The following is a 57,051-nucleotide window of genomic DNA, read 5'->3' as shown; positions in this document are numbered from 1 at the left end:
CGGTGCTGTCGGCCGCCAGAGACCCGTCCTCGTCGTCGAACGTGTAGGTCGAGCGGACGAACCTTTCAGGGTCGAGGACCTCGAACTCGTGGACGAAGGGCACTTCGCTCCGATTCCCTGAGGCCTCGTAGGCCCAGACCCTCAGCTTGTGCAGACCGACGGCCCGCGCGGGCACGTGGAGAGTGTGGGTCTTGCCCGAGCCGGACGCCGCGAGCATCGGGTCGGTAGGCGGCGTGTCGGAGCTGAAGCTGTACCGGTAGCCGACCACGTCGTCCTTCGTCGATCCCGGCGCGAAGGTCAGCTGGTAGGACTTGCCCGGTTCCCAGCTCGTGGACGGGTCGTCGACTCCGGGCAGGCCCTGGACCCGGGGAGGTGCGGCCAGCGTGGAGTCGATGGTGAAGGTGCACTCGTCGGAGGCCGCGCTCCGCAAGCCCCCAGAATCCTCAGCGGTGACCCTGAAGGTCCAGGTACCAGACTTGACGGTGTCGTTCTCGTCGCGGCTCAGCGTGCTGAGGCTGTGAGCGGCGGTGGAGCCGCTCGCCACGTAGCTGCCCGTGATGTCACTGTGGGCGGAGGTGATGTCGGAACCCGCGTTCCAGTCCCAGAGGGGGCGGACGTTGTTGCCGTCGGGGTCGGCCAGCTTGGCCCGCATGACCGGGTAGGACGTCATCCTGCCGAGCCGGACGGCGCCCGTCGTCGGGCAGGCGATGCCGTTGATGGTGCGGGACGTCGGGACGCTCGGGCGTCGGTTGTACTCGACGGTGATGGACGCGTTGTGCTTGAAACGCCTCCAGTTCAACGGGTCTGCCTCGTCCTCGGCGATGAGGGCGAGGCCGATGCTGGGACGGCCGTCGCCGGCCGCGGCGGCCATGCCGTTCTTGATGTTCCACACGACGTCCCGACCGCCGGGATTGCACCCGGAGTGGCCGGCTGAGTACGACTTCCTGTCCTGGAACGCTCCCAGCGACGGCTGGTCGTTCCAGGTCGTTTCCGACGACACTCCCCCGGACCGGTAGACCTTGATCGGACGCGTCGTGCACGAGGGGGACCACACCATCGTCGCCTTGAAGGTCGCCGAACGGATCTGGTGCCCCGAGAGCGAGCTGATGCCGTACTGGAAGAAGAGTCGCTTGTTCGAGACCCCGATGTAGTTCTGGTAACCGGTGCCCTGACCCTCGTCGTCGGTCCACTTGTAGAACGAGGAGCTCGGGTGCTGCTTGAACACCATGGCCCAGGCGAATGCGCGCCCGCCCACCTTCGGATCGATGTAGACCGGGTACTGCACATCTGCACCCGTCAGTGCGTCGCGGTGCGGCTCCAGCACGATGTCGCCGCCCGTCACTGCCAGCTCCACCGGAGCGACGTCGTCGTTCTCCACCGGCCCCTGGGTCCGCCGATCGACAGCCTCCGCACTGCTGTCGACGACGGGCTGACCGCCGTCGCCGACGACCGTCCCGCTCGAGTCCCACATGATCGGAGCGGGCGCGTCGCCGACCGTGCGCCCCACGTCGTCGAGGACGCTGAGCCCGCCGCCCTCTGCCACCTCGACGCGTCCGTTGTCCACGTCCGTCGCGAGCTTGAGCTGGGCGAGGCGCGGGTCCGCCGCCGCCGCTGCCGTCCTCACCACGAGGACCTGGGAGACACCGCCGTCGGTGACCGTCATGCGAAGGTCGACGTCATCGATCACGTCGAGGTAGGTCGCGGCCGGGCCGTCCAGCACAGGTGCCGGCAGCGCACCGGGCCAGGAGATCGACGTGGTGACGTCGCCGACGGTCACCTGCAGCAGCGGGTCGCGTCCGCCCGCCGAGAGCTCGACGTCACCGGGCGCGGCCCGGGGACGGACCACGCCGTCGCTCTCGATGAGATCGAGGTTGATGGACTCCCATCCGTCATCGCCCTTGACTCGCACGGGCGCGTTCGAGATCTTCGTGGAGAAGGTCCCCCGAGGCGTCGCCCACACCGTCTCGGTCTCGGTGCGGTCCTCCACGATCTCGACGTTCTTGCCCGTCGCCGCGGCTTCCGCGAACGCCTTCGCCTCAGGATCGAGAGGAGCCGTGTCCTCGCCCTGCGCCTGAGCCTGGAGGCCGGCCACCACCAGACACGACGACACCAGACCAACGACAAGACGGCGCACGCCGACCTCCAGAGCAGCTCACAACGCCACCCCGAGTGAGTTGCGCAGGCACTGTCTACCAGTCGAATGCCTGGCCATGAGTCCTTTTCTCAGAAAGTTTTCATGTTTCCGTGTGAGCGGACGGGAATTGGGTAGCGGGTGCATCCACCGGACCGGCGAGTCCGTCGTCGCGGCGCCGGCGGACGTCGCTGCCGCGAGGCACTCGCACCGAACAGGCCGCGAGCCTCCCCCCGACTGCGCTCACGCCCGCGCGCATACGCGCCTGGACGTCGAGCAGCGGCGGCGGGATGACGCTCCGCGCTCTGCGCTCTGTGGTGTCGCGGGCACAGCCCACCTGGCACCATCCTCAGCGGCCTGGGAGCCAGGCCCGAGAGAGAGACCCTGACGCACGAAAAGAGCCGCGGGCGCTGTCGCCCACGGCTCTTGCCATCTCCGTCGTGCTTGTTGCTTGGTGCGCGAGGGGGGATTTGAACCCCCACGCCCTTGCGGACACTGGCACCTGAAGCCAGCGCGTCTGCCGTTCCGCCACTCGCGCGTCGTTCCCTGAGGAACAGTCGCCGAGTCTAACACCACGACTCCGACGTCCCGGCACCCGCCCGTCGGCGGCTGGGCAACCGCAGGAGACGGCCTGGGGGTGCTGCGGCACCGATGCCGGGGCGCGGGTCGCCGGGCCACCGACGACGAGGGCGGCAGGGCTGGGGTCGGCCAGGAAGAATGGAACGCGTTCCCACGTCAATTCGCGTGCGTCGAGCCTGCCGATACCATCGTCGGGACCACCGACGACCCCACGCACGTGACCCGGCAGGAGGCGAGAACCGATGGCAGGTGTGCTCAGCCGCTTCGAGCAGCGGCTCGAGGGCGCGGTCACCGGCGCGTTCGCCCGAGCCTTCCGCAGCGCCGTGCAGCCGGTGGAGATCGCCGCCGCGATCCAGCGCGAGGTCGACAACTCCGCCCACGTGCTGTCGCGCCAGCGGATGCTCGTGCCCAACGACTTCACCGTCGAGCTCTCGCCCACCGACCACGGCCGGCTCGCGCCCTTCGGCGACACCCTCACCACCGAGCTCGCCACCCTCGTGCAGGAGCACGTCACCGAACAGCGCTACACCCTCGCGGGACCCCTGCGCATCGAGCTCGTCGAGGCCCCCGACCTGGGCACCGGACGCTTCCGCGTGCGCAGCCGCACCAACGCCGCCGTCCGCCCCGTCGAGGGCGCGCGGATGACCGAGACCGCGGTGCGCAGCTCGCACGTCGTGCTCGAGGTCAACGGACTCAAGCACCCGCTCACGCCCCCCGGCGTCGTCGTCGGACGCGGCAGCGAGGCCGACCTGCGCATCGACGACCCAGGCATCTCCCGTCGGCACGCCGACATCAAGGTGCACGAGTCCGGTGGCAACACCTCCGTCACCATCACCGACCTGCAGTCGACCAACGGCGTCGTCCTCAACGGGCACCGCGTGCAGACCGCGTCGGTCGGCAACGGCTCGGAGATCCGCCTCGGCAACACGGTCCTCACCATCCGCATCACGACGAGCGAGGACCGATGACGGACCTGACCCTCACCCTCATCAAGATCGGCTTCCTCGCCGTCCTCTGGCTGTTCGTGCTGTCCGCCGTGTCGGTCATCCGCTCCGACATCTTCGGCGCGAAGGCTCCGAACCAGAAGCCCGCCAAGCAGCCACGCGCCGCGGCCGCCGCCAAGCCCGCCAAGGGCCGCAAGCAGCGCACCCCGCGCGGCGCGCCGACCAAGCTGCAGGTCGTCTCCGGCCCCAACTCCGGCCAGAGCGTCCCGCTCGGCGACGGCCCCGTCCTCCTCGGCCGCGGCACCGACGCCGCCATCCGCCTCGACGACGACTACGTCTCCACGCGGCACGCCCGCTTCGCCACCAACGGCGAGCAGTGGTTCGTCGAGGACCTCGGCTCCACCAACGGCACCTACCTGGGCAGCCAGCGGATCACGTCCCCCACCCCGATCGGTCTGGGCATCCAGGTCCGGCTGGGCAAGACCATCGTCGAGCTGCGGAAGTAGGACGATGTCACTCACCCTGCGCTACGTCGCGCTGACCGACGTCGGTCTGCGCCGCTCCAGCAACCAGGACTCCGGCTACGCGAGCAGCCGCCTCATCGCCGTCGCCGACGGCATGGGCGGCGCGGCCGCCGGCGACCTCGCGTCGGCCGAGACGATGAACGTGATCCGCCAGCTCGACCGCGAGCTGCCCGAGATCGACCCGCTCGAGGCGCTCGAGAAGGCCGTCGCCCACGCCAACCAGCGGCTCGGCGAGCTCGTCGCCGAGGACCCCTCCGTGGAGGGCATGGGCACGACGCTCGAGGCGATGCTGTGGGACGGCGAGCGCTTCGCCACCGCCCACATCGGCGACTCGCGCGCCTACCTCCTGCGCGACGGCCAGCTGACGCAGATCAGCACCGACCACACCTTCGTGCAGAGCCTCGTCGAGGAGGGGAAGCTGACACCCGAGGAGGCGCGCGTGCACCCGCACCGCTCCCTCCTGCTGCGCGTCATGCTCGGCCGCGACGACAACGACGCCGACCTCGAGTGGTTCGAGGGACAGGTCGGCGACCGCTTCCTGCTGTGCAGCGACGGCCTGTCCGACATGGTCGACGACGCCACCATCCAGCAGCTGCTCAACGCCGAGACCATCGACCAGGCCGCGTCCGACCTGGTCCGCACCGCCCTCGAGAACGGCGGCTACGACAACGTCACCGTCGTCATCGGCGAGCTCGTCCCCTCCGGCGCCGTGTCGGAGGAGGAGCTGTCGTCGGCCGACGGACGCCCGCAGCTCGTCGGCGCGGCCGCGGAGGGTCCCCGCCCGCGCACCGGCAACGCCGCGGGCGGCTCCGGGAAGGCCCGCTCGCGCGAGGAGCGCAAGGAGCGCAGGCGCGAGAAGGAGGCCGACCCCGAAGAGCTGCGCTACGCGCCACGACCGCCGAGCAAGTGGCGCTGGGTGCGTCGCCTCGTCGCGCTCGCCGTCATCGTCGGCATCATCGCCGCCGGCGCGCTCTACACCTACCGCTGGTCGCAGGACCAGTACTACGTGGCCTCCGCCGACGGCAAGGTCGCGATCTACCGCGGCGTCCAGGCCGACCTGCCGCTCGTCACCCTCAAGCACGTCGACGAGGTCACCGACGTCGAGCTCGACACGCTGCCGGCGTTCCGCGCCCAGCAGGTGCGCGACGGCATCCCCGCCGACAGCCGCGCCGACGCCGAGGAGACCGTCGAGAACCTGCGCGACCTGGCCGAGGAGCCCGAGCCGTCGCCCTCGCCCTCGCCGAGCCCCTCCCCCTCCCCGTCGCCCTCCGCGTCGCGCACCGCCGACCGGGAGCGGTCCGCATGAGCACATCCACCCTGGTCCCGCGCAAGCGGCGCGGGGCCGAGCTCACGCTGACCCTGCTCGCCGTGCTCATCGGCGTCGGCGCCTACTGCGCCGTCGGCCTCGGCGCCGAGGGTCGCGTGCCGGCCGACGCGCTGCGCCTCGTCGTCTTCCTCGTCGCCGCGGCCGTCGCCACGCACCTGCTCGTGCGCAAGGTCGCGCCCTACGCCGACCCCGTCCTGCTGCCGCTGGTCATCTGCCTCAACGGGCTGGGACTCGCGATGATCTACCGCATCGACCTCGGCTACCAGGCGATGGGCAACGACGCGTTCGGGCCGCTCGCCACCAACCAGCTGATGTGGTCGGGCATCGGGATCGCCCTGTTCGCCGTCGTGCTGCTGGTCATCCGCGACCACCGCCGTCTGCAGGCCTACACCTACACGTTCGGCTTCGTCGCACTCGCGCTGCTGGTGCTGCCGCTGCTGCCCGTCATCGGGCAGAACATCCGCGGCGCGCGCATCTGGATCAACATCGGCCCGTTCAGCTTCCAGCCCGGCGAGGCGGCCAAGATCTGCCTGGCCATCTTCTTCGCCGGCTACCTCGTCGTGAAGCGCGACGCCCTCGCGCTCGCCGGCCGACGCTTCGCCGGCATCGACCTGCCGCGCGGGCGCGACCTCGGGCCCATCGGCGCCGCCTGGCTGATCAGCATCGCCATCCTCGTCTTCCAGCGCGACCTCGGCTCCTCGCTGCTGTTCTTCGGCCTCTTCGTCGTGATGCTCTACATCGCCACGGAGCGACCGGGCTGGCTCGTCGTCGGTGGTGGCCTGTTCGTGGCCGGCGCCTACTTCGGCTACCTCGCGTTCGGGCACGTGCGCGTGCGCTTCGACGCCTGGCTCGACCCCTTCTCCGACCCCGACCGCAACGGCCAGATCATCAACGGCCTGTTCGGCATGGCCTACGGCGGCGTGCTCGGCACGGGCTGGGGCCAGGGCAGTCCGCAGCTCACCCCGTTCGCCTTCTCCGACTTCATCGCCTCGGCGATGGGCGAGGAGCTCGGCCTGACCGGCCTCATGGCGATCCTCGTCATCTACGGGCTCGTCGTCGAGCGGGGCATGCGCATCGCGCTGACCTGCCGCGACGCGTTCGGCAAGCTGCTCGCCGCCGGCCTGGCCGTCTCGTTGGCGCTGCAGATCTTCGTGGTCGTCGGCGGCGTCACCCGGCTCATCCCGCTGACCGGCCTGACCACGCCGTTCATGGCGCAGGGCGGCTCGTCCGTCGTCATGAACTGGGCCATCATCGCGCTGCTGCTGCGCATCAGCGACCAGACCCGACGCCCCGCACCCGAGGTGTCGCAGTTCGACCACGACGAGGAGACCCAGGTGGTGAAGCTGTCATGAACAAGCCGATCCGGAACCTCGCCGTCGCCTGTCTCGTCCTGTTCGCGGCGCTGCTGATCAACGTCAACTACGTGCAGTTCGTCGAGGCGGGCGACCTCAACGCCCGCCAGGGCAACAAGCGCGTCATCGACGCCGACTTCAGCCGCGACCGCGGTGCCATCCTCGTGGGCGACGAGCCGGTGGCCGAGAGCAGGCCGAGCAAGGACCAGTACAAGTTCCAGCGGGTCTACCCGCAGTCGACGCTGTACGCCCCGCTCACCGGCTACTTCTCCTACATCTACGGCAGCGCGAACCTGGAGCGCTCGGAGAACCAGGTGCTGTCCGGCAACGACAACCGGCTCTTCGTCAGCCGGGTCGTCGACCTCCTGGCCAACAAGAAGCCCCAGGGCGGCAGCGTCGAGCTGACCATCAACCCGCGCGCGCAGAAGGTCGCCGCGAGCGGCCTGGAGGCGCTCGGCGAGGGCACCAAGGGCGCCGTGGCCGCGCTCGACCCCAAGACGGGTGCCGTGCTCGCGATGGTCAGCCAGCCCTCCTACGACCCGAACGTGCTCGCCAGCCACGACTTCTCCAAGGTCACCGAGGCCATGAAGCGCCTGCAGGCCAACGAGGACGACCCGCTGACGAACCGCGCGACGCAGCAGATCCTGCCGCCCGGCTCCACCTTCAAGCTCGTCACGGCCGCCGCGGCGCTGGAGGACCTGAACCTCAAGGCCGACAGCCGCGTGAAGGGTGGCGCGAGCCTGTCCTTCCCCGGCATCGAGTACACGCTGCCGAACGAGAACGGCGGCAACTGCGGCGGCGACCCGATCACCTTCGAGCAGGCGCTGCAGGTCTCCTGCAACGTCTCCTTCGGCGACCTGGCCGGCAAGATCGGGCAGGACAAGCTCGAGGAGCAGGCCCGCAAGTTCGGCTTCGGCACCGACCCGCTCGAGGGCCTGGCCAGCAACGCCAGCCAGTTCACCGCCGAGGGCACCGACCTCGAGGCCCCGCAGCTCGCGCAGAGCGGCATCGGCCAGTTCGAGGTCGCGGCCACGCCGCTGCAGATGGCCATGGTGGGCGCCGGCATCGCCAACGACGGCGTCGTCATGAAGCCGCAGGTCGTCAAGTCGGTCCGCTCGCCCAGCCTGCGCGTCCTCGAGTCGCTGGAGCCGGAGGAGCTCGACCGCGCCATGAGCTCGGGCAACGCGGCGATCCTGCGCTCCATGATGGTGGCGACCGTCCAGTCCGGCACCGCCACGTCGGCGCAGATCCCCGGCGTCCAGGTGGGCGCCAAGACCGGCACCGCGCAGTCCACCCCTGACCGACCCCCCTACGCCTGGTTCGTGGCCCTCGCCCCGGCGAACGACCCCAAGGTCGCCGTCGCCGTGGTCGTCGAGTCCTCGAGCACGGCACGCAACGAGATCGCCGGTGGACGCCTCGCCGGCCCCATCGCACGCTCCGTCATCGAGGCGGTGCTCGGTGAGTGACTTCGACCCCCCTAGGGAGAGTGACCCCATGACCGGATCCGGCGACGAGCCCATCCTGCTCGGCGAGCGCTACGAGCTCGGCGGGCTGCTCGGTCGCGGAGGCATGGCCGACGTCCGCGTCGCGCGCGACCTGCGCCTCGGCCGCACCGTGGCCATCAAGCAGCTGCGCGCCGACCTGTCCTCCGACGACACGTTCCAGGCCCGCTTCCGCCGCGAGGCGCAGTCGGCCGCGGCGCTGAACCACCCCGCCATCGTCGCCGTCTACGACACCGGCGAGTCGACCGACAAGCACGGCAACCACATCCCGTACATCGTCATGGAGTACGTGGAGGGCCAGACGCTGCGCGAGATCATGCGCGACGACCGCAAGATCCTGCCCGAGCGCGCCCTGTCGATCACGGCCGACGTGCTCAGCGCGCTCGACTACTCGCACCGCTCCGGCATCATCCACCGCGACATCAAGCCCGCCAACGTCATGCTGACGCCGTCGGGCCAGGTCAAGGTCATGGACTTCGGCATCGCCCGCGCGATCGCCGACTCCTCCAGCGCGATGACGCAGACCGCGGCCGTCATCGGCACGGCCCAGTACCTGTCGCCCGAGCAGGCGCGCGGCGAGACCGTCGACGCCCGCTCCGACATCTACTCCACCGGCTGCCTGCTCTACGAGCTGCTCACCGGACGCCCGCCATTCGTCGGCGACAGCCCCGTCTCGGTGGCCTACCAGCACGTCCGCGAGGACGCCCGCCCGCCGTCGCAGCTCAACCCCGAGGTGACGCAGGCCGTCGACCACATCGTCGCGAAGTCGCTCGCGAAGCGCACCGAGGACCGCTACCAGTCGGCCGCCGACATGCGCAAGGACCTCGAGCGGGCCATCGCCGGCCAGCAGGTCGAGGCGCCGACCGCCGCCACCTCGGTGGCACCGGCCGCCACGGCGCTCGCCCCGGCCGTGGCCGCTGCTGCCGCCACCGGCACGCAGCCCGCCGTCGAGGACGAGGAGGAGCGCAAGAACCGCAAACCCCTGTACTGGGCGCTCGCGATCCTGCTCCTCCTGCTGCTCGCCGGTATCGGCGTCTACGCCTACAACCAGGCGAACCAGCCCCCGCCGGCGCCGGCGCAGGTCGAGGTCCCCGACGTCACCGGCCAGGACGCGGTCGCCGCGCAGCGGTCGCTCGAGCGCGACGGGTTCACCGTGCAGACGCAGGAACGGGCCGACGGCGACGTCGAGGAGGGCAACGTCGTCTCCCAGGACCCCGACGGCGGCACCATGGCCGACAAGGGCACCGAGGTCACGCTGGTGGTCTCGACGGGGCCGGCCCAGGTGGCGGTGCCCAACGTCGTCGGCTACACGTTCGACGAGGCGAAGGCCGCGCTCGAGGGCCAGGGGCTCAAGGTCAAGCGCGAGGAACGCGCGTCCGACGAGACCCGGAACTCCGTCATCAACACCAACCCGTCTGCCGGCGTGAGCGTCGACGCGGGCACGACGGTCACCGTCATCGTGTCGCAGGGCGAGGTGCAGGTGCCCAACCTCGTCGGCATGACGCAGGAGGAGGCGGAGAAGACCCTCCAGGAGGCCGACCTGGAGGTCTCCGTCACCGAGGACCCGACCGCCACCGAGCCGAAGGGCCAGGTCACCAACCAGGGCACGCCGGCGGGCACGTCGGTGCCCCCGGGCACCACGATCGAGATCACGGTCTCCAGCAACGACGGTGACGACCAGGGCGGCGACCAGGCCGACGGCAACGGTGACGCGCCGGACGGCAACGGCGACGGCGCCGCCGACCTCGACATCACCCCCGGGCAGTAGCCGGACTCTCCTGACCGGCGGCGACGCCGGTCAGGAGAGCGCCGACGCGTACCGCAGGACGGTCGCACCGCCGTAGGGCGCGACCACGAGGTCGTCGCCGGTCGCGACCTTCAGGCCCAGCCGGAACTTCGTCACGTACCGCTCGTAGTTGGCGACCTCCGGCGACGACCCGAGCGAGTAGGTCATACCCGGCACGTCCCCGACCGCCTCGATCACGTACGGCGGCGAGAAGGGACGCCCGTCGATGATGACGTTCGAGCCGACGCACACGATCGCCGTCGTCGACACGAGCCGCTGCCCCTGCAGGCTCACCGCCTCGGCGCCCCCGGCCCACAGGGCGTTGACGAACGCCTGCAGGTCCTGCTGGTGCACCACGAGGTAGTTCGGGTCGACCCCGGCGGAGTCGGCGTCGCGCGGGGCGTCGGTGAGCGTGACCCTGATGCCGGGTCCGCGCACCGTGCTGAGCCCGGCCAGGTCGCGCAGCGTGCGCAGCCGACGCACGATCGCCTCGACGCCGCTGGCGTCGTCGGCCGCAGCCGTCGCGGCGTCGATCTCGCGCTGCAGTCCGACCACGTCGGCCTGGCGCTGCTCGACCCGACGTTCCCGCTCGCCGACCAGCGAGGCGACGTCGCCGCCCGCCGGACGCAGGTCCTGGCCGTCGGAGGTGCGGTGCGCTGCCGCGGCGGTCAGGCCGGCCACCAGGCAGACGCCGAGCACCGCGACGGACCAGCCGCGCGAGGACCGCCTCGCCGAGCGTGCACGCGTCCCCGACATGCGAGCACCTCTCCCCAGTCCGACACCGTCCGCGACGCCGACTACGCTAGCCCAGAACCCGCAGACGGCACCGAAAGAGATCCCCGTGGCCAAGAACAGCACCCCGAGCACGGTCCGCACGCGCCGAGGCGGCTGGGCGCACCCGCTCGCCCTGCTGCTCCTGGTGGTGGCCGTCGCCTGGGCGGTCGGCGCCTTCTTCACGGTCTCCGACCGCTCGTTCCCCAAGATCGGCGCGATCCCCGGTCTCTTCGACCTCGGCGGCTGGAACTTCGCCATCGCCGCGGTGATCGCGCTCGGTGCCTCGTCGGTCGCCTCGCGCACGCGCCCCGAGCCGGAGCCCGGCACACCCACCGGCAGCCGCTTCGCCGCGCCGCTGATGATCGCCTCGGCCGTCATCGGCCTGCTGTGGATCGTCGTCTTCTACGTCATCTCCGGCACCGACATCACCATCCCCGTCTACTCCGACCTCGGCGACTGGAACATCGTCATCGGCATGGGCTTCATCGTGGCCGCCTTCGGCTTCGCGATGAAGTGGGAGTGAGCCCTACCGGAACGTGACCTGGTCGGCGGGCACGTGGCCGTGCTCGTTGTAGGTGAGCAGCCGCGTGCCGCCTCGACCGACGATCAGGGTCGTCACCGACGCGTTGACGACCACCCGGTTCAGCGGGATGAACAGCGACGCGTCGCCCGCCAGCAGGTGCGACGCGACGAGGGCGATCGGCCCGCCCGACGTGAACACGGCGACGCGGCGACCCGACCCGGCCTGCGCGACGGCGTCGTCGAGCGCACGCAGCACCCGGGCGGAGAACTCCGCGAACGACTCGACCGGCGACGGCGCTCCGCTGACCCAGGCACCGAGGGCGGCGTCGAGGCGCGCCTGGAACTCCCGCGGGTCCGTCGTCGGCGTGACCGTCTCCCCCGCGAGCGCGAGGTGGTCGTACTCGTCCCAGCCCGCGTCGACGTCGTACAGGTCGCCGTCGACGGCGTCGAGCACGGCCACCGCGGTCTGGGCATGACGGCGCATGGAGCCGGCCACCGACCAGTGCGGACGGAAGTCCGACGCCTCCCACGCGAGCCCCAGCCAGCCGCCCTGGCGGGTGCCGAGGGCGGAGAGCTGGTCGTAGTCGTCGCTGCCGAACGAGGCCTGGCCGTGACGGATCAGATGGATGGCGCCCACCGTCGCAGGCTAGCGGGTGCGGCACGGGCACGTCGCCGGGCGGACTCGGCGCACGTCCGTGAGGATGGGAGCACCGAGCGAGTGGAGGTCGCATGAGTCACGTCGTCGTCGTCGGAGCAGGGCTCGCCGGCCTCGCCGCCGCGTGCCACCTGGTGGGCGACGGTCACCGCGTGACCGTGCTGGAGCGCGAGGACGTGCCCGGTGGGCGCGCCGGCATCCTGCAGCGCGACGGCTTCACGTTCGACACCGGGCCGACCGTGCTGACGATGCCCGACCTCATCGACCGCCCGCTGCGCGCGGCCGGGTCGAGCCTGGCCGAGCGGCTCGAGCTGACCCTCCTCGACCCCGCCTACCGCGCGTTCTACGCCGACGGCTCCACCCTGGAGGTACGGCACGGCCACGAGGCCATGCGGGCGGAAATACACCGCGAGTGCGGCAGCGTCGACGCCGCCGCGTTCGACGAGTTCGTCACCTGGCTGCGGCGGCTGTACCTGACGGAGATGCCGCACTTCATCGACCGCAACTTCGACCGGCCGACCGACCTGCTGTCGCGTCCGGCCGCGGCGGCGCGGCTGCTCGCGATGGGTGGCTTCGGCCGACTGGGGCCGATGATCCGGCGCCGGTTCGCCGACGAGCGCCTGCACCGCCTGTTCTCCTTCCAGGCCATGTACGCCGGGCTCGCGCCGGACGACGCGCTGGCGCTGTACGCCGTGATCACCTACATGGACTCGATCGAGGGCGTCTACTTCCCGAAGGGCGGCATGCGCGCCGTGCCCCGGGCCCTCGCCGACGCCGCCACCGACGCGGGCGCGGAGATCCGCTACGGCACGACGGTGACGGCACTCGTCCGCGACGCCGGCGGCCGGGTGCGCGGCGTCGCGACGGGCGAGGGCACCGTCGCCGCCGACGCCGTCGTGTGCACCATCGACCTGCCGACCGCCTACACGTGGCTCCTGTCCGACCTGCGGCCTCCTCGTGCCGTGCGGGGCATCGGCGGACGGCTGGGCGGCGACTACTCGCCGTCGTGCGTCGTGTGGCACGTGGGCGTCAAGGGCGTGCCGGACGGCAAGGCGCACCACAACATCCACTTCGGCCAGCAGTGGAACGAGGCGTTCGAGGACCTCATGACGCACGGCACGCTCATGCGCGACCCCTCGCGCCTGGTGACCGTGCACTCGCTCGACGACGACGAGGCCGCACCCGACGGTCACAGCACGCTGTACGTGCTCGAGCCGACGCCCAACCTCGACGTCGGACACCTGGACTGGAAGGCCGAGCGCGGGCCGATGCGCGAGCGCCTGCTGGCCTTCCTGGAGCGGTCGGGCTACCCCACCGACGTGGTCGTCGACGAGCTGGTCACGCCGCTGGAGTGGCAGGAGCAGGGCATGGCTGCGGGCACCCCGTTCGCCCTCGCGCACACGTTCTCCCAGACCGGCCCGTTCCGTCCCGCCAACGTCGACCGGCGCGTGCCCGGCCTCGTCTTCGCCGGGTCGGGCACCGTCCCCGGCGTGGGCGTCCCCATGGTGCTCCCGTCGGGACGCCTGGCGGCCGAGCGCGTCAACCAGCTCGTCCGCTGACCCCCCGCCAACTTTTGGACACTTCCGGGGCACTTCCGATGCCCCGGACGCCCCGCAACTGTCCAAAAGTCGGGGAGGGGTCAGGGGAGGAGGGTGGCGCGGGCGAGCTCGCGGCGGCCCGACCACGGCATCCGGCGGAACATCGCCCCCATGGCGGTGGCGACGTCGAGCAGGGAGCCGTCGCGGGACATGTAGGCGCGCTGCAGGTGAGCGGGGAGGCGGCCGAAGCCGTCGAACAGGGCGAGGGTGCCCTCGACGTCGAGCCGCAGCACCGCCCGCAGGCCCGCCTCGCGCAGCGCGTCGGCGGGCGCCGGCGCATCGACCCCGCGCGGCGCATGCCCGGCGGCGAGCTCGTCGGCCAGCGTGCGGGAACGGCGCAGCGCGTGCGCCACCGAGTAGCCGGTGACGACGTGCCCGCCGCGTCCGGCGACCCCGTGGGCGAGAGTCCCCTCGACCGGCGGACGACCCCGCCCGCGCATCGGGATGTGCACGACCTCCCGTCCCAGGGGCGCGTCGACGGCCGACGGTGCGACGCCACGGGCCGCGAGCCGACGTCGCAACCGTGCCTCCAGCTCCTCGACGTGCAGCGGAGGCGAGGCGGCGAGGCAGGTCTCCTCCAGCAGCACGGTCCCGTCGCCCAGCGGGATCGCGTAGAGGAACGACGGGCGCAGACCCGCGGTCCCCGCCCCATCCCCGTCCGCCCGCCAGTCCGTGCGCCAGTCCATCAGCAGCGCCTCCGCGCCCTGCAGCGCCGGCGCCGCGACGTCGGCGGGCACCACCACCCCGAACGCGGTCTGCGCGGGGGCGGGATCGTCGACGCGCAGGCCCTGGGGCCGGGCCCCGCGCGCGTCGACGACCACCCGTGCCGACGACGTCAGCGCCGCGACCCCGGCGTCGTCGAGCCGACCACGCCGCACGTCGACGTCGCCGAGGGGCAGCGCGGCCTGCAGGGCGACGTTGTCGAGCACGACGTAGCGGCGGGAGAGGCGGTGCACGTCGACGGCCCGGACCTCCGGTGCCGCCAGGCGGGAGCGCACCACCGACGCGGGCAGTCCGACGAGCTCGTCCTCCCAGACGCCGTACGTGGGTGCCCAGACGGCGTCGGGACGCGGGTCCACCGCGACGACGCGCAGGCCGCGCGTCGCGCACGCCGACGCCAGCGCGCGACCCGCCGGCCCGAGGCCGACCACGGCCACGTCGACCCGTCCGCCGCTCACGCCGACCCCCGCTCCACGAGAGCCATCGTGGCACGCCCTCTCGCCCTAGGCTGGGTCTCACCATGCCCCGACCCCTGCACCCCGATCCGCGGCTCGCCGCCGGCTACGCCCGGTGCGCGGAGCTGACACGGGCGCACGGCACCACCTACTACTGGGGCGCCAGGCTGCTGCCGCGCGAGCAGCGGATCGACGTGTACACCGTCTACGCCCTCTGCCGGCTGGCCGACGACATCGTCGACGAGCCCGGGCGGGTGGACCCTGCGGTGCCCGGGCACGACGAGACCGACCCGGCGGCGCGGCTGCGTCGCTTCGAGCAGCACTTCTGGGACAGCGTCGCGGCCGGCGGCGCCGACGAGCCGGTCATGGCCGCCGTCGTCGACAGCCTGCGGCGCCGGGGCACGGACCCCGAGTGCTTCGACCGCTTCTTCCGGGCGATGGAGCTCGACCTCACCCGCACCACCTGGGCCACCTGGGAGGAGCTGCGCGACGGCTACATGGAGGGCTCCGCCGCCGTGATCGGGGAGATGATGCTGCCGGTGCTGCAGCCCCTGACCCCCGAGGCGAAGGAGCCGGCGCGGGCGCTCGGCCACGCGTTCCAGCTCACGAACTTCCTGCGCGACGTCGGCGAGGACCTCGACCGTGGGCGCGTGTACCTGCCGCAGGCGGACCTCGCCCGCTACGGTGTCGACCCGGCCGAACGACGCGTGACGCCCGCGTGGCGCTCCATGATGGCCGAGCAGGTCGAGCGCAACCGCGCCCTCTACCGCCAGGCGGCACCCGGGGTCGCGATGCTGCCGCCACCCGGTGCCCGCTGCGTCGCCACCGCCCTGCGCATGTACGCACGCATCCTCGACCTCGTCGAGGCCGCCGACTACGACGTCTTCTCCGGCCGCCACCGGGTCAGGCCGCGCACGAAGGTCGCCATCCTGGCCGACGTGCTCGTACGGGGTCCGCGCCGGGGGCTGCCCCCGTCGGGTCCGCCGTCGCCGAGGGCGAGCCTCGCCCCGCGCAGCCAGTAGCCCGCGACCAGGTGGTCCCAGCCCAGCTCGGGCTCGGCCACGAGCCGTGGCTGGAGGGCGAGCAGGCGCACGAGCAGCGCGTCGGTCTCGAGCAGCGCGAGCGGCTGCCCGGGGCACTTGTGCTCGCCGTCGCCGAACGCCAGGACCGGCTCCCCCACGCCCGCGGGCAACGACCGCCCGGGGCAGAGGTCGAGCGGCGCGTCGCCGACGGCCTCGGGGTCGGCGTTCGCGGAGCGCACGCACACGTCGACCAGGTCGCCGCTCTGGATCGTCCAGGACTGGTCGCCGTCGCTGACGTCGATGGGCTGCTGGGCCCGCCGGTAGAGGTGTCCGACGACCGGCTCCAGCCGGATGACCTCCCCGAGGATCGCGAGCCGCTCCGACTCCGGCGCGACGAGGTAGCGCGCGCGCAAGGCGTCGTCGCCGAGCAGGTGCAGCGCGGCCATCACGACGAACTCGCGTGTGGTGACCATCCCGGCCGTGCCGTACGTGACGCACTCGACGAGGATGCTCGCCGTCGAGTACCCCTCCGCGAGCAGGTGGCTGACGATGTCGTCGCGCGGCTCGCGCCGCCGTGCCCGGATCGCAGGCCGGACGTCGGCCAGGAGGAGCCGGCCCACGGGGACGAGCCCGTTCACGGCGGCCTGCATCCACTGCCGCCGGGTGCGGCCGAGGTCGCGGCGGGTGACGTCGAACGGCGGCTGGCTGAACATCGCCTCGAGCCGGCGGGCCATCCGCGGGACCGACGACTCGGTGAGCCCGACGACCTCGGCCGTCACCTCGACGGTGTAGAGCAGGGCCAGCTCGTCGAGCAGGCAGCCGCCCGCAGCCACCGCCTCGGCGAGCAGACGGTCGGCGGTGGCGTGCATCAGGTCGGTGTAGCGGTCCGCGACGACGGCCGGCGCGAGGAAGCGCGCGACCTTGCGGCGCTGCTCGTCGTGCTGCGGACCGTCGGACACGAGGATCGGGTGGTGCTCGAGGTAGCCCTGGGGGATCGCCTCGGCGGTGAACCCGGCCTGCGTGGTGGCGTGCCGGGCCCGCAGCACCTGACGCGCGGCCTCGAGCGAACGCAGCCGCCACACGGTGCTCACGCCGGGCCTGCCCGCGGCGTCGACGCGCTCGACGCGGGGCGCGTCGGGCTCGTCCGTCGCGACGGCGCGCCGCCGTGAGCGGTCGGTCGGGCTCACGACGGTCGCCGCCCCCGGCCGGGAAGGCGGTGCACGACGCCCTGCAGGGGCACGGTCCAGACGTCCTCGCCCCGTACCCCCCACGCGCCCAGCAGCCGGTTCGCCGCCAGGACGCCCGTGGTCGCCGCGCGCTCCATGAGCGCGATCGGCCAGTCGACGCGCAGCCCGTCGCCGGCGAGCACGAGTCCCGCGTGGGGCGTGTCGACCGTGAGCCGGTCGCGCCACGGCCCGGTGCCGACCAGACCGCAATCGTCCTCGACGAGCAGCTCCTCGTGCACGACGTGCAGCCCGCGCGTCTCCGGATAGACCTCGTGCAGGCCCGCGAGCAGACGACTGCGCAGCCGCTCGACGTCGAGACCGCAGGGTCCGTCGCCCGCAAGGTCGGGGTCGCGGGACGGGTCGGCGGCGTAGGCGTGCAGCTCGACGACCGAGCCGCCGTGCTCCGCCGACCAGCGCGCCGCGCCCGCCTCGAAGCGCTCGAGCACGGTGACGTTGTCGAGCAGGTCGTAGCCGCTCGTCCCGAGGAACGCCTCCCGCTCGCTCGCGACGCGACCGTCGAGCCACAGGCGCAGCACCCCGAAGGGTGGCGCGTTGCGGCCCGCCGCGACCCTGCGCTGCCAGGAGACTCGCTCGGCGTCGTCGGCAGGCAGCGCCGACAGGAGCGCACGGGTGGTGCGCGGGTCGGTGGCGACGACGACCGCGTCGGACTCGACCGTCCCGCCCGCGACGTCGACCCGCCAGCCGCGACCCTCCGGCCGCACGCCCTCGACCGCGGCACCGAGCCGCACGTCGGCCCCGTGCTCCGCGAGGTAGCGACCGAGCGGTGCCCACAGGACGGTGTCGTAGTCGTCGTCGGGCACGTCGAACACCAGCCCCTCGGAGCTGCCCGTGAAGTAGGCGTGGAACATCCCGACCAGCTCGCCGGCACCGAAGTCGCTCGGGTGGGCGAAGAACGACCGCGCGAACACCTCCAGGGCGAGGTGCCGGGCACCGTCGGGGAAGCGCAGCCGGTCGAGGAAGGCCTGCGCCGACTCGCCGTCGTAGCGCTCGTGGCTGGCCGGGTAGTCGGCGGCGACCAGCTCGAGCGCGCTCGGCACGTGCACCGACGGCAGCGCCGAGACCGGGAACGTCGGGCTGCGCAGCACGAACGCGAGCAGGTTGAGCGGTGGCGTGGTCGGGAGCGCGGCGAAGGAGTCGGTGAGGCCGTCGGCGCGGCGCAACGGGTAGTCGGGCACGGGCACGAGGTGCTCTAGGGTCGGGTCCACGCGGCGCAGCAGCGAACGCAGCATGTAGTACTGCCGGAAGAACGCGTGGAAGCCGCGGCTCATCGTGCGCCCTCCCCCGTGAGCGGCACCGTCGAGCGGCCACGACCGCACCCGTCCGCCGAGCTGGTCGCACGCCTCCAGCAGCGTGACCCGCACCCCGCGCTCGGCAAGCACGACCGCAGCCCCGAGACCGGCGATCCCGCCGCCGACCACCACGACGTGCCGCGACTCCCGCAGCCGGGCGCTCCCCGGCGCCGCAGCGTGCAGGACGGCGTTGCGGTCACGTCCCGGCGGGATGCGTCGGGCCATGCGTCAGAGCGGCTTGCGGGCGAGGACGGTGTGCAGGATGCCGTGCTGCCACCCGCCGGCGGTCGACCACGTGACGTCGGTCAGCCCGGCCCGCTCGAGCCGGGCCTGCAGCTCGGCGGTCGAGTCGTTCTCCAGCACGCTGCGCCACAGGTACCGGTAGATCGCGGGGTTGCCGCGCACCGCGACGGACAGCGGCGTCACGACGCCCCAGCAGACCGCGCTCCACACCGCCTGCGCGGCCGGGGAGCCCTTCACGTGGTAGTCCTGCAGGGCGATCCAGCCGCCCGGACGGACCTGGTCGGCGATCGCCGCGACGGTGGCGTCGCGCTGGTCGACCGGCACGTTGCGCAGCAGGTAGGCGGCGAGCGCGCCGTCGGCGGGGCCGTCGAGGTGCAGGCGCGCGACCTCGGGCAGGTCCTGGGCGAGGGCCTGCACGAAGCGGACACCCTCGGGCCAGGTCTTCTCCTGCGCCTCGGCGAGCATGCCGGCGGACGCGTCGAGCCCGACGATCCGCGCCTCGCGTCCCGCGGCGTCGACGAGGGCCCGCGTGGACAGCCCGGAGCCGCAGCCCAGGTCCCACAGCGTCGGCCAGGTCTCGCGACGGGGCAGCCGGGCCACGAGCTGGCGGGCCGCGTCGCGCAGGGCGCCGTGGTAGCCGGGGTTCAGGGCGGTGAGCAGGTCGTAGCGTGGGGCAGCGCGGTCGAACTCGTCCGCGAGCCGGGTCCCAGGTGTCCGCACGTCAGCAGCCTACGGGCGAACCAGGAGGCGCGCCGCGCCCACCGACGGAGCGAGGCCCGACCCCCCCGAGAGGGGAGCCGGGCCTCGCGACCGGAGGGATGCCTGGATCAGCTGGCCGGCGGCATGAGCACCGAGTCGATCAGGTACACCGTGGCGTTGGCGGTCTTGACGCCACCGCAGATGACGGCGGCGTTGCCGTTCACCTTGATGTCGTCGCCGGAGCCGGTGACCTCGAGGTCGGCGCCGTTGACCGTCTTGTGCGTGCCGTCGATCTCGTCGGGCGCGATCTGGCCGGGGATGACGTGGTAGGTCAGGACCGACTCGAGGGTCTTGGCGCCCTCGGGGGTGCCGAGCGTCTTGACCGTGTCGGCGGGCAGCTTGGCGAACGCGTCGTCGACCGGCGCGAACACCGTGAACTCGCCACCGTTGAGGGTGTCGACGAGGTTCACGTCGGGGTTGAGCTGGCCCGAGACGGCCTGGACGAGCGTCTTCAGCAGCGGGTTGTTGCTGGCGGCCGTGGCGACCGGGTCCTGGGCCATGCCCTCGACCGAGCCCGAGCCGTCCGGGACGGCCTTGGCGTAGTCGGCGCAACCCGGGCCGACGAGGTCGGAACCGGCGTCGGACGCGGCCTCCGACGACGGGGTCGAGGAGGACTCGCTGTCGGACGAGGCGTTGTCGTCGCTGGACGAGCCGCAGGCCGCGGTGAACAGGGACAGCGAGGCCACGGCTGCGATCGCGAGGCTCTTGCTCTTGGTGGTCGTGCGCATGTTTCTTCTCCTTGGTTGGGTGTGTCGTCCTGCTACTCGACGCGGAATCTGACGTTGTGCCAGCCGGTCGACCCGTCCGGTGCGATGGGCACACGGTCGGAAGTCTGTGTGGTGCCGTCGGCGTCGGTCGCCCGGACGGTCACCTGGTGGGTGCCCTCAGTCGCGTCCTCCCACGTCCAGGACCACTGACGCCAGGTGTTGACGTTGTCCTGGGCGGCGAGGTCGACGTCCTGCCAGTCACCCTCGTCGATCTTCACCTCGACGCGCTCGATGCCGACACTCTGGGCCCAGGCGACGCCGCCGATGCGGACGTTGTCGCGCGGGAGGGCCTCGAACGCCTTCGGCACGTCGATGCGGGAGGAGAGCTTGATAGGCGCCTCCTCGGAGTAGCCGCGGGTCGACCAGTAGGCCTTGAAGTCCGAGAACTTCGTGACCTCGATGTCGACCAGCCACTTGGTCGCGGAGACGTAGCCGTAGAGGCCGGGGACGACCATGCGCACCGGGAAGCCGTGCTCCAGCGGGAGCGGCTCGCCGTTCATGCCGACGGCGATCAGGGCGCCGCGCCCGGTGTCGGTGAGCGCCTCTAGGGGCGTGCCGATGGTCATGTCGTCGGCGCTGGTCGTCTTGACCGCGTCGGCGCCGTCCTTGACGCCGGCCCGGGCGAGCAGCTCGGCCACGGGCACGCCGAGCCAGGCGGCGTTGCCGACGTAGGGGCCGCCGACCTCGTTCGAGACGCAGGTGAGGGTGATCCGGTTCTCGACCAGACGCTCCTTGAGCAGGTCCTCGAAGGAGAGGTTGAGCTCCTGGTCGACCATGCCGTGGATGCGCAGGTTGAAGGTGTCGGCCGGGACCTGCGGCACGCGCAGGGCGGTGTCGATGCGGTAGAAGTCGCGGTTCGGCGTGACGTAGGGGCTGATGCCCTTCACATTGGCCTGGGCACCGGCGGGCACGGCGGCGGCCGGGGTGGCGGGCTGCGGGAGCCTGACGCCGGCGCGGGAGTCCTTCGCGGCGGACGAGCCGAGGAACCGGGTCACGCCGCCGCCGATCGCCATCGCGGCGCTGGCGACGAGCACGGCCTGCAGGAACGCACGGCGGTCGAAGCCGGCGGGCGTCTCGTCGCCGACCTTGCGGGACAGCTCGAGCGCCTTGAGCAGACGGGCCAGCAGCAGCAGGCTCGCGGCCAGCGTGACGAGCGAGGGGATCACCGTGACGACGATGTTCGCGGTCGACGTGCGGTCGAGAGCGGCGGTCACGAAGGCGGCCAGGCCCAGCAGGGCGGTGATGCCGAGGGCGAGCCGCGGCCGTCGCAGGCCCAACCAACCGGCGACGGCCGCGGCGACCAGGAGGGTCGCGGCGACGCTGCCGATGAGCACGGGCTTGTCGTTCGTCCCGAACTGCTCGATGGCGAACTCCTTGAGCGGCCTCGGGACGAGGTCGATCACCCGGTTGCCGACCGACTCGATCGGGGTCGGAACGCCGAGGAGCGTCGCCACACCCGATCCGAGGGCGACGCCCGCGACCGCGGCGAGCAGTCCCGACAGCGCGCCGGTCCACCACGGGGCGGTGGCCCGGGTGGCGGATGCTGCGGTGGTTGTCTCGCTCATGCCCCTGATTCGGGGCCCGTCGCCGTCTGGATGGGTGCTCACGGAAAAAATTGTTCAAGGGGTCCGCGGATGAGCAACCTGGTACGTCACTCCCAGTTACCGTCGATGCCCGTTCTGCCCTGCCCTTGCAGGGTTCCTAGGGTGGTGCCATGAGCACGCACGAGGGAGTCGCGTTCCGTTCCGAAAGCACGTCGGCGACGGCCCGGGAGGTGCTCGCGGACGCGCTGCGCGAGGCCGATCCGGTCGGCTCGCGCGCCGTCGAGCGCGAGACCGCCTGGCGCCGGCAGTACCTGGAGCACTTCCGTCGGGCCGTCGAGGCGGGGATCGGCGACGCGACGGCCGCGCGCGCCATCGCCGCCGCCGGGCTGAGCAGTGCGCACGCGGCGATGCGGTTCGGCGACGCGGACCTCGACGAGGCCGTCACCGGTGCCCCGCTCGACCAGGTGCTCCACACGACCACGCTCGAGGGCGAGGCAGAGCCGGAGACGGAGCTGACGCTCCCGTACCGCGGCGAGCGGCTCCGCGGCGACGCCCTGCTCCGTCAGCTGGACGCGTGGGTCGAGCGCGGCGTCGTGACGGGCTCGTGCGCCGAGGCCGTGCGGCGGGTGCACGCGAACCCCGACTGGCTGCGGCTCGACGGCGACGTCGTGGCGGTGCTGGGCGCGGGTGCCGAGATGGGCCCGTACCGCGCGTTGCAGCGCTGGGGTGCCGAGGTCGTCGCACTCGACCTGCCCCGCGCGGACGTGCAGGAGCGCATCGCGACGGTGGCCACGCGTGGCGCGGGGCGCGTGCACGTGCCCACGCGGATCGTGACGAGCGGACGCGGCGACGGCGGCTCCGACGTCGGCGCCGACCTCGTGCGCGAGCTGCCCGCCGTGGCGCACTGGCTGGGCTCGTTCGCCGGTGCGTCGCGGGTCGTGCTCGGCAACTACTGCTACGCCGACGGCGGGATGCACGTGCGGGTGTCGATGGCTGCCGACGCACTGGCCGCGCACCTGGTCGCGGAGCACCCGGGGACGGCGCTGGCGTTCCTCGCCACCCCGACCGACGTCTTCGCGGTGCCGGCCGAGGAGGTGGCCCGGTCGCAGGAGGCGTACCGCAAGGGTCGGGTCGGGCGGGTGGCCCGGCACGCGACCCGGGTGGTGAGCGGCGGACGGCTGCTGCAGCGCAACTACCCGCCGGGCGCCGACCCCGGGCTGTGCGACGCGCTCGTGCCTCAGCAGGGCCCGAACTACGCGCTGGCCAAGCGCGTGCAGCGCTGGCGCGCCACCGCGGCTCGTGCCGCGGGGACCACGGTGTCGCTGAACGTCGCGCCCGCCACGCGCACGCGGTCGGTGGTCAAGAACAAGGCGCTCGCCGCCGCCTACGCCGGCGCGCACCGGTTCGGCGTCGAGGTCTTCGACCCGGCGACGTCGAACACCCTCATGGCGGCGCTCCTCGTGCACGACCTGCGGGCGGGCCTGGCCCCGGAGGCCGAGCCGTGGAGGGACGAGGCGCGCGGCGCCGCCCACGGCGGGCTCTGGACGGCCGCCTATCACCCCCGCTCCGCCCTCGGCCTCGCCGCCGTCCTCGGCGTCGGCGCCCTCCGCGGCTGACGGCGGCCACGTCGCCAGGCCCGCTCAACCCGATGTCAGGGCCCTACCGCGCGGCGCCTGCCTCTCGTCCGGACGAATCACGACGGCATTGGCACCCCGACGTCGTCGTGCCAGCGTCTCTCCACCTCTGCCCTTTCGAGCGTTTCCGTCACCGCACGATGATCGTCCTCCGGCGAGGCAGGCACTGCGTTGGCAGGTTGCCGAGATCATGCCGACCGCCGCGGAGCACACCTCGGAGTGGGCCGCTGCGTCCATGGGGGACACCGCAAGCGGAACGTCCGGAGAGACTCTCCCGCCGCGCGTGGAAGGAGAAGGCGCCCGCACCATCGCGCCGCTCCGCCGCGCGGACAGCAGAATCGCCGCGGCTCCAGAAAACTGCGACACCAGCGGTGTCGCTCGGGACTGATCTCCGGGAAACCCCCGGTTGCACTGCGTGGGCATGTTCCCGCCACGGCGACCGACCAGCTGTCCCTGGGGACGTTGACGGTCGTGGCGGTCCGACGAAGAGGGTTCAGTCGCTCCTCCTTCAAGGCATGACACCCAGACGCCGGTCCGTGATCATCGCCGTCACGCTCGCTGACGCCGCAGCCTTGACGGGCTGCACAGCCCCGAAAGCGTGGCAATGACGCGACGACACAAGGAAGAGTTCGTTGTGTGCGAGAAGTGCGAAAATCCGAAGGCAGTGAGCAAAAGTCACCTGCTGGGGCGGTCGTCTTCCTCGGGATTAGGCAGGTCGTCGTCTTCATCCGAGGAGACGGGCGAAGCGTCAGGGTGAGGCTCGCCCGATCTGCTCAAAAGGGGGTGGGTCGGCGCGAGGCTGAAACGCATCGTGTCGTACGCCTTCGCAACACGATGGACGTACAAGGCCGTGACGATCGCGCCGGGAAAGAACGCAAGCGCCCACATGGCGGCGACGGCATCGAGCAGCACCGCCGGCGGAATGACCAGTGCTGGCGTTGCTGTACGTAGGTCGGCGGTCATGAGAAGCGGCCAGACAACGGCGAGCGTGATGCTGATCGTTGCCCAAGCGGTAAGCGCCCACCATCTGAAGCCCTTGCGCGGCACAAGATGACCGATGTCGCGAAGTGCACGATACTTCTGAATCCACTCGAAAGTCGCTGTAGCGCTCGCAACGCCACCCAGGATCGCGAGCGTCCAAGTAGTGAATGTGAAGAGCCAACCGAGCCCTGTTGTGGGGACATCAATGGTGAACAGCACGATGAGGACGAGCATGAGGAGCACCAGTGGCGCACCCGTCACGATCCAGAGCCGGTCGCTGAGGCTCAGTCCCGGCATGCGAACCCACCGATAGCAGTTGCTGAGCAGATAGACGGTAAACGCCGTAACCGCGGCCCCGCCGGCCCATCGCGCGATACTGTCCGCGATCTCGATCTCTTGCGCCCAGTGAGCCACGCCGCGTTGCCACTGCGAGAGAAACCCCGCCGTGTACAACCCGACCATTGTCGCGACGACCGCAAGGAAGATGACGCCGGTGATCATGCCACGTCTCGTCCACTGATGTGGTGCACCGAACTGTGAGACAAGCACAGCTCGGTAGAGCCCGAGGACCGCCGCGACGATACCTCCGAGCGCGAAGACCAGCGCAACATCACCGACGAGCCCCACCCAATCGAACGAGACCCGCTCCGGAGTCATCGCACGCGTGAGGGCTGCCCAGGTAACCCCAGCGATAAGCCCACTCACGGCTAGTACTCCGCTGTTCTTCTGGAGGTGCTTGGAGAGGAGCGGGAGAGACTTCGGGAAGAACCACACGAAGCCCGACAAGACGAAAAGAGACCGGTTGAGCCAGTCGCAGAATCGCCATACGAAGCTCGCGATCCGAATGCTCGACACATTGGCCACGAGCTGCGCTTGCCGCATCAGAGCGGAGTCCTGCAGCCTCGACCGAAGAGCGGCCAGCTCCTCGTCGACCTTCTCCCGGTCTGACCTGCCGGTGAGGACCAGCACCGTCGAAAGGAGAAGATCTGCCGCCTCTTCGTTCGGCCCACCAAGCTCGCGTTCAGGGCCGACGAGCCGGTCGGCGGCAATGAGATCACTTTGAGATCGTGGGCCGAGACTCGCGAAGCGCCGTTCAACTTCATCGCGGGCCGCATGCCGTAGCTCAGCATCCCAGTTCCGAGGAAACACCACGATTCCGCCCAAGACCACCAGCAGGAGGATGGTGACCACTGCCAGTGTGGACAGTGGAACGAACAACCAATTTATCAAGTCCACGCCGGCATCCTAGGCCGACGACCCGACACCCTCACCGTCCATGGCGGTGCCCCCGGGCACCACGTCACGTCACGCGGCGGCGCTCCGCTGGTTAGGTCAGCACCGCACCGTCGATCCAGCTGCTACGTCACTCCTGCGCACCACCGGCGGACGCGGACGCGCCGGACGCTGGAACGCCCGCGAGAACGGAGCCAGACGCGGGTTCGACCTGACCACGTACCGCGCAGCCTTGAACGCCATCCTAACGGCCTCGGCCCAGGAGGAGTCCACGCGCCAGCTCGGTATGCGGTCTGGGCGTAGCCTCAAGATGTCGCGCGGATAGCTCCTACCAAACCCTCCGGGACCGACCGGTCGGCAACCGAGAAGTCGTCGAGGGGGAAGAAGAGCGGCTCCTGCCCCTCCTCGACATCCTCACGCAGGATCGTGAGCATCGAGGCGACGGATCGTCGTACCCGCTCGTCAAGCGACGCGACGAAGGCCTCGCCCGAGGCAAGCGCTGCCCCCGCGTCTTCGAGGTAGACGTAGCCGTTGCCACTCGGCAGCACCTGACGATGCAGGTCGACGCCAGCCCGGCGGCTCACATCCAGCAGCGCAGCACCGGAGAAGTCGTTGTCCACGACCTCGTTGACGCTCCTGCCGAGCAGCTGCTGCTCGTGCTCCGAGACCCGGCCATGGAGCACGGCCTTCATTACCACGCCAACGAACCGGCAGCCCACCGGCTCCCACCCCGTCGCGAACCAGTCCCGCACCGTCACCTCGTCCAGCACGCACCGTTCCCACCGCACCAGCCCACCCGGAACGAAGGACAAGGGGGCACCTGTGAAATCGCAGTCGACGTACATCGACAACGACGTCCCCGCACCCATCGACGCCCTGGTCAACGTCGCCCCACGGAACGAGCACCCCACGAACGTCGACCCCTGCGACACGAATCCCGACGACCGCAGCCCTGAGAAGTTGGCACTCGTCAGCCGCTGCTCGACGAACGACGGACCCAAGGTCACAAGTCTCACCTCGATCCTCGATCCTCGAGTCCGGCCGCGTCCCTCTTCTGCCCCCCACGTCGGCTTCCCTCTGCTAGACGTGTCAGAGGCGCAGGTCGGCGGCCTGGTCGAGGGGGGCGCGGGTGGTGCGGTAGGAGGCGGTGGGGTGGTCGGGGTCGGGGTGGCCGAAGGAGATGCCGCAGACCACCTGGCGGTCGTCGTCGAGCTCGAACCACTCCCGCAGCAGCTCCGAGCGCATGGCGAGCGCGGCCTGCGCGCACGCGCCGAGGCCGAGCGCCTGGGCGGCGAGCAGGAACGACTGCACGTAGAGCCCGCAGTCGACCGCGCCGTACACGCCGAGCGAGCGGGTGGTCGTCACGATCGCGACGTGGGGGGCGCCGAAGAACTCGAAGTTGCGCATGGTCTGGGCGGCGGAACCGGCCCGGTCGCCCTTCACGACGCCGACTGCCTCGTAGAGCTGCCAGCCCGACTCGCGCCGACGCTCCGCGTAGACGCCCTCGTACGCCGGCGGGAACGCGAGGTCGGGCCCGAAGCGCTCGTCCTCGGCCATCGCCTGCTTGAGCCGCTCGGTCTCGCCGCCGGCCGTCACGACCACGTGCCAGGGCTGCGTGTTGCACCACGAGGGGGTGCGCTGCGCCGCGGTCAGCAGCCGCTCGATGGTGGCGGTGTCGACCTGCTCGTCGGTGTACCCGCGACAGCTCCAGCGGTCCGCGAGCAGACCCTCCAGCACGTCGATCGGCGCGCTCATCGGCCCTCGAACCGGGCGGGGCGCTTGTCGAGGAAGGCCTGGATGCCCTCCTGGGAGTCGGCCGTGTCGGCCAGCTCGCGCTGCAGCCGCAGCTCGCGCTCCAGCGTCTCGTCGAGGTTCCACAGCGTGTTCGCGTTCATGGCCTGCTTGGTGGCGGCGTAGGCGCGGGTCGGCCCGCCGGCCAGCTTCGCGACGAGCTCGGCCACATGGTCGGCGTAGTCGTCGCCGCAGCACCGGTCGATGAGCCCCAGCTCGGCCGCCCGGGTCGCGGGGAGGCGTTCGCCGAGCAGCGACAGCCGGGCCGCCCGCGCGCGACCCACGGACGCCGCCAGCAGCTCGGTGGCGCCGCCGTCGGGCATCAGCCCGATGTTGACGAAGGCCTGCAGGAAGTACGCCGACTCGTGCGCGACGGTGACGTCGGCCGCGAGCGCCACCGACATCGCGATCCCGGCGGCCGGCCCGTTGACCGCTGCGACGACCGGGCGCTCGGTCGCGACGATCGCCCGCACGAACCGGTTGCCGTTCTCGTGCGTGCCGCCGTGCTTGAGCCGGCGCAGGTCGGCGCCCGCGCTGAACGACGCGCCGGCACCGGTGACCACCACGACGCGGGCGTCGGTGGTCTCGACCGCCTCCGCCGCCCGCGCGAGCATGGCGCCGTCGACGGCGTTCATGACCTGCGGCCGGTTGATGGTGATCGTGAGGACGCCCTCTGCGTCGTCGAGCAGCAGCTCGGTCTCGGTGTCGGGGCTCGACTCGGGGTCGGTCACGGTCGTCTCCATTCTCCGGTGATCGCCTGCACCACGGCGGCGAGGACGAGGGGTTGGTCGAGCATCACGTGGTGCCCGGAGTCGCGCACGACCGTCACCGGCACGTGCCCGCCGAGCCGGGCGGCCACGGTGTCGGTGATGTCGGTGGTCGCCATGCCGCGGTCGCCGCGCAGGAGCGCGACCGGGCAGTCGGCCTCGGCGAGCTCCTCGGGCTCCATCCGGGAGCGCAGGAAGATCCGGGGGTCGAACTTCCAGCTCCACCCGCCCTCGACCTCCCGGACCGACGCGCGGGCGACGTGCTCGTGCACGTAGTCGAGGGTCGCGTCGTCGGCGGGCAGCGTGCGGAACCGGCTGAGGATGGTGGGCAGGTCGGGGTAGACCTTCTGCGGCGGCAGCCCGCGGCCCGACGCGACCCACGCGCGCGTCTCGCTCGACATCTCCTGCACCGGCGAGTCGACGGCCACCGCACCGGCGAGCGAGGACCCGTGGTCGCGCGCGGCGGTCAGGGCGACGAAGCCGCCCATGCTGTGCCCGACGACGACCGGCGGCGACGGGCTGCGCTGGTCGGCCGCGACCGCGACCACCTCGTCGGCCCAGGTCTCCAGCGTGTACACGTCGCGGTGGTCGCTGTCGCCGTGGCCGCTGAGGTCGAGCGCGACCACGCGGTGCGGCGACGACGGTGCGTCGAGCAGCGGCCCGACGTGGTCCCACCAGCCCGCGTGCGCGGCACCGCCGTGGACGAGCACCGTGACGGGTGCGTCGGCCGGACCCCACGCCCGGTAGGCGATCCGTGCGCCGTCGACCTCGACGGACGCGTGCTCCGGCGCGCAGGCGAGGGCCTCGTCGAACCACGCGGGTCGTTCCACGTCGCCTCCTGAGAAACCATCAGCCTTGACTGTTCCTGTTCCCCCCAGCAGGCTACCGATGACGGCGGACCACCACGGAGGCACCCATGACCCTGGCCGGAACCACGATGATCATGTCCGGCGGAAGCCGCGGGATCGGGGAGGCGATCGCCGTCCGCGCGGCCCGCGACGGCGCGAACGTCGTCCTGCTCGCGAAGACCTCGGAGCCGCACCCGAAGCTGCCCGGCACCATCCACACGGCCGCGGCGGCGATCGAGGAGGCCGGCGGTCGCGCGCTGCCGCTCGTCGGCGACGTCCGCGACGACGCGTTCGTGGAGGACGCGGTCGCCCGCGCCGTGGAGACGTTCGGCGGCATCGACCTCGTCGTGAACAACGCCAGCGCGATCGACCTGTCCCGCACCGAGGACATCTCGATGAAGAAGTACGACCTCATGACGCAGATCAACGCCCGCGGGACCTTCCTGCTCTCGAAGCTGTGCATCCCGCACCTGCGCGCGTCGGCCAACCCGCACGTCCTCACCCTCAGCCCGCCCATCAGCACCGACCCGCGCTGGTTCGGCACGTTCACGGCCTACGCGATCGCGAAGTACGCGATGAGCCTCGTGACGCTCGGCCTGGCCGAGGAGCTGCGCGCCGACGGCATCGCCTGCAACTCGCTCTGGCCCCGCACGGCCATCGACACCGCCGCGGTGCGCAACGTCGTCGGCCCGGGCCTGGAGTCGAGCTCGCGGACGCCGGCGATCATGGCCGACGCCGCCTACGCGGTCCTCACGCGCCCGAGCCGCGAGTGCACGGGGAACTTCTTCATCGACGACGACGTGCTGGAGGCCGAGGGCGTCACCGACTTCTCCGGCTACCTCAACGGCGGTCGCGAGGAGGACCTCGCGCTCGACTTCTGGGTCGACCCGAAGGGTCCGCACGACGCGAGCAAGCGACTCTAGGAGATGCCGGGCACTGCCGGCCGTGCGACGGTCGGCGCATGAGCCCCGAGCCCCGCCGCTCCGTCGCGCGTGCCGTCGTCGGTGGTGCCGGCCTGCTGGCCGTCGCCGTCGTGGCAGGCGCCGTCGCGATCGCGACGCAGACCTGGCCGGTCCTCTACGTGGCAGGCGTCGCCGCCGTGGCAGGACTCGTCTGGCTGGGGTTCGGGCTCGTGGCTCGCGCGGTCGAGCTCGGGGTGCGCGCCAGCCGCGACTGACGGGACGTCAGCCCGCGGCCGCCGCCACGACCTGCGCCCGCGGGTGTACGGGCGAGAGCGCCTCGAGCGTCGGGCGGCCGAACCAGTAGCCCTGGAACAGGGGGACGCCGAGGTCCAGGAGGGTCGCGTACTCGGCCTCGGTCTCGACTCCCTCGGCCAGCACGACGACGTCGAGCGCGGAGGCCATGCCCACCACCGCACCCACGACCGCCTGGCGGGAGGGGTCGGCGTCGATCCCGCGCACGAGGTGCATGTCGACCTTCACCAGGTCCGGGCGCAGGTCGACGAAGCGGGTGAGCCCGGCGTGGCCGGCACCGAAGTCGTCAACGGCCATGGTGAACCCCTGGCGTCGGTACTCGTCGACGATCGCCACGAGGTGCTCCGGGTCCTCCACCCGCTCGTCCTCCGTGAGCTCGAAGACGAGGGAGCTCAGCGGGAACCCGGCGCGAGCCGCCGCAGCGAGGGTGGCGCGCAGGCAGGCGGCGGGCTCGTAGACCGCCCGCGGCATGAAGTTGATGGACAGCCTCAGGTCGTCCTCCGCGGGGAACAGCCGCGCCGCCAGCTCGATCGCCCGCACGCGGCAGTCCTGGTCGAACCGGTACCGGTTGCGGTCCGTGACCTGACCGAGCACCGACATCGCCGACTCACCGCCGGGGCCGCGGACGAGCGCCTCGTGCCCCCACACCCGCCCGTGCTCGGCGTCGAAGATCGGCTGGAAGGCCATCGTGAAGTCCAGCGACTCCACGTCGTCGCGACATCCTGCACACCCCACGAGCACACTCCCTGGCGTCTCGGTCCGGGCAGGACGCGAGTCTGGGCATTGTCTCAGGTTTTCCGCCAGGCCGCAGTCGCGGCGGCCACCGGGGCCTACTACCTCCTGACCTGACCGGAGGCGCGCCTACTGGGTGTCGACCGGTGTGCCCAGCTCGACCGTGCGGCTGACCGTGCACAGACGGTCGTGGGAGCGGCGGATCGCGTCGGGGAGCCGCTCGGTCGCGGCGCGGCCGGCCTCGTCGTCCCCGAAGGCGACGTCGAAGCGGACCGTCAGCCCCTGCATCCGGTTGCCGTCGTCGTCGCGCACCTTCTCCCCCGCCGACGTCACCGAGAAGCGCTCGGGCTCAGTGCGCTTGGTGGTCAGGAGATCGACGTCGATCGCCGTGCAGCCGGCCACGGCGGCCAGCAGCAGTTCGACGGGCGTGAAGTCGTCGCTCGCGCCGTCGCCGATCACCATCTCCCCGCCCCGCGCGTTCGTGACGCGGTAGCGGCCCCGGCCGAGTCGCTCGAGGCCGACCTGACGATGCGTGTCGCTCATGACCCCATCCTGCCGAACTAGTCCGACCGGATCATCTTCGGCGGGTTCTCCCCGCGTCATGACCTGGCCGTTCTACCGTCGTCATCACGACGGAACCAGCTGGATCTCGGGAGCTGAACCCATGAGCGAGTACCTCTACGACCTCGACGGCGACGTGATCGCCTTCCGACGGTCCTGGGACGACGAGCACGTCTTCGACACGTCGGGACGCTGGGTCGGGTGGATCCCGTGGGACGGCACCGACGTCGTCGACGAGCACGGGCACTACCTCGCCTCGATCGTCGGTGACCGGCTCGTGCGCCGCAACGACTGCGGCAACCGGCGCTGCGCGCAGGCCGTCGAGCACCCGGACCACGCGGAGCCGTCGGGCCGGCCCACCCGTCCGCTCGAGTTCCCCAACCGGTTCGCCTACGACGACGTGGAGCAGCTGCACCGGGCGGGCTGACCGCACCGACTCGGGATGCCCCGACCTGTCGGCTCGCCGACGATGGAGGCATGACCCTCTCGCTCGTCACCGGTTCGACCGGCTACGTCGGCGGACGCCTCGTGCCCCCGCTGCTCGACGCGGGACACGACGTCCGCGTCCTCGTCCGCAGCCCCGAGAAGGCCGAGGCGCACGACTGGGCCGACCGCGTCGAGATCGTCCCCGGCGACGCCACGTCCGACGACGACGTGCGCCGCGCGATGCAGGGCGTCGACGTCCTCTACTACCTGCTGCACTCGATCGGCACCGGCGACGACTTCGTGGAGACCGAGCGACGCATCGCCGAGTCGTTCGCCCGCGCCGCGAAGGACGCCGGCGTGCGACGCATCGTCTACCTCGGCGGCATGGTGCCCGAGGGCGAGGAGCTCAGCGAGCACCTCCTCTCGCGCCAGCAGGTGGGCGACGTCCTCCTCGAGTCGGGCGTGCCGACGACCGTGCTGCAGGCTGGCGTCGTCATCGGCTCGGGCTCGGCGTCGTTCGAGATGCTGCGGTACCTGACCGAACGACTGCCGGCGATGGTGACGCCGCGCTGGGTGAGCACCCGGATCCAGCCGATCGCCGTCCGCGACGTGCTGCGCTACCTCGTCGGCAGCGCCGACATGCCGTCGGACGTGAACCGCCGCTTCGACATCGGCGGCCCCGACGTGCTGACCTACCTCGAGATGATGCAGCGCTACGCGAAGGTCGCCGGGCTCCCGCGGCGCACGGTGCTCAAGGTGCCCGTGCTGTCACCGACCCTGTCCAGCCACTGGGTCGGCATCATCACCCCCGTGCCCGCGAGCATCGCCCGACCGCTCGTGGAGTCGCTGAAGAACACGGTCGTCGCCTCGGAGAAGGACGTCGCGCAGTACGTGCCCGACCCGCCCGACGGACTGATCGGCTTCGACCGCGCCGTCGAGCTGGCGCTCACCAAGATCCAGGACCTCGACGTGCCCACGCGCTGGTCGTCGGCGGCGACCGCCGGCGCACCGTCGGAGCCCCTGCCGTCGGACCCCGACTGGGCGGGCGGCTCGTTGTACAAGGACGAGCGGACCCGTGAGGTCGACGCGTCCCCGGAGTCGCTCTGGACGATCATCGAGGGCATCGGCGGGCGCAACGGCTGGTACTCCTGGCCGCTCGCCTGGTGGATCCGCGGTCTCATGGACCGGCTCGTGGGCGGTCCCGGGCTGCGGCGCGGTCGACGCAACGACCGGGACCTCGTGGTCGGCGACGCGCTCGACTTCTGGCGCGTCGAGGCCACCGACGACAGCACGTTCCTGCGGCTGCGGGCGGAGATGCGGGTCCCGGGCCTGGCCTGGCTGGAGCTGCAGGTGGGCTCCACCGACGGCGGCACGACCACGTTCCACCACCGTGCGCTCTTCCACCCGCGCGGTCTGCTGGGCCACGCGTACTGGTGGGCGGTCTGGCCGTTCCACGGCATCGTGTTCGGCTCGATGCAGCGCAACATCGCGCAGGCGGCGGAGCGGCTCGAGCGGGGCGAGCCGACGAAGGCCCACCACGGCTTCAGGCGCCGCCGCTAGGACGGACGGCGGTCACGGGGGCGGACCGGGAAATTTGCGTCACACCGCGGCCGGGTGCACGATCCTTCGGTGAGCCTCTTCCGCACGAAGACCGTCGAACGGTCGATCGCCGAGACCGACGAGCCCGACCACCGCCTGAAGAAGGACCTCTCCGCCTGGGACCTCACGGTCTTCGGCGTGGGCGTCATGATCGGCACGGGCATCTTCGTGCTGACCGGCCAGGAGGCGCACAAGAACGCCGGCCCGGCCATCGTGCTGTCCTTCGTGATCGCCGGCGTCGTGTGCGGCCTGGCCGCCCTCTGCTATGCGGAGTTCGCGTCGACGGTGCCCGTGGCGGGCAGCGCCTACACGTTCTCCTACGCGACGCTGGGCGAGTTCATCGCCTGGATCATCGGCTGGGACCTGGTGCTCGAGCTCGCGCTCGGCGCGGCCGTCGTGTCGCGGGGCTGGTCGGCGTACCTGCAGGAGCTGTTCGACCTGCCGTCGTGGCTCGCCGGCGGCGACGCGCTGCCCGACATCGCCGCCATCGCCATCGTCGTCGGCCTGACCACGCTCGCGGTCTTCGGCACCAAGCTGTCCGGCCGGTTCACGGGCGTGCTCGTGGTCGTGAAGGTCGCCGTCGTGCTGTTCGTCATCGTGGCCGGCCTGTTCTTCGTCAAGGCCGCCAACCTCAGCCCCTTCGTGCCCGGCTCGCAGCCCGCGGACCCGAAGGACGTCGGCTCCGGCCTCGACTCGACGCTGCTGCAGTCCATCTTCGGCATCGAGCCCACTGTCTTCGGCATCTACGGCATCATCGCCGCCGCGTCGGTCGTGTTCTTCGCCTTCATCGGCTTCGACATCGTGGCGACCTCGGCGGAGGAGACCAAGAACCCGCAGCGTGACATGCCCCGCGGCATCATCGGCTCCCTCGCGATCGTCACCGTGCTGTACGCGGCCGTCGCGTTCGTCGTCACCGGCATGCTCAAGTACAGCGACGACCGCATGAACACGGGCGCGCCGCTCGCCGCCGCGTTCTCGGCCAACGGCCTGGAGTGGGCCAGCAAGATCATCTCCGTCGGCGCCGTCGCGGGGCTGACCACCGTCGTGCTCGTGCTCATGCTCGGGCAGGCGCGCGTGCTGTTCGCCATGGCCCGCGACGGTCTGCTGCCGCAGGGGCTCGCGAAGGTGCACCCCCGCTTCGGCACGCCCTACAAGATCACGATCATCACGGGTGCGTTCGTGGCCGTGCTCGCCGGTTTCGTCCCGCTCGACGAGCTCAGCAAGCTGGTCTCGATCGGCACGCTGTTCGCCTTCGTGGTGGTCTCGGCCGGCGTGATCGTCCTGCGCCGCACCCGCCCCGAGCTCGACCGCGCCTTCCGCGTGCCGCTCGTGCCGATCATCCCGATCCTGTCGATCGCGGCGTGCGCGTGGCTGATGGTCAACCTGTCGGTCGAGACGTGGCTGCGCTTCGGTGTCTGGATGGTGCTCGGCGTCGTCCTCTACTTCGTGTACGGACGCCGCCACTCGCGGCTGGGGATCGACCAGGCGGCCGGCAGGGCCTAGCGCTTGACGCCTGCGTGGAACACGCGGACGTTCTCGCGCCAGCCACCGAGCGCGTCGTAGGGCATCGGGTCCTCCGCGGCCTTCTTGCGCACGTCGCGACGACGCTCGGTGGTATCGAAGCCCATGTCGAGGGTCTCGGTGCCGCGCATCAGCGACTCGAGCGCCTCGGGGGTGTACCGCCAGTAGTCGATCGGGCACGGGTGGTAGCGCCAGCTGAACAGCGTCGAGGTGTACACGAGGCCGCCGGGTCGCAGGATCCGCACGATCTCCTCGCCCGCGAGCCAGGGCCGGTCGATGTGCTCGAACACGTCGACGCTGAGCACCACGTCGAACGAGCCGTCCGCGATCTCGGGGCAGTGCGTGATGTCGCCGAGGATGACGCCCGGCCCCGTCTCGGCGAGGTCGAGGTTCAGGTACTCGAAACGCTCCGCGTCGAACACGCGGTCCCGTGGGTGGGCGCGGCCACCGATCTCGAGCACCCGACCACCCGTGACACCCGCCTTCTCGAGCACGAGGGCGAGGTGCTCGTTGATGCGCTCGTCGCGCACCGGACCCTGCTTCCACTCGTCGCGGAGCCGGTCGAGCTCGACCAGCTCCGGGTCACGCGGCGGGGGCGGGGGCGTCCAGATCCGCCGGGCGAGACGTTCACGGAGTCCAGGCATGCGCGCGACGCTAGGCCCGTCGCATGACGATCGGGTGGAGAGCAGGCGAACGTCAGACGGCCGCCGGCGACTCCGCCTCCGACGTCAGCGCACGCACGTGGTGGCGGCTGCGCGGCACCACGAGCGGCGTGCCGCTGACCGGGTCGGGCACCACCTGGCAGGCCAGGCCGAAGACGTCCTCGACGACGTCGGCGTCGATGACGTCGGCCGGGCGCCCCTGCGTGACGATCGCGCCGTGCTTCATCGCGATGATGTGGTCGGCGTAGCGGAACGCGAGGTTGAGGTCGTGCAGGACCATCGCGATGGTCTTGCCGTGCTCGCGGTTGAGGTCGGTGAGCAGGTCGAGCAGCTCCACCTGGTGGTTGATGTCGAGGTAGGTGGTGGGCTCGTCGAGCAGCAGCAGGTCGGTGTCCTGCGCGAGCGCCATCGCCACCCACACCCGCTGCCGCTGGCCGCCCGAGAGCGCCGTGATCTGCCGGTCGGCGAGCTCGGCGGTGCCGGTGGCCTCCAGCGCCTGTGCCACGGCCGCGTCGTCCTCCGCGCTCCACCGCCGGAACCAGCCCTGGTGCGGGTAGCGACCCCGGCCGACCAGGTCGGCGACCGTGATCCCGTCGGGGGCGACCGGCGTCTGCGGCAGCAGTCCCACGACGCGTGCCACGTCGGTGGGGCGCTGGTCGTGCACCGACGTGCCGTCGAGCAGGACCGTGCCGGTGCGCGGCTTGAGCAGCCGGGCGAGACCGCGCAGCAGCGTCGACTTCCCGCAGGCGTTCGCGCCGACGATCACCGTGACCTGGCCGGGCGGCACCTGGACGTCCAGGTGCGACACGACGTCGGTGTCGGCGTAGCCGAGGGTGAGGTCCTCGGCCCTGAGGTCGTGGGTCCTGTCGTCCTGCAGACGGTCGCTGGTGCGGTCGGTCATCCTCCGCGTCCTTCCCGGTTGACGGTGGCGAGCAGCCAGATGAGGTACGGCGCGCCGACGGCACCGGTGACGACGCCGGTGGGCAGCGCGACCGGCAGTGCGTGCTGGGCGACGAGGTCGGCCGTGAGCACGATGATGGCGCCGACGAACGCCGCCGCCGGCAGGCTCGCGGCGTTGCCGACCAGCCGGACCGCGATGGGGCCTGCGATGAGGGCGACGAACGACAGCGGTCCGGCCGCGGCCGTCGCGAGCGCGACGAGCACGACCGAGAGCGCCAGCAGGCCCAGCCGCGAGCGCTCGACCCGGACGCCGAGGGCCGACGCCGCGTCGTCGCCGAGCTCGAGCGCGCCGAGCCGGCGCGAGAGGACGAAGGCGACGGGCAGGAGCACGGCCACGGCGACCAGCAGGGTGCGCAGCTCGAACGGTCCGGCAGAGCCGACGGAGCCGACCAGCCAGGTCATGGCCTCCCGCGCGTCGTTGAGGTCGGCGCGGGCGATGACGTAGCCGGTGAGCGCGGTGAACAGCTGGGAGAGGCCGATGCCGACGAGGATGAAGCGGTAGCCGGTGATGCCGCCGCGCCACGCGAGCAGGTAGATCGCGATCGAGGCCAGCAGCGCCCCCAGCAGCGCCATCGCCGACGTCGTGACGGCGCCCCACCCCGTGAACAGGATCGCCGAGACCGCGAAGAGGCTCGCGCCGCCGGAGATGCCGACGAAGTCGGGCGAGGCGAGCGGGTTGGCGAGCAGCCGCTGGAACACCAGGCCCGCCACGCCGAGCGCCAGACCGGATCCGAGCGCGGTCGCCGCCGTGGGGAGGCGCAGGTCGAGGACGATGAAGTCGACGCTGGGGTCGTCGGTGAGCCGGAACGCGCTGCCGATGACCTCCCACGGCGACAGGACGTAGCTGCCGATCATCATCGTGCCGACGAAGAGCGCGAAGGTCACCGCGACGAGCACGAGGGTGATGGTCGTGGTGCGGGCGCGGTGGGCGCGACGTTGCGCGCGGACGGCACGCCGCAGCGGCGTCTCGACGATGCTCACAGCTGCGCCAGGTCCTTGCGTCGGACCAGCAGGATGAAGGCCGGCGCGCCGACGACGCCGAGTACCACACCCACCTGCAGCTCGCTGGGGCTGACGAGCACGCGCCCGAGCACGTCGGCGCAGAGCAGGATGATCGGGCTCAGCAGGAACGTGTACGGCAGGATCCAGCGGTAGTCGGGGCCGCACAGGGCGCGGGCGATGTGCGGGACGACGAGCCCGACGAACACGATCGGCCCGCAGGCGGCGGTCGCGGCGCCGCCGAGCAGCGCGACGGTCACGAACACGACGACGCGGGTCAGGCGCACGCGCTGGCCGAGGGCGACGGCGAGGTCGTCGCCCAGGGCGAGCCCATTGAGGGAGCGACCCATCAGCAGGGCGACGGCGATGCCGGCGACGAGGAACGGCCACGTCTGCGACAGCACCGGCAGGTAGCGTCCGCTGAGCGAGCCGACCTGCCAGAAGCGGAGCTCGTTGAGCGCCTGCAGGTCGCTCATCGTGACGCCGGTGGTCACGGAGTACAGCGACGCGCTGACCGCGGCGCCCGCGAGGGCGAGCTTGACCGGCGTCGCCCCCTCACGGCCGAACGATGCGACGCCGTAGACCACGACGGTCGCGACGCCTGCACCGGCGAACCCGACCCACACCGACGTGGACTGGCTGATCCCGTCGAACAGCATGACCGCGACGACGATGCCGGCGGCGGCACCCATGTTGATGCCCATGATCCCGGGGTCGGCGAGCGGGTTGCGTGTGACGCCCTGTAGGAGGGCGCCCGCGAGCCCGAGGCCGGCGCCGACCAGCAGGCCCAGCAGCGTGCGGGGCACGCGCAGCTCCCGGATGACCGTCTGCTCCGCGGACGACGGGTCGTAGTCGGTGAACGCGGTCCAGATGGTGTGCAGGCCGACGCCGCGCGCACCGATCGTGATGCTGACGAACATCACGACGGCGAGCACGCCGAGGAGCACGAGGGCACCGAGCCCCAGCCCCACGGTGGAGCGGTGCCGCGGGGTGGGCGCCTCGACGTGCTGCAGACGCTGGACGGTGGCGGTCACGTGAGGTCCGGGTCGGCCTTCTCGACGGCGTCGCTGAGCTGGTCGAGCTGATCGGCGTAGTCGCGGTAGGTGCTGATCCAGTAGGCGGGCCAGGGGGTGACCGCGCCGGCCTCGACCGCCTTGATCTTGCGCCACGTCGGCTGCTTCTCGGCGGTCTTCGTGCTCTGCTCGAGCGTGCGGTCGTCCATGAGGACCAGGTCGGGCTGGTACTTGTCGGCGTTCTCCCACGACAGGTTCTCCCAGTAGGAGAAGTCGGGGTCCGGGGAGTCGGGCACGATGATGTCGAGACCGTAGCGGGCGAAGTCGGCCAGCTCGGCCGAGTGCTTCGGCACGGCCACGTAGAGGATGTCGTCGGCCGGGGAGACGCCCATCGCGGTGAGGCCGTCGGCCTCGGCGACCGTCGTCTTGAACCGCTCACGCGCCTGCTCGAACGCCTCCTTGTCCGCCACGATCTCCTCGGAGTCGAGGTCGGCGCCCAGGGAGCCGGAGAGCTCCTCGAAGCCGTCGAGCATCTGCTCGACGGACTGGTCGGCGACGGGGCCGACGACGGGCGCGAGCTTCGCGACCTTCTTGCTCGACTCCTCGACGCCGTTCTCGAGACCGCCGTAGGCCTTCTCGGTGGTCCAGTAGCCGCTGACGATGAGGTCAGGCTTGAGCGCCGCGGCCTTCTCGGCGTCGATCTTGCCCCACGTCTCGCCGAGGATCTCGATGCCGTCGAGGTCGGCGCCCTGCAGCGACTTGGTGTCCTTCAGCGGCTGGCTGAGGAAGATGCCGACCGGCTTGATCCCGTGCGCGAGGAGCGCGGCCGCGGCCTCGCCCTGCGCGATGATCCGCGTCGGCACCTCGTCGGCGGTGTAGGTCTTGCCGTCGCCGGATGCGTACGTCCAGGCGTCGCCGGAGGCTGCGTCGTCCCCCGAGCTGGAACCGCAGCCGGCGAGCAGAAGTGCTGCCGCGGCGGCGAGCAGGGTGAAGCGTGGGCGCAGGGTCATGTGACGTCCTCTCGTAGGCCGTAGGACACACTAACTTAGGACAGCCTCATCTATGCAAGAGGTGGTGGGAAGGGTCACGTGACCGTCCATCGCCTCTCCTCCGCCACGTCAAGCCGTTAGCAAGCTTAGGCATGTTTATGCCGATGACATAAACTTGCCTAAGATGAGAAAGGAGCGCGGCTCGTGGACCCCATCCGAAACCCGTACACACCGAATGCCGGCGCGCAGCCACAGGTGATGCTCGGACGCGACGACCAGCTGACCTCCTTCGAGCTCTTGCTCGGTCGCCTCGCGCGCGGACGCACCGAGCAGTCGATGATCGTCACCGGTCTTCGCGGTGTCGGCAAGACCGCGCTGCTCGGCCAGTTCCGCAAGAAGGCGCTCGCGGCTGACTGGGTGGTCGTGGAGATGGAGATGCGCAAACACTCGGACCACGACTTCCGTCGCGAGATCGCGCTGCAGATGCGCCGCGCGCTCTTCGATCTCTCTCCCAAGGCACGATGGAGCGACAGGATTCGTTCCGCAGCCTCGGTGCTTTCCTCCTTCACCGTCACCGTGGACGAGTCCGGAGCCATCACGGCGGGCATGGACGTCTCCCCGGCCGAAGGTCGAGCCGACCACGGCAACCTCGCCCTCGACGTAGCGGATCTCTTCGTCGCCCTGGGTGAAGCCGCCCAGGCGCAGTCACGAGGAGTGGTGCTGCTCATCGACGAGATCCAGTTCCTCGCCACACCGCAACTCGAGGCTCTCATCACCGGTCTGCACAAGACGGTCCAGCGCGAGGTACCCATCACCCTCGTCGGAGCTGGCCTCCCGCAGATCGCGGAGCTCGCAGGAGACGCGAAGTCCTACGCCGAGCGGCTCTTCAAGCTCCCAGCCATCGGCAGCCTCGGCGCCGACGACGCGCGCCTCGCCTTCCAGGCGCCCGCCCAGGACGAGGGGGCCGACTTCACCGCCGACGCACTCGACCTTGCCGTCGAGATCACCGAGGGCTATCCCTACTTCATCCAAGAACTTGGCTATGCGATCTGGCCGCATGCCCAAGGGCCCACGATCGGGGTCGACGACGTCCGGCACGCAGTCGAGCTCTACGAGGCGAAGCTGGACTCGTCGTTCTTCCGCGTCCGACTCGACCGGTCGACGGAGATGCAGCGCACCTACCTCCGCGCCATGGCGGACCTCGGTCCTGGTCCACAGCGCAGCGCCGACATCGCCGAGCGCATGGGGCGAACCTCTCCGCAGGTGGCCCCGACGCGCGCCGAGCTGATCTCCATGGGCCTGCTCTACACCCCCGAGCACGGGCTCGCGGAGTTCACGGTGCCGCACTTCGACGCGTACATGAAACGAGCCGTTCCGGACCTCGTCGTCCCACCCGTCCGCCGCCGCAAGTCGTGAGCATGGAGTACACCCGACACCGCCTCGACCCTCGCGTCTCGTCCGTTCTCGGGCGTCTCAGCACCCGGCCCCGACCCGGACCCGAGGTCGCGCAGGATCTGATGAGACGTCTCTCGAACGTCGTGCCGCACGTCGGCCCGAGCCCGACCGGGCGGGCGCTCGTGGAGGCCCTCGCTCCGACCCAGTGGCTGCTCGACCGGGCTGCCACCGGCGACCTTCGGCTCACGCAAGCGGGCTACCTCAAGCCGGACGTCGTCCGAGAGCTTGCGAGGCTGCTCCCGTCGATGGACGACTGGATGTTCGGCGTGCACCGTGAGGTCGATGTGCACCCTGTGCATGCCTTCCGGCTCTGGATGATGCGAACCGCAGGGCTATTGCGCAAGCACAAGGAGACCCTCCTCCTGACGCGCACGGGCAAGGCGCTGGTCGACGACCCGGTCGCGTTGTGGCAGCACCTCGCCGACACGCTCGTTTCGTCGAAGGCAGACTTCGACTCCGACGCCACCGTCGTCACGCTCATCCACCTCGCCGACGACCCGGCCCACACGAAGATGCACCTGGTGGCCGAGACCATGACAGCACTCGGCTGGAGATTCCAAGGCGGCCTTCCCATCACGGCTGACGACGTCTGGCCCGTCCTCCGTACGACGTGGGCCCTGTTGGAGAACGTCGGGCGGGGCGGGAGCCGGCGCGTCAGGGGCTCGGTGCTGAGCGGACCTGCGCTCTGCCTCCTCCGCGATGCGCTCGTCGAGTACAGCGTCAGCGAACCGACGTGACGTGACGGTGCGAGGTCACATCCCGGGCTGGGGCCGTGCAGGGAAGTTCCGGAGCGCGTAGCGGCTGATGGTCCTGGTCGTGAGGTTCTCGGCTGTCGCGCCGATGGGGGCACCGACGAAGGGCACGAGCTTCGTCAGGTTCACCACCCCCTTCTCGCCGGCCTTCGTGAAGAGGCGGTAGCCGACCTTCTTGTTGATGTCGATGAGGACTCGACCCGGCACCTTGTGGACGGCGGCGAGGAGAGTCTTGTTGCCGATCTCGATGCCCGTCTTCTGGACGGCCGCTGCTCCGCTCGAACCGAGCAGCGTGGCCAGCACGACGGTCTGAACCTCGTCGCTGTCGACGTCGTAGCCGCGCAGGTGGGCGATCGTCTGCGTCATCCGAGCATTGATGACGTACGACGAGGCCAGGCCCGCCGAGAGCTGCAACGGAAGGGCCGCAACACCGCCGAGCCCCGTGGCTCCACCCGCGGTGGTCGCGTAGCGGACGTGGATCTTGATGGCGCGTCGGACCGCTTCCTCCACGTCGCCGTTCGCAGCAAGGAGGCACTCGTGCGCCACTGCCTGCGCGCTCTTGAACGGGCCTCCGCCCGTCCTGCCCATCTGGACGACCTTGTGGGCTGTGCGCAGCACCAGGCCGTCGTCGGTCGGCTTGCTCATCAGCATCCTTCAGTCGACGTCGAGGACCTTCATGACCTCGTCTCCATAGTCGTTGATCACCTTCACCGCGATGCGACCGGTCGTGGGCTTGTCGAACGCTCGTGAGGTCGTCGAGTAGAGAGAGGCCCAGGCGTCAGCGTCGATCTCGGCCTTGAGCGCGCTCTTCAACCGCTTGTAGGGGTCGTTGCCACCGGTAAAGTAGCAGTGTCGGACGAAGAACGACTCCTCGTCGTAGTTGGTGTCGATCATCCAGAGGGCGATTCGGTCGGTGCTCGCGCTGCGCACGCTGCCCTTCGTCGGGTCGTACACGTCGACGCCGCGGAGCTCGACCTCGACCTTCCCGTCGCCGGCCGCGCGCAGCTCGATGTCGGGCTCGCCGAAGACCGTGAACAAGTTGCCGGCGCCGGTCTTCTTCAGGTCCTCTCCCATGAGGAGGTCGACGTTCATGCGCACGAAGAGCACGGGGAGCCGGCCGACCTTCCGCTCGCCCGCGACCGACGCGAAGCCGGGGTCGAGGTCGACGCCGTCGACCTCCTTGACCTCGCTCGCCTGCGCGTCGAACGCGAAGCCGAGGACGCACAGGAGGTCGATCTCCTGGTCGCGGATCGCCTCCTTCGCGGCTCCCTTGATGAACTCAGGGCTGACGGTCCCGTACTGAGGACCGAGAGCGATCGCGACGCGTCCCGGGGCGTCGTCGTCCTCACTGCCGACCCGCTCACCGATCGCCTGGATGAAGGCGCCCGCGTACGCGTCGAGCGACGCGAACTCGATGCGTTCGCCCTTTGCGCCGTTCTGGATGCCAGCAGCGGTGAGATTGTCGAGGATGCTCCGCTCGAACTGAGGCCCGTCGGGCTGCTCGACCTCCAACGCGGGCTCGTCGCGCGGGTCAAACTCGACCGACCGGTGGGGCGAGAGGCTCTCCACCGTGAACGGACCGGCGACCCGCACCGTGTTCTTGTCCTCGTACGGCTTGTCGTAGAGCTTCTCGAAATCCGCGTGCCGCTTGATGGCGGCGTCGATCTCCGCGCGGCTCATCCCCTCCTTGATCTCGGGATTGTTCGCGATCGACTTCAACGTGATGTGCTGCACCCGCTCGTACACGAACCCGTGCCGAATGTCGTTGGTGACCGGCGAGGGTGGCAGCGGCGTGGCGGACAGCGAGTTCTCCTTCGCCCGACCCGCATCGGAGTCGGCGAGCAGGTAGTAGGGAAACTTCGCACCCATCAACCGCTGGCGCGCCAGCGCGAGCGCGACGCGGGACGTGTCGATCGTGATCCACCGCCGCCCCCACTGCTCTGCAACGGCGGCTGTCGTGCCTGATCCACAGGTGGGGTCGAGAACGAGATCCCCTGGGTCCGTGCACAGAAGCATGCACCTCTGCACCACCTTAGTGATGGTCTGGACAACAAAGATCTTCTCGTCGGTGAAACCACCAATTACGGTATCCGTCCAGTTGTTCGTGTACGGCGCCCACCCATAGTCGTCCGCGAACCGCACGTAGCTCAGCTTGTTGGCAGTAAAGTGCAGCCGCTGAGCCCAGGCCAGCTTCTGCATTCCCTCGGGATATCGAGCTTTCCAGTGAGAATTGGGGCTCGGATAGTAGATCTTGCCCGCAACCTCGAAAGGCTGAGGCTGCGATGCGGCCCCTTGTGCACCTACATCACTTGGGTTGTAGATGCGGGCGCCCACAGGAAGATCGACCGTCCCGGACTTCTCGTCACGGGAAAGTGCCCTTCGAGTTCCGTCGACAAGTTCAACACGGCCATACCCCGTGCGCTCTTCGAACTTCCGCAGCAGGGTGCGAGCCTTCACCTGCGTGCGATCCTTGGCGAACCAAACCAAGAAGTCACCCGAGCGGCTCAACGCCGCAGCCTGGGCGAAGCCAGCAGTGGTCGCGAACGAGATCTGGCTGACAAAGTTGTCGGACCCGAAGACCTCGTCCATCAGGCTCCGCACAAGATGGACGTTCTCGTCACCGATCTGCACGAAGCACGAGCCGCTCTCGGTCAGCAGCTCGCGGGCGACGACGAGCCGGTCGCGGAGGTACGACAGGTAGGAGTGGATACCCAGCTCCCACGTGTCACGGAAAGCCTTGATCTGCTCGGCCTCGCGCGCCGCGTCCTCGAGCTTGCCGTCCTTCACGTCGCGCTTGCGGGCCGAGGCCTGCCAGTTGGAGCCGAACTTGATGCCGTACGGCGGGTCGATATAGATCATCTGCACCTGGCCGCGCAGCTGCTCGCGCTCGGCGAGCGAGCCCATCACCTGCAGCGAGTCGCCCAGGATCATCCGATTCGACCAGTTGGCCTCGTGACGGTAGAAGTCCACCGCGTCGAGGTCGTCGAGCCCGTCGAAGGTGTCGAAGAGGGTCAGCTCGGGCTCCGCCTCGCCTCCCTCAGCGGTCTGGCGAAGGTTCTCGATCAGCACCCGGGGGTCGATCTTCTCCTGGATGTAGATCGGCGGAGCCTCGACCTCGAGCTCGCCGGAGTCCTTGCCTCGCCAAAGAAGCTCAGGAGTCGGCGGGCGCCGCTCGAGCGTGAGCCGGCGCGCCTCCGCAAGTGCGGGGTCGACGAGGTCGTGCGCGTCCGACGTGGGGATGTTCTTGCGCTTGTCGGCATGGGTCGTGGCCTCGACCGGCGTGGGGCCAGCGGGCTTCCTGCTACGAGGCACGGCGGGCCTTCCTGTCGAGGTCCATCAGCTGCGGGTCGCCGATCACGTCACCGTCGGCGTAGAGGTCGTCAAGTGCTGCGTCGATCGCATCGCGGACGCCGAGCATCGTCGTGAGCTCGACGTACCCCCAGCGCCCGAACGAGCCCTCGTTGTTGACGGCCGGCAGCCAGAGGTCGCGCATCGTGGCTGCCTTCTCCGCCGTGGGCCCCGGGCTCTTCTGCCCGCCCGAAACCTCGATGACGAGGGTCCGGGTGACGTCACCGTCGAACTGCGGCACGAGACGGACGAGGAAGTCGGGGACGTAGGTGTGCGTGACGCCCTTGTGCACGTAGGGCACGCCGAAGCCAAGGTGGTCGTTCTTCGCGTAGGCAGCGACCTTGGCGCTCAGTTCGAGCTCGGCGGCCACGAGCTGCTCCCAGGTGTTGCCGCCCTTGCCATCGAGCACCACGTGCGAGACCTCCGACTTGACCGTCGGCTCCACGGCCTTGCGCGTGAGGAAGTCGACGCCGTCCGTGGCGCCCATCGGCCGGCTCCGGCGCAGCAGCGGGAGGATGAGGGTGGACCGGTTGCCCTTCTGCAGCTGGATGGCGTGAAACAACTTCTCCGACGCCTCTGCTCGCGCCTCGGCGAGCAGCAGCCCCTTGAGGTCGTAGCCCTCCTCGACGGTCACGTACTCGTCGAGCCACCGACGCGTGATCTCGAGCAGGCGGGGGAACAACCACGGGCGGATGTCGCCATCGGTGGCGAAGTGGGTGCGCAGCAGCTGGTTCGCGATCTCGAATGCGACCCGCTGGGGGCGGGCGTCGAGGTCACCGGAGTCCGCGATCTCGTCCGTGCCAACGATTCCGGCCATCCGCGTCCACCGCGGCACGCTGTCGTGACCCACCACCAGCGCCGTGTCAGCGGAGGGATCGAACTCGAGCCGCTCGTCGGGGATCTCCGTGCGGTAGCCGTCCACCACGGGGAACTCGATGCGGTAACGCTCGCGGCCCCTGAACGACATGACCTCGACCGGAGGTACGGCCGGAGTCTGCGGGCCCACCTCGTGCTCGCTCGGGATGAAGGCGAAGGGGATGCCGTATACGTTGGCGTACTCGGCGGCGAAGTGTCCGTCGTCGCCGAGCGCGTAGGAGCGTCGGCGTAGGCCACGACCGACGACCTGCTCGCACAGCAGCTGGGAGCGGAAGGCCCGGATGCCGAGGATGTGGGTGACGGTGTTCGCGTCCCACCCCTCGGTGAGCATCCCGACGCTCACGACACACCTGACCTGCTCACCCAGGCGTCCTCGCTTGCCGACCGTGTTGAGCACCTCGCGCAGGAGGTCTGCGTCGGTGAGCTTGTCCGTGTCGGCGCCGGGGTTGCGCAGGCGGTACTCGGCCTTGAACGTCTCGATCTCGGTCGCGGCCATCTGCTTGAACTCACCCGACAGAGGCTCCCCCGACTCGAGCTGCTCGGAGTCGACGAGAATCGTCTGGCGGGCGTCCGAGAAGCGGGGCAGGTTCTCGCTCATCCATGCGTGAACGAGGCGCGACGCCGAAGTGTTGGGGCACACGACGATGAAGACCGGCGGGGGTTCCCCCTGGTCCCGCAACGATGCCTCCCACTGCGCGAAGGACTTCTCGTAGTTCGCGTAGAGGCTGCGGATCGCGCCCTCGAGCCGACCCGGCATGGTCCAGGTGCTCAGGTCGAGGTCCTTGAGTCGGCTCTTGCCCATCTGGTCGCCGATGTTCTCCCACAGGTCGCGGTAGGCGACCTCGGAACCAGCAGCATCGTCATCGACGGGCAGCCGAGGGACCTTCACGATCCCGGACTCGATGGCGTCCATCAACGAGAAGTCGCTGACCGTCCACGGGAAGATGAAGCCCTCGTGGTAGCCGCTGCCCTTGAGGTAGTACGGCGTCGCGGACAGGTCCCAGACGGCCTTGATGCCGACGTGCTTCTTCACGGCCTGGAGCCCCTTGAACCAGACACGAGCGTCCTCGGTCGACTTCTTCGCCTCGGCCTTCTCCTCCGCCGTGAGCTTCAGCGACTTCAGCTCCGTCGAACCCATGGGGCGGTCGCGGTAGCAGTGGTGCGCCTCGTCGTTCAGGACCATCACCTCGCCGACGCCCGGTCCTAAATCGCGAAGCACTCGCGCGACGACTAGGTCGTCCGTCTCGAGGAACGGGTTGTCCTCCTTGCCCGCGAGCAGGATCCGTCGAGTCGTCTTCGAGACGCCCTTCACCTCCTTCGACTCCCGTGGAAAGAAGGCGTGGTAGTTCACGATCGCGAGCCGCGCCTGGCCGAGGCTGTCGACGAGGTCAGGAGGGACGAGGTCGCGCTCGGCGTAGTAGTTGCCCGGCGACCCCGGCTGCAGGACGCGGAGACGATCACGGATGGTCACGCCAGGAGCCACGGCCAGGAAACGCTTCACGAACCGCGCGTCTCGAGGAGCGTGGATCTTGTTCAGGGTCTGCCACGCGACGAGCATGGCCATCACGACCGTCTTCCCCGTCCCGGTCGCCATCTTCAGGGCCATGCGAGGCAAGCCGTCGTTGTACTGGATGTTGTCGGCCTCGATCTGTCGGCGGAAGTCCCGGAAGACTCCTTCGCGGCCTGCGACCTCGTGCAGAAAGATCGCGGTCTCGACGGCCTCGCGCTGGCAGAAGAGCACTCGGTTCTCGCGAGAAGGATCCGCCCAGTGCAGCATCAGCTTCCGTGAGATCGGCGTGGCCCGTGGGTAGTTGCCGGCGCGCCAGAGATCCACCTCACGACGGATCGAGTTCACGAGGGTGTTGACCTCTCGGCGCTCCGACATGCCCTCGAACTCAAGCACGGTCTGGCCGGAGTCGTCAGCACCCTTCACCGCGGCGGCCACTGGGACGAAGGACTCGCTCGGACGCCGCCCGTCGGCTCGTTCGCCGGTCGGGCCCTGTGGACCCATCACGAAGTGTGCGCTGGGGGCGTCGTAGGGCCCGTTCAGGATGGGGTCAGCCAGCTCGTGAGCCGTCACGACGCCGCCTCGCAGATGCACAACACATTGGGCTGACTGTAACCCGCTGACAGACCACGTTGGGCGAGTGCCGAGAAGAGAGGTGAGTCGCCCGGACAACTGGCCGGAGATCACCGCAGCGCTGGGTCACGAGATCCGGCGCCGCCGGTTGGAGCTCGGACTCACCCAAGAGGGTCTCGCCGAGCGATCCGGGATCAGCCGCAACCAGATCCAGAACCTCGAGAACGCTCGCAACAACTCCGGCGGAGTCGGCAATCCGGGGCTGGACGTCATCTGGGCTCTCGCGGGTGCCTTCGACATCGAGGTCGTCGACCTCATCGAGGCCATGCAGAAGGACGACTGCAGGGCACGCTCCCGCCTACCTCACCGGTCCTGAGCAAGCGTGAGCGGCGGCGCTCGTGTCACTCGATGCGTGCGTGCGCCCGAGAAGCACTGGTGGCAACGGCCAGGCGCAGGCTGCGTCTTCTACGATCGCCAGCGGTTGTCGCGACACCTACGTGAGACTGAGAGCGGAGGTCAAGGGTGAGCATGAGACTCGTCCACGACGCGGGCGAGGCGGCGTGGCTGCCGCCTGCCGGGGACGCGACCACCGAGTCGACCCTGCGGTTCGGGCCGGCAGGGTTCGAAGCGTACGCCCGGGTGCTCCAGCTGCCCGATCCGGCGTTCGACCGGCAGCCGGAGGCCGAGGTGGCCGACGAGGTGCTCGACGCGGCGCCGAGCGACGACGAGCTCGTCACGCGCGTCGTCGAGGTGCTCGGCGGGTCGTCGGACGACCTCTTCCTCCTGCTGTGGGAGGGGTATCCCTACCGACCCGAGCTGCCCGCGACGGCGCGGTTCGACCTGGGCGGGCTGCGCCGGTACGCACTCGCCCGGGGCACGGTCGAGGACTGGGCCCGCTGGGTCGACGAGGCCGCCGAGCCGCACGGACGAGCCTTCCCGCCCGCGTTCGCGTGGCCCGCCGACCGAGCGTGGTGCATTGCGTTCGACGTCGACGCGCACTTCGCCGGCATCGGTGCGTCGGAGGAAGCGATCACCCGCCTACTCGACGCCGACGGGCTCGAGATGGTGCCTACGACTCACGGGAGCACACCCCCGCTCTACGGCTGATCCACAGGGCAGATCCGGGCCGAAGGGGGGTGTCGGAGGGTGTCCCTAGGTTGGAGACATGGACGGGAACGGCAACCCCGGAGCGCTCGAGGGACTCACCTCCCTCGCGCGTGAGCGGGCGCGGGCGGAGGCGTCCGAGCTGGTCGCGATGCTGCGGTTCCGCGATGCCGAGCTGACCCGCACCGCCGGCATCGAGTCGCCGATGGTGCGGCTCGTGGAGCGTTCGGCGATCGCGCTGGAGATCGGCCAGGCCGTGGGGCTGTCCGAGGTTCAGGTGACCACTCGCCTGGCGGCCGCCGAGCGCCTGCGCGAACGAGCACCCCAGACCTGGCTCGCCTTCCGGCGCGGCGACGTCGACTGGGCGCGCGGCCGCGAGATCGCCTCCACCCTCCTGGTCCTCCAACGACCCGAGTCCCACGACCGCCTCGACGACACCGTCGTCGCCTACGCCAAGACCCACACCGTGGCTGAGCTGCGGGGCTGGTTGAGGCGGTTTGTGGCCCGGGTCGAGGCCGAGGAGGCAGCCCAGCGAGCCGAGGCCGCCCGCCGCCAGCGCGACGTGCAAGTCACCCACGTCGACGACGCCATGGCCTGGGTCAACGCCTTCGTGCCCTCCCACCAGGCCGCCGCCATCGACGCGCGCCTGCGCCGCACCCCACGCCCCGACGGCGACGACCGCACCCGCGGCCAGGTCCGCGCCGACGCGTTCGTCGACCTCCTCCTCACCGAGGACACCCCCTCCACCGGTCGCACCCGCACCGACATCGGCGTCGTCATCGACGCCGAGGTCCTGGCCGGCGCCGAGCCCGGACCCGCCGTCTCCGACGACGGCACCTGGACCGTCCCCGCCGAGAAGTGCGCATAGTCGGGCGCAGCCCGACAGCCGGGCCGTGGTGAGCGCCAGCGAACCACGGAGCGAGCGCGAGGAACGAGCGCGACCCGGGTACCACCGGCTCCTCGTCGACCCCATCACCCGCGACGTGCTGGCGCACGAATACGTTGGGCGATTCGCGCCCGACGTGCTCGCCACGGCGATCAGCTTCCGCGACGGCGTCTGCCAGGCCCCCGGCTGCATGCGACCGGCCCGTGACTGCGACCTCGACCACCAGGTACCGCATCCCCGAGGCCCCACCAGGGGATCGAACCTCTGGCCACTGCACCGCCGACATCACGCCATGAAGAGCCACCGCACCCTGCGCTGGATCCTGCCCTCCGGCCGCACCATCGACGCCGAACCCGCCACCCACGGCCTCCCCCACGGCAACACCTCCGACGTCGAACGCGCCCTGGCCCGAGGCCTCACCGACGACGAGCACTAACCACACATCGGCGCACACGTGTGGATAGCGAGCCATGGCTACCCACACGTGTGCACCCCTGAGCGCCGACGCCCCCGCGACCAGCAGGTCGCGGGGGCGTCGGGCGAGCGGTCGGCTCAGACGAACTTCTCGCCGTTCTTCGCCTTCTCCAGCAGCAGGGCCGGCGGCTCGAAGCGGTCGCCGTAGGTGGCGGCCAGCTCCTGGGCGCGGCGCGTGAACGCCTCGACGCCGATCGAGCCGTCAGCGGCCTCGTAGCCGTTGACGTACTGGATCGCGCCGCCCTGCAGCGCCGGGAAGCCGATGCCGAAGATCGAGCCGATGTTGGCGTCGGGGACGGTGCGGAGCACGTTCTCCTCGAGGCACTTGATCGTCTCGAGGCTCATGATGAACGTCAGACGCTCCTTGAGGTCCTCGAAGTCGGGCTGCGTGTCCGACGTCGGGAACTGCTCGCGCAGACCCGACCAGAGGCCGACGCGCTTGCCGTCCTCGTAGTCGTAGAAGCCCGCACCCTTGAGGCGGCCCGAGCGGCCGAGCTCGATCATCGTGTCGATGACGCCCTCGCCCGCGTTGCCCTCCCACGTGCCGCCGGCAGCCTCGACGGCCGCCTTCGACTCGTTGCGGATCTTCGTCATCAGCTCGAGGTTCAGCTCGTCGCTGAGCTGCAGCACCGGCGCCGGGAAGCCCGCGATGGTGGTCGCGCGCTCGATCGAGACCGGGTCGACGCCCTCGGCGAGCATGCCGATGCCCTCGTTGACGAACGTGCCGATAACGCGGCTCGTGAAGAAGCCACGGCTGTCGTTGACGACGATCGGCGTCTTGCGGATCTGCTGGACGTAGTCGAGCGCACCCGCGATGGCGGCGTCGTCGGTCTTCTCGCCGGCGATGATCTCCACCAGCGGCATCTTGTCGACCGGGGAGAAGAAGTGGATGCCGATGAAGTCCTCGGGACGCTCCACGCCCTCCGCCAGACCCGTGATGGGCAGCGTCGAGGTGTTCGAGCCGAGCAGGGCGTCGGGCTTGACGACCTTCTGGATCTCGCCGAAGACGTCGTGCTTGAGCTTGACCGACTCGAAGACGGCCTCGACGACGAGGTCGCAGCCCTCCAGGTCGGCGTAGTCGGCCGTGGGCGTGATGCGCGCGAGGAAGGCGTCGACCTTCTCCTGCGTCGTGCGGCCGCGCTCGAGCTTCTTGGCCAGCAGCTTCTCGCTGTAGGCCTTGCCCTTCTCGGCCGCCTCGAGCGAGACGTCCTTGAGCACGACCTCCATGCCGGCCTGCGCCGAGACGTACGCGATACCCGCGCCCATCATGCCGGCGCCGATGACGGCGACCTTCTGGAACTTCCTCGGCTCGATGCCGGCGGGACGGGAGCCGCCCGCGTTGATCGAGCCGAGGTCGAAGAAGAACGCCTGCGTCATGTTCTTGAACTGCTGGCCGACGAGGAGCTCCACCAGGTAGCGGGACTCGATGCGGCTGGCGGTCTCGAAGTCGACCTGCGCACCCTCGACCGCAGTGGCCAGGATGTTGCGCGGCGCCTTGTAGGGCGCACCCTTCGTCTGCTTGCGCAGCATCGCCGGGAACGCGGGCAGGTTGGCGGCGAGCTTCGGGTTCGACGGGGTGCCGCCGGGCATGCGGTAGCCCTGGCGGTCCCACGGCTGCTTCGCCGCGTCGTCGTCGCCCTGGACCGACTCGATCCACGCCTTCGCGGCGTCGAGGAGCTGGTCGGCGGGCACGACCTCGTCGACCAGGCCGATCGACTTCGCCTTGGCCGGCTGCATGCGCGGACCCTGCAGCAGGATGTTCATGAGCGCGTCCTGCAGGCCGAACATGCGGACCGTGCGGGTCACGCCGCCACCGCCGGGCAGCAGGCCGAGGGTGACCTCGGGCAGGCCGACCTCGAGCCGGACGTCGGCCGCGATGCGGTGGTGCGCGGCGAGCGCGATCTCCAGGCCGCCGCCGAGCGCGGCGCCGTTGATCGCGGCGACCACGGGCTTGCCGGCCGTCTCGAGCTTGCGCAGCGTGGCCTTGATGCCCTCGACGTTGTCGAAGAGCTTCTGCGCGTCGGCCGGGGTGGCCTGCGTCATCAGCTTGAGGTCGCCGCCGGCGAAGAAGGTCTTCTTCGCCGAGGAGATGATGACGCCCTTGATGCTGTCGGCGTCGGCCGCGATCTCGTCGACCAGCCGGTCGACGGCCTTCGCCATGGACGTCGCGTAGGCGTCGTTCATGGTGTTGGCGTTCTGGTTGGGGTCGTCGAGGACGAGGTTGACGATGCCGCCCTCGACCTCGTAGCGCACTGCTTCAGTCATCGATGTGCTCTCTCTTGTCTCGGGTGGCGATCAGACGCGCTCGACGATGGTGGCGATGCCCATGCCGCCGCCGATGCACAGCGTGGCCATGCCGTAGCGCTTCTCGCGGCGGTGCAGCTCGTCGACGAGCGTGCCGAGGATCATCGCGCCGGTGGCGCCGAGCGGGTGGCCCATGGCGATGGCGCCACCGTTGACGTTGGTCTGCTCGTGCGGGTAGTCGTCGAGGTCGCGCATGAGCTTCATGGCGACGGCGGCGAACGCCTCGTTGATCTCGATGAGGTCGATGTCCTCGATCGACAGGCCGGCCTTGTCGAGCGCCTTGCGGCAGGCGGGGCCGGGGCCCGTCAGCATGATCGTCGGCTCGGAGCCGATGACCGCGGTGGAGACGATGCGGGCGCGCGGCGTCAGGCCGTGACGCTGGCCGGCGTTCTCGTTGCCGATGAGCACGAGCGACGCGCCGTCCACGATGCCCGAGCTGTTGCCCGCGTGGTGGACGTGGTTGATCTTCTCGACCGTCGTGTACTTCTCGAGCGCGACGGCGTCGAAGCCGGCGAAGTCGCCGAGGTCCTTGAACGACGGCTTGAGGCCGGCGAGCGACTCGGCGGTGGTGCCCTCGCGCACGAACTCGTCGTGGTCGAGGATCGTCATGCCGTTGACGTCCTTGACAGGGATGACGGAGTCGGCGAAGTAGCCGTTGGCGATCGCCTTGGCCGCGCGCGCCTGGCTCTCGGCGGCGAACTGGTCGACGTCGTCCCGGCTGAAGCCCTCGAGCGTCGCGATGAGGTCGGCGCCGATGCCCTGCGGCACGAAGTCGGTGTCGAGCGCGGTCCGGGGGTCCATCGCCCAGGCGCCGCCGTCGGAGGCCATGGGCACACGGCTCATGGACTCGACGCCGCCGGCGACGATGAGGTCCTCCCAGCCGGACTTCACCCGGGCCGAGGCCTGGTTGACGGACTCCAGTCCGGAGCCGCAGAAGCGGTTGAGCTGCACGCCGGCCACCTGCTCGCCGAACCCGGCGGCGAGGACGGCGGTGCGGGAGATGTCGGCGCCCTGGTCGCCGACGGGGGAGACGACACCGAGGACGACGTCGTCGACCTGGTTCGCGTCGAGGTCGGGGTTGCGGGTCTTGATCTCCTCGAGCAGCCCGTTGAGCAGCGAGATCGGCTTGACCTCGTGCAGCGAGCCGGTCTTCTTGCCGCGTCCGCGCGGGGTGCGGATCGCGTCGTAGATGTAAGCCTCGGTCATGTCAGTGTCCTTCGTGTAGAACCTTCGGTGCCGATTGTGACACCACTGCTGTCAGAGTCGCTAGTGACCCGGGGGATCGTGACGCGGGTCACTCCGACCGGTCGCCAGGGAGTGACGCTACGCTCTCGCAGGTGACCGACGGCCCGAACGAGACGATGAGCGTGGAACAGCTGGCCACGCGTGTCGACATGACGGTGCGCACGGTCCGCTTCTACGCCGGCCGGGGGCTCATCCCGCCTCCGCGACGGGCGGGCCGCAACGGCTACTACGGACCCGACCACCTCGCGCGGCTCGAGCTCGTGAAGGAGCTGCAGGCCCACGGCTTCACGCTGGCCGCCATCGAGGGCTACCTCGAGCAGATCCCGGCCGACGCGACCCCCGAGCAGGTGGCCCTGCACCGCACGCTCCTCGCACCGTGGACGCCGGAGATGCCGGAGACGCTCGACCGCTCCACGCTCGAGAGGCGCGCCGGCCGCAGCCTCAGCGACGACGACCTCGAGGTGCTGGTGGCCATCGGCGTGGTCGAGCCGACGCCCACCGAGGACGTCTTCCGGCTCGCACCCGCGCACCTCGCCGTGGGCATGGGCTTCCTCGACGCCGGGCTGCCCGTCGACGCGGCGCTCGCGGCGCGGCGCGTGATCACCGAGCACGGCCGCGCGCTCGCCGTCGAGCTCACGGAGCTGTTCCGCACCCTCGTGTGGCCGCACCTGGTCGCGTCGGGGCAGCCGCCGGAGCTGATCACCGCGATGATCGAGCGGTTCAAGCCGCTCACCGTGCAGGCCCTCGTGACCTCCTACGAGGAGGCCGTCGACGACGAGAAGCGGCGCACGGTCCGGCGCCGCGCCAACGAGCGCGACTGAGGCCACGCCCGACTCGCCGAGCGCCCCTTTCCGTCGCTCGGTAGTCTGAGCGATGAAGGGAAGTATCCCGTCGACCTGGTGCGTCAGCACGGTCCGGCCATCCGGACCCGCGTCAGGTGGCCCTGCCGGGTGGAGAAACCTTCGCGACATCCCTGTCATCCCTGACATCGTCACCGCGAAGGAGCTCACTCCCTCATGCCTCTCGGTTCCTCCCTCGACTGGACCTTGCTGTTCGTCGCGATCATCGTCCTGCTCGCGATCGACCTGCTGCTGACCCGTAGCCGCGACGACATGCCGGTCCGCGTGGCCGCCGTCTGGTCGGTCGCCTGGATCGCGATCGCCCTGGCGTTCGGCGGCGTCCTGTACCTGTTCGGCACCACCGAGCAGTCGGGCACGTACCTCGCCGGGTACCTGGTGGAGAAGTCGTTGTCGCTCGACAACGTCTTCGTCTTCCTCGTCGTGCTCGGCGCGTTCGCCATCCCGACGCCGAAGCGCGTCCGTCTGCTGACGTACGGCATCGTGCTCGCGCTCGTGCTCCGCCTCATCTTCATCCTGGTCGGCGCCGCCGCGCTCGACGCCGCCTCCTGGCTGACCTACCCGTTCGCCGCCCTCCTGGCCTGGACCGGCTGGCGCCTCTGGAAGCACCGCAAGGACCACGACGGCGACGAGAAGCTCGTCGAGGGCGTCAAGAACAGGCTGACGATCGCCGAGGGCGACCACGGCGACAAGCTGATCACCAAGGAGAACGGCAAGCGGATGCTGACCACGGCCGGTGCCGCCCTGGTGGCCATCGCCGTCGTCGACATCATCTTCGCCGTCGACTCCGTCCCCGCCATCCTCGGCATCACCACCGACACCTACGTGGTGTTCGCGGCGAACGCGTTCGCCCTGCTGGGCCTGCGTCCGCTGTTCTTCCTGGTGGCCGAGCTGGTGGCCCGCCTGAAGCACCTCAAGGCCGCGCTGGCCGCGCTGCTCATCTTCATCGCCGCGAAGATGGTCTACGGCGAGGTCCTCGACACCAAGGTCGGCGTCGAGTGGTCGCTCGGCGGCGTGGTGCTGATCCTCGGTGCCGGTGTCGTCGCCTCGCTGCCCGCCTACCGGCGGGAGAAGGCCGAGGAGCAGGACGCCAAGGTCCAGGACGGCGACGAGCCGCTCGTCTGACCCGCGCTCACAGGCCCATGCCGCGGCCGATGATCTCCTTCATGATCTCGGTCGTGCCGCCGTAGATCGTCTGGATGCGGGTGTCGAGGTACGCCTTGGAGATCGGGTACTCGGACATGAAGCCGTAGCCGCCGTGCAGCTGCAGGCACCGGTCGACGGTCTTCTTCTGCAGCTCGGTCGTCCACCACTTGCCCATGGCGGCGTCGGCGACGGTCAGGTCGCCGCGGTTGTGCTGCGTGATCGACTCGTCGACGAACACCTGCGCGATCCGCGCCTCCGTCTCGAGCTCGGCCAGCACGAAGCGGCTGTTCTGGAACGAGCCGATCGGCTTGCCGAAGGCCTTGCGCTCCTTGACGTAGTCGAGCGTCATGTCGATGGCCGCGCGGCACGCGGCGGCCGCCACGACGGAGATCGACAGCCGCTCCTGCGGCAGCTTCTCCATGAGGTAGATGAAGCCCTGGCCGGCCTCGCCGAGCAGGTTCTCCTTCGGCACGCGGACGTCCTCGAAGTACAGCTCGGCGGTGTCCTGCGCCTTGAGGCCGATCTTGTCGAGGTTGCGACCGCGCTCGAAGCCGGGCGTGCCCCGCTCGACGGCGATGAGCGAGAAGCCCATCGCGCCGGCCTCGGGGTCGGTCTGGCAGACGACGAGCACGAGGTCGGCGTTGATGCCGTTGGTGATGAACGTCTTCGAGCCGTTGATGACGTACTCGTCGCCGTCGAGCACGGCCCGCGTCTTGATGCCCTGCAGGTCCGAGCCGGTGCCGGGCTCGGTCATGGCGATGGCGGTGATCGTCTCGCCCGTGCAGAACCTCGGGAACCAGCGCGCCTTCTGCTCGTCAGTGGCGTACGACAGCAGGTAGCCGGACACCAGGTCG

49 protein-coding genes, 1 tRNA gene and 1 pseudogene (2 of these 51 only partly in view) are annotated in these 57,051 nt (G+C 70.6%); 23 read left to right on the top strand and 28 right to left on the bottom strand.

Annotated features, from left to right (window positions below; genetic code table 11):
• Together AC3WRM_RS08960 and AC3WRM_RS08955 are read right to left on the bottom strand one after the other, a co-directional pair.
• Positions 1–2,110, bottom strand: the 5' portion of a protein-coding gene (locus AC3WRM_RS08960) for a hypothetical protein (RefSeq protein WP_492247835.1). 653 nt of this gene lie to the left of the window's left edge; only the first 2,110 of its 2,763 coding nucleotides appear in the window; it begins with the start codon at positions 2,108–2,110; its stop codon lies beyond the left edge, outside the window.
• A 473-nt stretch (positions 2,111–2,583) separates the two neighbouring features.
• Positions 2,584–2,669 (bottom strand) — tRNA-Leu (locus AC3WRM_RS08955).
• 283 nt (positions 2,670–2,952) lie between these two features.
• Here AC3WRM_RS08955 and AC3WRM_RS08950 point away from each other — a divergent pair.
• The 6 genes from AC3WRM_RS08950 to pknB are packed head-to-tail and all read left to right on the top strand — an operon-like array spanning position 2,953 to position 10,127.
• Positions 2,953–3,678 (top strand): FHA domain-containing protein, encoded by a 726-nt coding sequence (locus AC3WRM_RS08950; protein WP_492247836.1) that lies wholly within the window; start codon positions 2,953–2,955, stop codon positions 3,676–3,678.
• Positions 3,675–4,160: an FHA domain-containing protein FhaB/FipA gene (locus AC3WRM_RS08945; protein WP_492247837.1), complete on the top strand. Its 486-nt coding sequence runs from the start codon at positions 3,675–3,677 to the stop codon at positions 4,158–4,160. The genes AC3WRM_RS08950 and AC3WRM_RS08945 overlap by 4 nt, the downstream gene beginning before the upstream one ends.
• Before the next feature lie 4 nt (positions 4,161–4,164).
• Positions 4,165–5,484 carry a PP2C family protein-serine/threonine phosphatase gene (locus tag AC3WRM_RS08940; protein ID WP_492247838.1) on the top strand — a complete coding sequence of 440 codons (1,320 nt, stop codon included), beginning with the start codon at positions 4,165–4,167 and terminating at the stop codon, positions 5,482–5,484.
• Complete coding sequence (locus AC3WRM_RS08935) at positions 5,481–6,857, top strand: FtsW/RodA/SpoVE family cell cycle protein (RefSeq protein WP_492247839.1); 1,377 nt, start codon at positions 5,481–5,483, stop codon at positions 6,855–6,857. Before AC3WRM_RS08940 ends, AC3WRM_RS08935 begins: the two co-directional genes overlap by 4 nt.
• The gene (locus tag AC3WRM_RS08930; RefSeq protein WP_492247840.1) at positions 6,854–8,323 is read left to right on the top strand and encodes a peptidoglycan D,D-transpeptidase FtsI family protein; all 1,470 of its coding nucleotides are present in this window, start codon (positions 6,854–6,856) and stop codon (positions 8,321–8,323) included. Before AC3WRM_RS08935 ends, AC3WRM_RS08930 begins: the two co-directional genes overlap by 4 nt.
• Before the next feature lie 28 nt (positions 8,324–8,351).
• Complete coding sequence (pknB, locus tag AC3WRM_RS08925) at positions 8,352–10,127, top strand: Stk1 family PASTA domain-containing Ser/Thr kinase (RefSeq protein WP_492247841.1); 1,776 nt, start codon at positions 8,352–8,354, stop codon at positions 10,125–10,127.
• 30 nt (positions 10,128–10,157) lie between these two features.
• On the opposite strand, the gene AC3WRM_RS08920 is transcribed toward pknB, so the two are convergent.
• Positions 10,158–10,901: a DUF881 domain-containing protein gene (locus tag AC3WRM_RS08920; RefSeq protein WP_492247842.1), complete on the bottom strand. Its 744-nt coding sequence runs from the start codon at positions 10,899–10,901 to the stop codon at positions 10,158–10,160.
• Positions 10,902–10,986: 85 nt separating this feature from the next.
• On the opposite strand from AC3WRM_RS08920, the gene AC3WRM_RS08915 reads away from it, so the two are divergent.
• Positions 10,987–11,442, top strand: a complete 456-nt coding sequence (locus AC3WRM_RS08915) for a cell division protein CrgA (protein WP_492247843.1) — start codon at positions 10,987–10,989, stop codon at positions 11,440–11,442.
• Positions 11,443–11,445: 3 nt separating this feature from the next.
• Here the strand turns inward: AC3WRM_RS08915 and AC3WRM_RS08910 are convergent, their stop codons facing one another.
• A complete protein-coding gene (locus AC3WRM_RS08910; RefSeq protein WP_492247844.1) occupies positions 11,446–12,078 on the bottom strand; it encodes a histidine phosphatase family protein in 633 nt (210 codons plus the stop codon).
• Between the two features lie 92 nt (positions 12,079–12,170).
• Here AC3WRM_RS08910 and crtI point away from each other — a divergent pair, with 92 nt between their 5' ends.
• Positions 12,171–13,655 carry a phytoene desaturase family protein gene (gene crtI, locus AC3WRM_RS08905; protein WP_492247845.1) on the top strand — a complete coding sequence of 495 codons (1,485 nt, stop codon included), beginning with the start codon at positions 12,171–12,173 and terminating at the stop codon, positions 13,653–13,655.
• 80 nt (positions 13,656–13,735) lie between these two features.
• On the opposite strand, the gene AC3WRM_RS08900 is transcribed toward crtI, so the two are convergent.
• On the bottom strand, positions 13,736–14,872 hold the full coding sequence (locus AC3WRM_RS08900; RefSeq protein WP_492247846.1) for a lycopene cyclase family protein: 1,137 nt from the start codon (positions 14,870–14,872) through the stop codon (positions 13,736–13,738).
• Positions 14,873–14,934: 62 nt separating this feature from the next.
• Between AC3WRM_RS08900 and AC3WRM_RS08895 the strand changes: the two genes are divergently transcribed.
• Positions 14,935–15,891 (top strand): phytoene/squalene synthase family protein, encoded by a 957-nt coding sequence (locus AC3WRM_RS08895; RefSeq protein ID WP_492247847.1) that lies wholly within the window; start codon positions 14,935–14,937, stop codon positions 15,889–15,891.
• A 71-nt stretch (positions 15,892–15,962) separates the two neighbouring features.
• Here the strand turns inward: AC3WRM_RS08895 and AC3WRM_RS08890 are convergent.
• The 5 genes and pseudogenes from AC3WRM_RS08890 to AC3WRM_RS08870 all read right to left on the bottom strand — a co-directional run.
• Positions 15,963–16,337 (bottom strand): annotated as a pseudogene (locus tag AC3WRM_RS08890) (cytochrome P450); the annotation flags it as partial.
• 737 nt (positions 16,338–17,074) lie between these two features.
• Positions 17,075–18,652 carry an FAD-dependent oxidoreductase gene (locus tag AC3WRM_RS08885; protein WP_492247848.1) on the bottom strand — a complete coding sequence of 526 codons (1,578 nt, stop codon included), beginning with the start codon at positions 18,650–18,652 and terminating at the stop codon, positions 17,075–17,077.
• A gap of 3 nt (positions 18,653–18,655) precedes the next feature.
• Entirely contained in the window at positions 18,656–19,390 is a 735-nt protein-coding gene (locus tag AC3WRM_RS08880) for a methyltransferase domain-containing protein (protein ID WP_492247849.1), read from the bottom strand.
• Between the two features lie 107 nt (positions 19,391–19,497).
• Positions 19,498–20,157, bottom strand: a complete 660-nt coding sequence (locus AC3WRM_RS08875) for a fasciclin domain-containing protein (protein ID WP_492247850.1) — start codon at positions 20,155–20,157, stop codon at positions 19,498–19,500.
• A gap of 32 nt (positions 20,158–20,189) precedes the next feature.
• Positions 20,190–21,761: a molybdopterin-dependent oxidoreductase gene (locus AC3WRM_RS08870; RefSeq protein WP_492247851.1), complete on the bottom strand. Its 1,572-nt coding sequence runs from the start codon at positions 21,759–21,761 to the stop codon at positions 20,190–20,192.
• A 149-nt stretch (positions 21,762–21,910) separates the two neighbouring features.
• Between AC3WRM_RS08870 and AC3WRM_RS08865 the strand changes: the two genes are divergently transcribed.
• Complete coding sequence (locus tag AC3WRM_RS08865) at positions 21,911–23,356, top strand: hypothetical protein (RefSeq protein WP_492247852.1); 1,446 nt, start codon at positions 21,911–21,913, stop codon at positions 23,354–23,356.
• A gap of 693 nt (positions 23,357–24,049) precedes the next feature.
• Here AC3WRM_RS08865 and AC3WRM_RS08860 read toward each other — a convergent pair.
• From AC3WRM_RS08860 to AC3WRM_RS08840, 5 genes are all read right to left on the bottom strand, one after another.
• Positions 24,050–25,591 (bottom strand): hypothetical protein, encoded by a 1,542-nt coding sequence (locus AC3WRM_RS08860; RefSeq protein WP_492247853.1) that lies wholly within the window; start codon positions 25,589–25,591, stop codon positions 24,050–24,052.
• A 302-nt stretch (positions 25,592–25,893) separates the two neighbouring features.
• Positions 25,894–26,604: a pentapeptide repeat-containing protein gene (locus AC3WRM_RS08855; protein WP_492247854.1), complete on the bottom strand. Its 711-nt coding sequence runs from the start codon at positions 26,602–26,604 to the stop codon at positions 25,894–25,896.
• Between the two features lie 73 nt (positions 26,605–26,677).
• Positions 26,678–27,343, bottom strand: coding sequence for a nitroreductase (locus tag AC3WRM_RS08850; protein WP_492247855.1), 666 nt, complete (start codon positions 27,341–27,343; stop codon positions 26,678–26,680).
• Positions 27,340–28,110, bottom strand: coding sequence for an enoyl-CoA hydratase-related protein (locus AC3WRM_RS08845; RefSeq protein WP_492247856.1), 771 nt, complete (start codon positions 28,108–28,110; stop codon positions 27,340–27,342). Before AC3WRM_RS08845 ends, AC3WRM_RS08850 begins: the two co-directional genes overlap by 4 nt.
• The gene (locus AC3WRM_RS08840) at positions 28,107–28,976 is read right to left on the bottom strand and encodes an alpha/beta fold hydrolase (RefSeq protein WP_492247857.1); all 870 of its coding nucleotides are present in this window, start codon (positions 28,974–28,976) and stop codon (positions 28,107–28,109) included. Before AC3WRM_RS08840 ends, AC3WRM_RS08845 begins: the two co-directional genes overlap by 4 nt.
• 86 nt (positions 28,977–29,062) lie before the next feature.
• On the opposite strand from AC3WRM_RS08840, the gene AC3WRM_RS08835 reads away from it, so the two are divergent.
• Both AC3WRM_RS08835 and AC3WRM_RS08830 read left to right on the top strand, forming a co-directional pair.
• Complete coding sequence (locus AC3WRM_RS08835) at positions 29,063–29,917, top strand: SDR family oxidoreductase (RefSeq protein WP_492247858.1); 855 nt, start codon at positions 29,063–29,065, stop codon at positions 29,915–29,917.
• 38 nt (positions 29,918–29,955) lie between these two features.
• Positions 29,956–30,171: a hypothetical protein gene (locus AC3WRM_RS08830; protein ID WP_492247859.1), complete on the top strand. Its 216-nt coding sequence runs from the start codon at positions 29,956–29,958 to the stop codon at positions 30,169–30,171.
• 7 nt (positions 30,172–30,178) lie between these two features.
• On the opposite strand, the gene AC3WRM_RS08825 is transcribed toward AC3WRM_RS08830, so the two are convergent.
• Positions 30,179–30,916 (bottom strand): EAL domain-containing protein, encoded by a 738-nt coding sequence (locus tag AC3WRM_RS08825; RefSeq protein WP_492247860.1) that lies wholly within the window; start codon positions 30,914–30,916, stop codon positions 30,179–30,181.
• A gap of 153 nt (positions 30,917–31,069) precedes the next feature.
• Complete coding sequence (locus AC3WRM_RS08820) at positions 31,070–31,483, bottom strand: OsmC family protein (protein ID WP_492247861.1); 414 nt, start codon at positions 31,481–31,483, stop codon at positions 31,070–31,072.
• Here AC3WRM_RS08820 and AC3WRM_RS08815 point away from each other — a divergent pair.
• The 3 genes from AC3WRM_RS08815 to AC3WRM_RS08805 all read left to right on the top strand — a co-directional run bounded on the left by AC3WRM_RS08815 (position 31,482) and on the right by AC3WRM_RS08805 (position 35,029).
• Positions 31,482–31,928 carry a 4-fold beta flower protein gene (locus AC3WRM_RS08815; RefSeq protein ID WP_492270920.1) on the top strand — a complete coding sequence of 149 codons (447 nt, stop codon included), beginning with the start codon at positions 31,482–31,484 and terminating at the stop codon, positions 31,926–31,928. The two genes, AC3WRM_RS08820 and AC3WRM_RS08815, sit on opposite strands and share 2 nt — an antisense overlap.
• Before the next feature lie 50 nt (positions 31,929–31,978).
• Positions 31,979–33,487: an SDR family oxidoreductase gene (locus tag AC3WRM_RS08810; protein ID WP_492247863.1), complete on the top strand. Its 1,509-nt coding sequence runs from the start codon at positions 31,979–31,981 to the stop codon at positions 33,485–33,487.
• Between the two features lie 69 nt (positions 33,488–33,556).
• A complete protein-coding gene (locus AC3WRM_RS08805) occupies positions 33,557–35,029 on the top strand; it encodes an amino acid permease (RefSeq protein WP_492247864.1) in 1,473 nt (490 codons plus the stop codon).
• Here AC3WRM_RS08805 and AC3WRM_RS08800 read toward each other — a convergent pair.
• From AC3WRM_RS08800 to AC3WRM_RS08780, 5 genes are read right to left on the bottom strand one after another with little or no spacing between them, the layout of a single operon-like run.
• Positions 35,026–35,691, bottom strand: coding sequence for a class I SAM-dependent methyltransferase (locus AC3WRM_RS08800; protein WP_492247865.1), 666 nt, complete (start codon positions 35,689–35,691; stop codon positions 35,026–35,028). The genes AC3WRM_RS08805 and AC3WRM_RS08800 overlap by 4 nt on opposite strands.
• Positions 35,692–35,743: 52 nt before the next feature.
• Positions 35,744–36,610 carry an ABC transporter ATP-binding protein gene (locus AC3WRM_RS08795; RefSeq protein WP_492247866.1) on the bottom strand — a complete coding sequence of 289 codons (867 nt, stop codon included), beginning with the start codon at positions 36,608–36,610 and terminating at the stop codon, positions 35,744–35,746.
• Positions 36,607–37,650 carry a FecCD family ABC transporter permease gene (locus AC3WRM_RS08790; RefSeq protein WP_492247867.1) on the bottom strand — a complete coding sequence of 348 codons (1,044 nt, stop codon included), beginning with the start codon at positions 37,648–37,650 and terminating at the stop codon, positions 36,607–36,609. Before AC3WRM_RS08790 ends, AC3WRM_RS08795 begins: the two co-directional genes overlap by 4 nt.
• Positions 37,647–38,702: a FecCD family ABC transporter permease gene (locus AC3WRM_RS08785; RefSeq protein ID WP_492247868.1), complete on the bottom strand. Its 1,056-nt coding sequence runs from the start codon at positions 38,700–38,702 to the stop codon at positions 37,647–37,649. Before AC3WRM_RS08785 ends, AC3WRM_RS08790 begins: the two co-directional genes overlap by 4 nt.
• On the bottom strand, positions 38,699–39,691 hold the full coding sequence (locus AC3WRM_RS08780) for an ABC transporter substrate-binding protein (protein ID WP_492247869.1): 993 nt from the start codon (positions 39,689–39,691) through the stop codon (positions 38,699–38,701). The genes AC3WRM_RS08785 and AC3WRM_RS08780 overlap by 4 nt, the downstream gene beginning before the upstream one ends.
• Before the next feature lie 183 nt (positions 39,692–39,874).
• Between AC3WRM_RS08780 and AC3WRM_RS08775 the strand changes: the two genes are divergently transcribed.
• Positions 39,875–41,086, top strand: a complete 1,212-nt coding sequence (locus AC3WRM_RS08775) for a DUF8462 domain-containing protein (protein ID WP_492247870.1) — start codon at positions 39,875–39,877, stop codon at positions 41,084–41,086.
• A gap of 101 nt (positions 41,087–41,187) precedes the next feature.
• On the top strand, positions 41,188–41,862 hold the full coding sequence (locus AC3WRM_RS08770) for a hypothetical protein (protein ID WP_492247871.1): 675 nt from the start codon (positions 41,188–41,190) through the stop codon (positions 41,860–41,862).
• A gap of 15 nt (positions 41,863–41,877) precedes the next feature.
• On the opposite strand, the gene AC3WRM_RS08765 is transcribed toward AC3WRM_RS08770, so the two are convergent.
• From AC3WRM_RS08765 to AC3WRM_RS08755, 3 genes are read right to left on the bottom strand one after another with little or no spacing between them, the layout of a single operon-like run.
• Positions 41,878–42,522, bottom strand: a complete 645-nt coding sequence (locus AC3WRM_RS08765) for an EcsC family protein (protein WP_492247872.1) — start codon at positions 42,520–42,522, stop codon at positions 41,878–41,880.
• A gap of 9 nt (positions 42,523–42,531) precedes the next feature.
• Positions 42,532–45,189, bottom strand: coding sequence for a site-specific DNA-methyltransferase (locus AC3WRM_RS08760; protein ID WP_492247873.1), 2,658 nt, complete (start codon positions 45,187–45,189; stop codon positions 42,532–42,534).
• Positions 45,179–48,181 carry a BPTD_3080 family restriction endonuclease gene (locus AC3WRM_RS08755; RefSeq protein WP_492247874.1) on the bottom strand — a complete coding sequence of 1,001 codons (3,003 nt, stop codon included), beginning with the start codon at positions 48,179–48,181 and terminating at the stop codon, positions 45,179–45,181. The genes AC3WRM_RS08760 and AC3WRM_RS08755 overlap by 11 nt, the downstream gene beginning before the upstream one ends.
• 82 nt (positions 48,182–48,263) lie before the next feature.
• Here AC3WRM_RS08755 and AC3WRM_RS08750 point away from each other — a divergent pair, with 82 nt between their 5' ends.
• The 4 genes from AC3WRM_RS08750 (at position 48,264) to AC3WRM_RS08735 (ending at position 50,607) form a co-directional block, all read left to right on the top strand.
• Complete coding sequence (locus AC3WRM_RS08750; RefSeq protein ID WP_492247875.1) at positions 48,264–48,557, top strand: helix-turn-helix domain-containing protein; 294 nt, start codon at positions 48,264–48,266, stop codon at positions 48,555–48,557.
• Between the two features lie 152 nt (positions 48,558–48,709).
• Complete coding sequence (locus tag AC3WRM_RS08745) at positions 48,710–49,288, top strand: hypothetical protein (RefSeq protein ID WP_492247876.1); 579 nt, start codon at positions 48,710–48,712, stop codon at positions 49,286–49,288.
• Between the two features lie 58 nt (positions 49,289–49,346).
• Positions 49,347–50,153 carry a DUF222 domain-containing protein gene (locus AC3WRM_RS08740; RefSeq protein ID WP_492247877.1) on the top strand — a complete coding sequence of 269 codons (807 nt, stop codon included), beginning with the start codon at positions 49,347–49,349 and terminating at the stop codon, positions 50,151–50,153.
• A gap of 310 nt (positions 50,154–50,463) precedes the next feature.
• Complete coding sequence (locus tag AC3WRM_RS08735) at positions 50,464–50,607, top strand: hypothetical protein (RefSeq protein ID WP_492247878.1); 144 nt, start codon at positions 50,464–50,466, stop codon at positions 50,605–50,607.
• Between the two features lie 116 nt (positions 50,608–50,723).
• Here the strand turns inward: AC3WRM_RS08735 and AC3WRM_RS08730 are convergent, their stop codons facing one another.
• Entirely contained in the window at positions 50,724–52,910 is a 2,187-nt protein-coding gene (locus AC3WRM_RS08730; protein ID WP_492247879.1) for a 3-hydroxyacyl-CoA dehydrogenase NAD-binding domain-containing protein, read from the bottom strand.
• Between the two features lie 30 nt (positions 52,911–52,940).
• Positions 52,941–54,155, bottom strand: a complete 1,215-nt coding sequence (locus tag AC3WRM_RS08725; RefSeq protein ID WP_492247880.1) for an acetyl-CoA C-acetyltransferase — start codon at positions 54,153–54,155, stop codon at positions 52,941–52,943.
• A 131-nt stretch (positions 54,156–54,286) separates the two neighbouring features.
• On the opposite strand from AC3WRM_RS08725, the gene AC3WRM_RS08720 reads away from it, so the two are divergent.
• Positions 54,287–55,015 (top strand): MerR family transcriptional regulator, encoded by a 729-nt coding sequence (locus AC3WRM_RS08720; RefSeq protein WP_492247881.1) that lies wholly within the window; start codon positions 54,287–54,289, stop codon positions 55,013–55,015.
• A gap of 195 nt (positions 55,016–55,210) precedes the next feature.
• Entirely contained in the window at positions 55,211–56,176 is a 966-nt protein-coding gene (locus AC3WRM_RS08715; RefSeq protein ID WP_492247882.1) for a TerC/Alx family metal homeostasis membrane protein, read from the top strand.
• Between the two features lie 7 nt (positions 56,177–56,183).
• Here AC3WRM_RS08715 and AC3WRM_RS08710 read toward each other — a convergent pair whose 3' ends face one another.
• Positions 56,184–57,051: the 3' portion of an acyl-CoA dehydrogenase family protein gene (locus AC3WRM_RS08710; RefSeq protein WP_492247883.1), read on the bottom strand. The gene runs 275 nt beyond the window's last position; only the last 868 of its 1,143 coding nucleotides appear in the window; its start codon lies beyond the right edge, outside the window — the gene reads right to left on this strand; its stop codon occupies positions 56,184–56,186.

Source organism: Aeromicrobium sp. EU05-FHT14F07, from assembly GCF_058790455.1.
The sequence above is the reverse complement of the archived record's forward strand: the minus strand, read 5'-3'. Positions and strand labels throughout refer to the sequence as shown.

Bases quoted from the DNA above. Each gene is read 5' to 3' on its own strand.
- AC3WRM_RS08770 (WP_492247871.1), top strand. From the start codon at position 41,188: ATGAGACGTCTCTCGAACGTCGTGCCGCACGTCGGCCCGAGCCCGACC.
- AC3WRM_RS08800 (WP_492247865.1), bottom strand. From the start codon at position 35,691: ATGCCTGGACTCCGTGAACGTCTCGCCCGGCGGATCTGGACGCCCCCG.
- AC3WRM_RS08870 (WP_492247851.1), bottom strand. From the start codon at position 21,761: ATGAGCGAGACAACCACCGCAGCATCCGCCACCCGGGCCACCGCCCCG.
- crtI (WP_492247845.1), top strand. From the start codon at position 12,171: ATGAGTCACGTCGTCGTCGTCGGAGCAGGGCTCGCCGGCCTCGCCGCC.
- AC3WRM_RS08795 (WP_492247866.1), bottom strand. From the start codon at position 36,610: ATGACCGACCGCACCAGCGACCGTCTGCAGGACGACAGGACCCACGAC.
- AC3WRM_RS08875 (WP_492247850.1), bottom strand. From the start codon at position 20,157: ATGCGCACGACCACCAAGAGCAAGAGCCTCGCGATCGCAGCCGTGGCC.
- AC3WRM_RS08945 (WP_492247837.1), top strand. From the start codon at position 3,675: ATGACGGACCTGACCCTCACCCTCATCAAGATCGGCTTCCTCGCCGTC.
- AC3WRM_RS08715 (WP_492247882.1), top strand. From the start codon at position 55,211: ATGCCTCTCGGTTCCTCCCTCGACTGGACCTTGCTGTTCGTCGCGATC.
- AC3WRM_RS08765 (WP_492247872.1), bottom strand. From the start codon at position 42,522: ATGAGCAAGCCGACCGACGACGGCCTGGTGCTGCGCACAGCCCACAAG.
- AC3WRM_RS08780 (WP_492247869.1), bottom strand. From the start codon at position 39,691: ATGACCCTGCGCCCACGCTTCACCCTGCTCGCCGCCGCGGCAGCACTT.
- AC3WRM_RS08810 (WP_492247863.1), top strand. From the start codon at position 31,979: ATGACCCTCTCGCTCGTCACCGGTTCGACCGGCTACGTCGGCGGACGC.
- AC3WRM_RS08815 (WP_492270920.1), top strand. From the start codon at position 31,482: ATGACCCCATCCTGCCGAACTAGTCCGACCGGATCATCTTCGGCGGGT.
- AC3WRM_RS08895 (WP_492247847.1), top strand. From the start codon at position 14,935: ATGCCCCGACCCCTGCACCCCGATCCGCGGCTCGCCGCCGGCTACGCC.
- AC3WRM_RS08740 (WP_492247877.1), top strand. From the start codon at position 49,347: ATGGACGGGAACGGCAACCCCGGAGCGCTCGAGGGACTCACCTCCCTC.
- AC3WRM_RS08885 (WP_492247848.1), bottom strand. From the start codon at position 18,652: ATGGCCCGACGCATCCCGCCGGGACGTGACCGCAACGCCGTCCTGCAC.
- AC3WRM_RS08830 (WP_492247859.1), top strand. From the start codon at position 29,956: ATGAGCCCCGAGCCCCGCCGCTCCGTCGCGCGTGCCGTCGTCGGTGGT.
- AC3WRM_RS08725 (WP_492247880.1), bottom strand. From the start codon at position 54,155: ATGACCGAGGCTTACATCTACGACGCGATCCGCACCCCGCGCGGACGC.
- pknB (WP_492247841.1), top strand. From the start codon at position 8,352: ATGACCGGATCCGGCGACGAGCCCATCCTGCTCGGCGAGCGCTACGAG.
- AC3WRM_RS08920 (WP_492247842.1), bottom strand. From the start codon at position 10,901: ATGTCGGGGACGCGTGCACGCTCGGCGAGGCGGTCCTCGCGCGGCTGG.
- AC3WRM_RS08820 (WP_492247861.1), bottom strand. From the start codon at position 31,483: ATGAGCGACACGCATCGTCAGGTCGGCCTCGAGCGACTCGGCCGGGGC.
- AC3WRM_RS08730 (WP_492247879.1), bottom strand. From the start codon at position 52,910: ATGACTGAAGCAGTGCGCTACGAGGTCGAGGGCGGCATCGTCAACCTC.
- AC3WRM_RS08935 (WP_492247839.1), top strand. From the start codon at position 5,481: ATGAGCACATCCACCCTGGTCCCGCGCAAGCGGCGCGGGGCCGAGCTC.
- AC3WRM_RS08865 (WP_492247852.1), top strand. From the start codon at position 21,911: ATGAGCACGCACGAGGGAGTCGCGTTCCGTTCCGAAAGCACGTCGGCG.
- AC3WRM_RS08950 (WP_492247836.1), top strand. From the start codon at position 2,953: ATGGCAGGTGTGCTCAGCCGCTTCGAGCAGCGGCTCGAGGGCGCGGTC.
- AC3WRM_RS08850 (WP_492247855.1), bottom strand. From the start codon at position 27,343: ATGAGCGCGCCGATCGACGTGCTGGAGGGTCTGCTCGCGGACCGCTGG.
- AC3WRM_RS08930 (WP_492247840.1), top strand. From the start codon at position 6,854: ATGAACAAGCCGATCCGGAACCTCGCCGTCGCCTGTCTCGTCCTGTTC.
- AC3WRM_RS08940 (WP_492247838.1), top strand. From the start codon at position 4,165: ATGTCACTCACCCTGCGCTACGTCGCGCTGACCGACGTCGGTCTGCGC.
- AC3WRM_RS08745 (WP_492247876.1), top strand. From the start codon at position 48,710: ATGAGACTCGTCCACGACGCGGGCGAGGCGGCGTGGCTGCCGCCTGCC.
- AC3WRM_RS08835 (WP_492247858.1), top strand. From the start codon at position 29,063: ATGACCCTGGCCGGAACCACGATGATCATGTCCGGCGGAAGCCGCGGG.
- AC3WRM_RS08735 (WP_492247878.1), top strand. From the start codon at position 50,464: ATGAAGAGCCACCGCACCCTGCGCTGGATCCTGCCCTCCGGCCGCACC.